This is a genomic window from Bacillus sp. FSL R5-0560 (assembly GCF_037966305.1).
GTDB lineage: Bacteria > Bacillota > Bacilli > Bacillales > Bacillaceae > Bacillus > Bacillus mojavensis.
Genome location: NZ_CP150195.1, coordinates 3,130,001 through 3,187,671, shown reverse-complemented (window position 1 = coordinate 3,187,671; position 57,671 = coordinate 3,130,001). Strand labels below are relative to the sequence as shown.

Genomic DNA, 57,671 nt, shown 5'->3' with positions numbered 1-57,671 from the left:
TATTGAAGTGACTCGATATAATACCGCCGAGAAGAGGTCCGAGAACGTTTCCTAAAAAGCGAAAGCTGACATTGTAGCCGAGGACTTCTCCTTGGATGGAGCCGGGAGCCTGAACGCGGATTGCCGCTGTGATGCATGGCAGAAGGCCGCCCATCGCCATCCCGAATAAAAACCTGAAAACAAGAAGCACACTGAATGAAGACGCGAGTGCCTGCGGAATAAAAAATAAAGAGGCGGCGATTAAAAGCCCGATTAAGATGCGACGGTGGCCGTAGCGGTCTCCTAAATCTCCCCATTTTCTTGCCAGCAGCAAACTGCCGAGTCCGGTTGCCGAAAATGCCATGCCGGAGAAAAAGGCCAGATTGGCAGGTCCGTGCAGCTCGTTTACATATAAAGCGAGCAACGGCTGGATACTGAAATTTCCTGTTTGAATCAGCATGGTTAACAGCATCATGACCCAAAGCGCGGGCTGTTGAAAAATATAGGAGAGCACTTCTTTTCTCGTATAAGACTGACGTTTATTCATCTTCTCTGTGAGCGGCTGTTCTTTGACCCCGAATAACACGAGAAGAACGGCCAAGAAAATTACAAAGGATGTGATAAAAAAGGTATACGTAAAGCCGAAGTGGTCAGCAAGCACGCCTCCCAAAAGCGGGCCGAACAAGCTTCCGGATACTTGCCCCATTTGGAGCGTGCCAAGCGTTTTGCCGGCTGAGCTTTTAGGCGTCTGCGCGGAAATCATTGCAAGGGATGTCGGAATAAATCCGGTTACAAGCCCCATAGCCATACGCAGAAAAAACAATTGATAAACCGATGTGACAAAGCCCATTAATAAAATGCTGACGGCTATGCCGATTCCGGTTGTCAAAAGGATTTTCTTGTAACCGCGTTTGTCTCCGAACCGCCCCCAGAACGGGGATACCAAAAAAGCCATTAAAAATGTAATGCCGAACACATAACCGCTCCACCTTTGCACAAAGCCGTTGGAAAAGGTGCTGAGCGTCTCAATATACAAGGAGAGAAAAGGAATGATCATTGTTGTGCTGGCTGATACAAAGAAATTCGCCAGCCACACAATGACAAAGTTTTTCTTGCGGATAGAAATAACATCACCTTCTTATTATTTCGGGTTCCTTACTAATTATAAAGAAACAGTGCACCATTTAAAAGAAACAATGCGGCTGGGAAATTTCATTATTTTTAGAAAATGAAGAAATGAAGAGAAGGAGAATCGATATACTATAAAGATAGCATTCTTCTGATCGGAGGAAAGGTAGGTGTAAAAATAGTGGAGGCAGGCAACTTACTCATTATTGATTTCGAATTTACGATGCCCGAAGGAAAATACAGTCCGCAAAATTTTTTTCCGGAAATCATAGAAGCAGGAATTGTAAAGTCGGTTAATGGTGAAGTAGTTGAGACGTTTTCGAGTTATATTAGGCCGAAAAAATTCCCCAAGCTGACGAAGCGCTGCAAATCATTTTTAAACATTACGCAAAACCAAGTAGATGAGGGGATGAGGTTCGAGGACTTTATCCGTAAACTAAATGAGCTTGACCCTGAAAAAAATTGCACGATCATCACGTGGGGAAACATGGATATGAAAGTGCTGAAGCAAAATTGTATGTTTAACCATATTCCTTTCCCTTTTAAAGGGGAGATGAGAGATTTATCGCTTGAATATAAAAACTTTTTTGGAGACCGGACACTGACCGGCTTGTGGAAGGCTGCGGAAGAGTACGGAGATAAGGGAACCGGCACCCATCATAAGGCGCTTGACGATGCTCTTACAGCCTATAAGCTTTTTAAGCTTGTCGAGCAGGATAAGCAGTACCTAGAAAAACCAAAACCGCCGACAATCGGCGAGAGGATTGATTTATCTGAACTATTCCGGCGCGCAACATAAAAAACCCAATCTTTCGTCAGACTGGGTTATGGCCGGGTAAAGTATTCTTTTTCTAAAACGTCCAGATTGTTCAGGGATCGCTTTGCCCATTGTGAATCATCTCCGGCCAGTTTGGCTCTCAGCTGTGCAACCGCTTCCCGCAAAGACTCGTTATAATCCGGCACTTCACTGTCATAGGGCTTCACCATGTGATGGGGGATATTAGTCTGTTCGCCGAAAGCAAGCGCTCTTCTTTCATGGAAAAACGGCACATCTGCCTGTTTTGGATGGTGAAGGTCTCCTTGAGCGGGATGTGTGAGAACCGCCTTAATTTTGACTAAATAATGCTGCGGTCTGCAATCTGTAATTTCTCCTATGTATGCACCTGTTTTGTAAAATCCTTTTACGATAGAGCCTTTCTCAAATGTACTCATCTGTTATCACCTCGCATTCATTCTATAAAAGTTCCAATTGATTTGCTAGTGAGGAAGGTCGGCGGGGAGCTTGATCGTCACAATGGTTCCTCTTTGAAAGCTGCTGCTGAACGAAATGGTTCCGTGGTGATGTTCAATGATGGAAAACGTCACAGTCAGCCCAAGTCCCGTTCCATTCGTTTTTAAAGAATAGTAAGGTTCACCCAGCTTCTGCATTTGGTGATCCGTCATGCCGACACCGTTATCTGAGATTTTGATTACGATTATATGGCCGATTTTTTTCGCTGAAACTTGGATGACCCCTTTACCCGTAGGAACGGCTTCAATGCTGTTTTTCATGAGGTTGATCACAGCCTGCTTCAGCTTTGTTGCATCCCCGTATACCAAAAGGTCCGGCTCGGCGTCCGCCTCTACTGTCACAGATTTATAATTGGCATACGAAATCATAAGGGAGCTCGTCTCTTTGATAAGAGAAGATAGATCAAAAATCTCTTTTTCGTACAATTGCTGTTTGGCGATATCAAGATAATTTGTAATAATGCCCTGAGCCCGGTCAAGCTCTGACAGCACAAGCTTTTGATAATCCGCACTGGATTTGTTTTGAAGGGATTCATCATTAAAAAGCAGCTGGACAAATCCCCGGACAACTGTCAGCGGATTTCTTACTTCATGAGCCACACTTGCCGCAAGTTCACTCACAATTTCCATTTTTTCCGAATGGATAAGCTGGGAACGCAGGGCGATATTTTCTGCGATGCTTTCTATCAGATAAATGCTTAAAAGAAGAACGGTGCAGCGGAACAGACCTGAGACAGCTGCCTCATAATATATCATTTCTGAATTTTGAAAATTTAAAATATTCACGGCAGAAAAAACCAAGATGGAGGCGAAAAATAAGAAGATCTCCAAGCAACCGATGAATAAAGACAGCAGCAGTTTTCTCGCTTTGGACATGAATGGCCACTTTTTTTGAAGTAGAGTTGGAATGATGATATGAAAAGGCAGCAAAGCGTATACAAAAATGGCGGAAGGCTCAAAAAACAGCAGTTCAAAACATAAGACGGATGCGGCGACTGTTAGCCCGGAAGCAGTGTTTATATACAATAAACAAATGATGACAGGAATGATTTGAAGGCCATATTGGATGTAGTCCATTTCCTGTATAGGGAATATAATGCATAAAACTGAGGCGCCGCATGCAAATATCGTGACCAATACGTTGTTGATTTTTGGTACAATGATCGACGGTTTTCCAAGCCAAAACACTTGGTAAAGAAGAATAGGAAACAAAATAAAGCAGATATGTAGGAGATAGTCTTTTAGAATTTCCATTCGAGTGAAATCCTTTCGTATAAAATATGAATCTATTATAACACTTATCATTAGAAGTAAAATACAAAATTTCTTAATAAAGAACGCCCTTACGATTGATACGTAAAGGCGTTTGTGACGAATATTTACTCTAACGCTGTTTTTATTCGGCGCAGTCCGTCCTGCAAGGTTGCCAGAGGGCATCCTGCATTCAAACGCATAAATCCTTCTCCGCCAGGGCCGTATTTCGTGCCGGGCTCCAAAATAATTTTCCCTTTGTGCAGCATCTTTTGCTGCAGCTCTGCATCAGACAAGCCATATGCGCGGAAATCCAGCCAGATCAGGTAAGACGCATCAGGCTTCATCATCTTGACATTTGGGAGCTCGCTGGTCAAAAAGGCAGCAGCCTCGTCCATGTTTTTCTCAAGATAAGAAATCAGTTCATCGAGCCACGGCCCGCCTTTTGAGTAAGCGGCTTCGATTGCGCTCACGGCAAACGCGTTTAATCCGCCTAAACCGTTCCGCTGCAGGCTGGCTGAAAATTTGGCGCGCTTCAGCCGGTCTGGAATAATGATTGCAGACGCCTGCAAACCCGCGATATTAAACGTTTTGCTAGGTGCCGCGCAAGTCACAGAAATCTCAGCGAATTCATCAGAAAGAGAGGCAAACGGCGTATGGTCATTTCCGTACAGCATCAAATCGGAATGAATTTCATCTGACACGACTGTAACGCCGTGTTCAAGGCATAATTCGCCGAGCTTCAATAAATCTTCCCGGCCCCATGCCCGCCCTGAAGGATTATGCGGATTGCATAAAATAAACAATTTTACGCTCGGATCACTGATTTTTGTTTTCAAATCTTCAAAATCCATTACATAAGTTCCGTCTTTTTCTTTAAGCGGATTATGTAAAATACGCCGGCCGTTTTTCTCAATCATATGGTAAAAAGGCGTGTAAACAGGAGATTGGACAATCACTTGATCCTTTGGTTCTGTAAAAGCCTGAACCGCCATGCTTAAAGCTGTGACAACCCCGGGACTGAATGTAATGCTTTCCGGGTTCACCTTCCAGCTGTGCCGGTTATGCATCCATGCACACACTGCATCTTTTGTTCTCTGATCTGGCGCTGTATATCCGAAAATCCCTTGTTCTAGGCGCTGTTTTAATGCTTCTGTTATGGCTTCCGGCGCACGAAAATCCATATCCGCCACCCACATCGGGAGGGCGTCTGTCACGCCGAATAATTCGCCTGTCTTGTCCCATTTGAGGGATTGGGTGCCGAGGCGCTGTACTTGTTTATCAAAGTTCATTCTGTTTCCACCTCTTATGGTATGTTTATTTTTCTTAGCGTAACTATGATAAAATAGATCTGCAAATTTTATTATAAGCGGTGATGAAAATGGAAGAAAGTCAAGCGGTCAGGGAAATGATCAATGTCATTGCCAAATGGGACCCGTTTAAATATGGTGAAGATTTTTATGAAACGGAGGCTGTTGATGTCGTTCAGGCCGTCTATGATGAAGACGATCCTAAAGTGTTAGCGAAAAGCATACAGCATATTTTCGAAGCTTCTTTTGAACAAACACTTCCGATCGACAGCTGCCTGAATGTGGCTGGACAGCTGCTGTTCATTAAAGACAGCAGCTCTTGCACGCCTTGAAAAACCGGTATACAAACCGGTTTTTTTATTCTGTGATAAACTCTGCAATTCGTTCGGAAACGAATTCTGGGCGTTCCTCCGGCACCAAATGGCCTGTTTCCCGCAATGAATACAGTTTGGAATCCGGCAGGTCATGGTGCAGACGTTCGCCGATTTTCACCGGAACCACCTTGTCTTCTTCGCCCCAAATCAATAAGGCGGGTTTGTTCATTTTTTTCAATTCCTCAGACTGTAAATCTCCTTCCCTGTGCCGGATGAACTTTGTCATAGCTTTGAAAATCTGTTCATCTTGAAAAGGTTTGCCGTAGCCGTCAATCATCTCCTCGTCAATCAGCGATTTGTTGTGGACGACATTTAATAAGTTTTTCATCACGCCTTCTTTGGAAAGCCAGCGTTTGATATAAAGATGAAAATATGGGAGGTGAGTCCCGAAGATAATCGTCGGGTGTGAGCGTTTTAAATAACCTGAACTGCAAAGAAGCACAATCTTCGAGAAGAGCTCAGGCTTTAATAGAGCAGCCGACAGCGATATCTGCCCTCCCATCGAATGCCCGACAAGCGCCGCCTGTTTGACTTGCAAGTGCTCCAGGAGTCCGATGATAAGCATAGCGAGGTTTTGATAGGTATATCTAAACGTCCTTGATTTTTCTGATTGGCCGAAAGGAGGCAAATCGAGCGCGATGATGTCATACTGGTCCCGAAGCAAGGGGATTAATTTTCTGAAGCTGAAAGCAGAAGATAAAAAACCGTGTACGCAGACAATTGTTTGTTTGCCCGGGTTTTGATAGTGCTCATAATATACATTTACGCCTCCGACTTTAATACGTCTTATTGGTGTAACCGCCTCCATTTTGCCGTCACTCCCTTCATAGGATGTACTGTATTATGCCCTGAAATTGTCAGTTCTAGCGGAAGTTTCTCCTCGTTTTTTCTTAGCATTCGTCAAAAAACGTGATATAATGTCATGAAGATTTCTTGACATTGCAAAGGTGTGAAATGAATGAAATTGACCGATAAAGAAACAGAAATATTAGAAATTTTAGACGAAAACAGCCGCGCCGACCTGGAAACAATCGCAAAAATGGCCGGTATCCCTGTAAATGAAGTAAAAGCGATCATTGACAAATTGGAAAAAGAAAAGGTTATTATTGATTATTCCGCTATGATCGACTGGCGGAAAGTGGACGGCCATGAAGGCGTGACTGCCATGATTGATGTTAAAGTCACTCCAAAGCGCGGAGTCGGTTTTGACGAAGTGGCGGAGCGGATTTACCGATTCCAAGAGGTAGAATCAGTCTACCTGATGTCAGGCGTATACGACCTGTCTGTCGTGATCCGCGGCAATTCAATGTCTGACGTTGCGCGTTTTGTATCTGATAAACTGTCAACTCTTGATTCAGTTGTGTCTACGACAACACATTTTATCCTGAAAAAATACAAGCACGACGGCAAAGTATTTGAAACGGGAGACGACGACAAAAGAATCGTGGTGTCACCGTAAATGACTTCTTATTTATCCGATTATGTACAACAAATAAAACCATCCGGCATCCGCAGATTCTTTGATTTGGCGGCAACGATGGAAGGGGTTATTTCTTTAGGAGTCGGAGAACCTGACTTTGTAACGGCTTGGAATGTCCGGGAAGCAAGCATTCTTTCCCTTGAACAAGGGTATACGTCATATACCGCTAATGCAGGTTTATACTCATTGCGAGAGGAAATCAGCCGTTATGTAAGCAGCCGGTTTAATCTTACATACTCACCTGACGATGAATTGATTGTGACGGTAGGGGCGAGCCAGGCTTTGGATATTGCAATCCGCGCCATTGTAAATCCGAGTGAGGAAGTGATTATTCCAGAACCGTGTTTTGTGGCGTATGAATCGCTTGTCTCTTTGACAGGCGGCGTTCCGGTTCATGTCCATACGACGGCTGATAAAGGATTTAAAGCGACAGCTGAGGATTTTGAAGCGGCAGTGACCGAAAAGACAAAGGCTATTCTCATTTGTTCGCCTTCGAATCCGACCGGCTCGGTTTACTCAAAGAAAGAGTTGCATGAAATTGCTGAGTTTGCCAAAAAACATGATTTAATCGTACTGGCCGACGAGATTTATGCGGAACTGACATACGATGAGGAATTCACGAGCATAGCAGCATTACCGGGGATGAAAGAGCGGACGGTTGTTATTTCAGGATTTTCAAAGGCGTTTGCCATGACAGGCTGGAGACTCGGTTTTGCCGCGGCGCCTTCAGAAATTCGCAACGCGATGCTTAAAATCCATCAGTATGCGATGATGTGCGCGCCTGCAATGGCGCAATACGCAGCGCTTGAAGGGTTAAAAAACGGAATAGAAGATGTAGAAAAGATGAAAAAGAGCTACCGCAGGAGACGTAATTTGTTTGTCGAAACGCTTAATGAAATCGGTCTCAGCTGCCACCATCCGAGCGGTGCTTTTTATGCTTTCCCATCCATCAAAAGCACTGGGATGAGCTCAGAACAGTTTGCCGAGGAGCTCTTGCTGCAGGAAAAAGTAGCCGTTGTTCCGGGTAATGTGTTTGGGCCGAGCGGAGAAGGATATATCCGCTGTTCATATGCGACATCAATTGAACAGCTGCAAGAAGCATTGGTCAGAATGAAACGCTTCTTACACAAAACAACATAAAAAAAGATACGAACTTTTTGTTCGCATCCAATAAAAGGGGGAATACTAGAAAGCCTTTGGTATTTGCAGTATACCCTCTTTTTGATATGCTTAAACCTGATATCATATAAAAAAAGTTTTCTTTGCGGAAATGAGACATGTATGATATAATTTTAAATTGCGTATAAACTGATATTTAATTTAACTTAGGAGTTGTTATGAATGGCAGCAAAATTTGAAGTGGGCAGTGTTTACACTGGTAAAGTTACAGGATTACAAGCGTATGGTGCGTTTGTTGCATTAGATGAAGAGACTCAAGGTCTGGTACACATTTCTGAAGTAACTCATGGTTTCGTAAAAGACATCAACGAGCACCTTTCCGTTGGTGACGAAGTACAAGTAAAAGTACTAGCTGTTGACGAAGAAAAAGGAAAAATCAGCCTTTCTATTCGTGCGACACAAGCTGCGCCTGAGAAAAAAGAAAGCAAACCAAGAAAACCTAAATCAGCACAAGTGAGCGAAGAAGCTTCTGCACCACAAGGTTTCAACACATTAAAAGATAAGCTTGAAGAGTGGATCGAAATGTCCAACCGCAAAGATCTTATCAAAAAGTAAGCATGAAAAAGCACCGGACAGGAATGTTCGGTGCTTTTTTTTATCCTATCGCATTTCAGGCTTCGCTGCTTCTTCTCGTGAAGCTTCTTCGTTTGGCTTAAACAGCAGACCGAGGTTGATTAAGCCGGCGATTCCGACGAGTCCGTAAATGATACGGGAAAGGGCTGACCCTTGGCCGCCAAAGATGGCTGCTACTAAATCAAATTGGAAAAATCCGATCAGTCCCCAGTTAATAGCGCCAATGATCGTTAATACAAGACAAATTCTCTGAATAGTACTCATGTTTACAACCTCCTCCATGAATTATTAAAACAGTTATAGATTGTGACATATTGGAGAATCTATACATGCATTCTCCATATTGTGAGAAGCCGGACGAAACGGCTCAAACTCAGCTTGTATTGTTCCATTCCCAGCATCTTGAAAATGAAAACTGTCTGATACGCTGAAAACAGAACGAGCTGATTGCTTTACATGGAGCGCAGGCATTCTGCATAATAAAAATCTAAGGAGGAGATGTCATGCAAAACTTTACATATTGGAACCCGACGAAATTAATTTTCGGCCGCGGCGAAGTTGAAAAACTCCCGGAGGAACTGAAACCTTACGGAAAAAATGTATTGTTAGTCTACGGAGGCGGAAGCATTAAACGCAGCGGCCTTTATGACCAAGTGATGGAACAGCTGAATAAAGCCGGTGTCACGGTACATGAATTAGCAGGCGTAGAGCCGAACCCGCGTGTGTCGACTGTTAATAAAGGTGTTGCGATCTGCAAAGAAAACAACATTGATTTCTTATTGGCTGTCGGCGGCGGCAGTGTCATCGACTGTGCAAAGGCGATTGCTGCGGGGGCAAAGTATGATGGTGACGCGTGGGATATCGTAACGAAAAAACACCAGCCGAAGGAAGCTTTACCGTTTGGAACTGTTTTGACTCTCGCCGCAACTGGCTCTGAAATGAACTCAGGTTCAGTTATTACAAACTGGGAAACAAAAGAGAAATATGGCTGGGGAAGCCCGCTCGTGTTCCCTAAGTTCTCCATTTTGGATCCAGTGAACACGTTTACTGTTCCTAAAAATCACACGATCTACGGAATGGTTGATATGATGAGCCACGTGTTTGAGCAATACTTCCACCATGTATCAAACACACCTTACCAGGATCGCATGTGCGAATCGCTCTTACGCACAGTCATCGAAACAGCGCCTAAGCTGATCAATGATCTTGAAAATTACGAACTGCGTGAAACGATTCTTTACACAGGGACAATCGCTTTAAACGGTATGCTGTCAATGGGTGCAAGAGGGGATTGGGCCACTCATAATATAGAACATGCGGTTTCAGCCGTTTACGATATTCCGCATGCCGGCGGACTCGCCATACTCTTCCCGAACTGGATGAGACATACATTGTCAGAAAACCCGGCTCGCATGAAGCAGCTGGCGGTTCGTGTGTTTGGTGTGGAGGAAGCTGGAAAATCAGATGAGGAAATCGCGCTTGAAGGTATCGACAAGCTGTCTGCTTTCTGGACAAGCCTAGGCGCTCCAAATCGACTGGCTGATTACGATATCAATGACGAACAGCTCGACACAATTGCCGACAAGGCAATGGCCAACGGTACGTTCGGCCAGTTTAAATCACTACACAAAGAAGATGTACTTGCTATCTTAAAAGCATCTCTATAACAAAAGGGGAAACAGCCGATCAGGCTGCTTCCCTTTTTCTTTGAACTTATGTTACAATTGTTAACCTGTTTTTTGATACAGCAATATATGGAGGTTTTACAATGGAAAATTTCACTTATTATAACCCGACGAAACTGATCTTCGGAAAAGGTCAGCTTGAACAATTAAGAAAAGAATTAAAGCAATACGGTAAAAATGTTCTGCTTGTCTACGGAGGCGGAAGCATTAAACGTAATGGCCTTTATGACCAGGTAACAGACATATTAAAAGAAGAAGGCGCGGCTGTCCATGAACTGTCAGGGGTCGAGCCGAACCCGCGTCTTGCGACTGTGGAAAAAGGCATTGACCTATGCAGACAGCATGATATTGATTTTCTGCTTGCTGTGGGTGGCGGAAGTGTCATTGACTGCACAAAAGCGATCGCTGCAGGAGTGAAATACGACGGAGACGCTTGGGACATTTTCAGCAAGAAAGTAACAGCCGAGGATGCACTGCCGTTTGGTACAGTTCTAACCCTTGCTGCCACAGGTTCTGAAATGAACCCTGACTCTGTGATTACAAACTGGGAAACAAATGAGAAATTTGTATGGGGAAGCAATGTAACTCATCCGCGGTTCTCGATTTTAGACCCTGAAAATACGTTCACAGTGCCTGAAAATCAAACGGTTTACGGCATGGTTGACATGATGAGCCACGTGTTTGAACAATACTTCCATAATGTCGAAAACACACCGCTGCAAGACAGAATGTGCTTTGCCGTTCTGCAGACGGTAATCGAAACAGCTCCAAAACTATTGGAGGATCTGGAAAATTATAAACATCGTGAGACGATTCTATATGCAGGCACTATCGCTCTGAATGGCACGCTTCAAATGGGCTACTTCGGCGACTGGGCTTCTCACACAATGGAGCATGCCGTATCAGCTGTATATGATATTCCGCATGCCGGCGGACTTGCGATCCTGTTCCCGAACTGGATGAGATACACGCTTGATACGAATGTCGGCCGCTTTAAAAACCTCATGCTCAATATGTTTGACATTGATACAGAGGGCAAAACGGATAAAGAAATTGCGCTTGAAGGTATCGACAAGCTGTCTGCGTTCTGGACAAGTCTGGGTGCGCCTTCCCGTCTATCCGACTATGAGATCGGAGAAGAAAAACTGGAACTGATTGCTGATATCGCAGCCAAAGAAATGGAGCACGGCGGCTTCGGCAACTTCCAAAAACTGAACAAAGATGACGTGCTTGCCATCCTTCGCGCGTCACTCTAATGTCAAAGGACGGAATGCAGTCATTCCGTCCTTTCTTCTTGACTTGATTTCACAGATAAGTTCATATAAAGTGAAAGATGAAAACATTATACCGTTATGGAGGGACAAGCAATGACGCATGTACGCTTTGACTACTCAAAAGCGTTGACTTTCTTCAACGAACATGAACTTACATATTTGCGCGACTTTGTAAAAACAGCACACCATAATATTCATGAAAAAACAGGCGCGGGCAGCGATTTTCTAGGCTGGGTGGACCTCCCTGAACATTATGATAAAGAAGAATTTGCGCGTATTAAAAAAAGCGCGGAAAAAATCAAATCTGACTCTGATGTATTGCTTGTTGTCGGTATCGGCGGTTCTTACCTCGGCGCGCGGGCAGCGATTGAAGCGCTTAATCACGCGTTTTACAATACACTGCCAAAAGCAAAACGAGGCAATCCGCAAGTCATTTTCATCGGAAACAACATCAGTTCATCATATATGAGAGATGTCATGGATCTTCTCGAAGATGTTGACTTCTCCATTAACGTCATCTCTAAATCAGGTACAACAACTGAGCCTGCAATCGCTTTCCGTATTTTCCGCAAGCTTCTGGAAGAAAAATACGGCAAGGAAGAAGCGAAAGCGCGGATTTACGCGACAACTGATAAAGAGCGCGGCGCGTTAAAAACACTTTCTAACGAAGAAGGCTTCGAATCATTTGTCATTCCTGATGATGTCGGCGGACGATATTCTGTCTTAACAGCTGTTGGTCTCCTTCCGATTGCTGTCAGCGGCGTCAACATTGACGACATGATGAAAGGCGCATTTGATGCGAGCAAGGATTTTGCCACATCAGAATTGGAAGAAAACCCTGCATACCAGTATGCGGTCGTTCGCAATGTGCTTTACAATAAAGGCAAAACGATTGAAATGCTTATCAACTATGAGCCGGCGCTTCAATATTTTGCGGAGTGGTGGAAGCAGCTGTTCGGCGAAAGTGAAGGCAAAGACGAGAAGGGCATTTATCCTTCTTCTGCGAACTATTCAACAGACCTTCACTCATTAGGACAGTACGTACAGGAAGGCCGCAGAGACTTGTTCGAAACGGTGCTGAATGTCGAAAAACCTAAACACGAGCTGACAATCGAAGAAGCGGATAGCGATCTTGACGGCTTAAACTATTTAGCCGGAAAAACGGTAGATTTCGTTAACAAAAAAGCATTCCAAGGTACAATGCTGGCTCATACAGACGGAAATGTTCCGAACTTAATCGTCAACATTCCTGAGTTGAATGCATATACTTTTGGATATCTTGTTTATTTCTTCGAAAAAGCCTGTGCGATGAGCGGATATCTCCTCGGCGTCAATCCTTTTGACCAGCCTGGAGTAGAAGCATATAAAGTCAATATGTTTGCATTGCTTGGCAAACCTGGCTTTGAAGAGAAAAAAGCTGAGCTTGAAAAACGTCTCGAAGATTAATGTAAGAAAGCTGACTGGCATTAGCCGGTCGGCTTTTTATCAAATCAGAAAGGTGCTGATGTTCATGAAACAAATGGTCAAACATCTCATCATTGCGGGCTTATCGGCAGCAGTTTTCGTTATTCTCATATCCTTTGATGCCGTGAATACAGAGTTTTCTTCCCACCTTGGCGGCACACTCTCACACTTTTTTATCCACACCTTTCTTCTGATCGGGCTTCCGCTTGCCATTTTTACTGATGCAGTACATCAGATTTTGCAATTGAAGCGTTCTCACACCCTTTTAACAAAGTTAGGACTCTATGCGGCTGTTGTATATGTTTCATGGGAATCTGCGGCGGGGATTGCTGCAGCGATAACTGTTTACTTCTTAATTGAATGCGCTTTCTTTTCGGTTGGCCGGGCAAAGGAAAAAACAATTTCCATGTAATCAGCCTCTGAATGAAGTCTTGTTCGGCAGGACAGGATAAATGAAAAAAGGGGCAGTTTGATGATTACAATACCTTCCGCGATAGATGGGCAGCCTTTTTTGCTTCAGGAGCTGGAACAAGTCATGAAGCCGCTCGGTTATGTGATAAACGGCGGCTGGGAGTACGACCACGGCTATTTTGATTATAAAATTGATGATAAAGACGGATATTTGTTTTTAAGAATTCCCGTCAATGCCATACAAGGCAGTCTCGATGAACGCGGGGCAGCTGTCCGTATCGGAACTCCGTTTATGCTGAGGCAGGTGTTCCAGGCAGGCCTTGATGATTATGCTGAAGGAGGGCCGTTTCAATCGCTGTTTAATCAATTTTCTGAACCCGAAAGACGGGACGCGGAAATTGATCCGGCGTATTTGGATATCGGCGCCTCCCTTGTCAAAGAGCTGGAGGATGTTCTGCTGGGTTAAAGCGCAAGGAACTGGTCTGTTTCAAGCACTTTATATGAAAGAGGAGGGGTAATCATAGGCCCTTCCTCTTTTTGTATGCCGATAATGGTGGTGTTGTGATCTAGAAAATAGAGGACGCATGTTTTATAAGCGGCGCCCTGCAGCTCAGAAGGAACCGAAATCAGCCGCACTTTTTTATCGAGTGTCAGCTCGATTAAGCTTTGCGGTTTAGACAGCTGCAATTTGACCCGGTAATGTTCCAGCATGACGCGGCTTAAGAGCTGAGATGTCCCGATAATTTTATTAGCGCCTGCCCGTTCTGCATTGGTGACAAAGCGGTCAGTTAGAATTTCGACAATACAGTAAGCCAGCGGATTCAATCCTTTGACTGATAAAAGAATCAGCACCGACAGCATGTCCGCCTCTGCTTCACTTTTATATTGGTCGGCGGTGACCATAACTGTGTCCGCCTCAGTAATATTGGCTCGTTTCAGCGTTTCATCATCTGCGGCATGTCCGCGTATGAAATGGACATTTTCAATGAGCGGCCCTTCTTTTAACGTTTCATCAATCAGAACGACTGTCTTGGAGGGCGCCGCCAGCTGAAGCTCTCTCAAAAGGCGATTTGATTTTTCATTCCAGCCGATAATAATGACATGGCCCCGTCCTTTGTAAGCGACCTTACCCTCTATGTAGCGGTGCTGTTTACTGAAAGCGGCAGCGGATAAGGTGGCAAAGTAAGCAGTGACAAAGCTTGCCCCGATTAATATCAGCAGCATTCCGGCTACTTGACCAAGCGGCGTGTGCGGCACATAATCCCCGTAGCCTACTGTTGAGACGGTAACCACGGCCCACCAAATACCTTCGAAGACAGAAGTAAACTGCTTGGGCTCAAGTAAATAAATGATTTGCCCGAACAAAAGAACTAGAAAAAGAATGATCAGCCCGATTCGAATAAATAACGGCCACCTCAGCCATGAGATAAAGATCCGATTTGACTTCATTCTTTTTCTCCTTCTTCAGATAATGAAATAGATAAAATCTGTTTGATAATTGTGTTCAGCTTCTCATTTAGCTTTTCCTGGCCGTACAGGTCGCGGGCCTGCTTCATGAGTTCAGCTGTATCGTCTTCCAGCTGAATAAGGGGTTCATCGATTTCAGATTCATTATAAAACTGGATAAATACGTCCAGTCCTTCATTCATTCGGTCAATCGCTGTACTCAGCTGTTCCTTTTCCTCACTCGTCACTTTCATGTTCATCACACCCGTGCTCTTTTTATAACAGTATGTCCTACTTCCGGCGTTGTTTTTCAAAAAATGAACTAAAACATATAAAACCGGTTTTCTCCATAAACTAAAACAAATCAGCGAAAAAAGGTGGAACAGATGACGATCATTCAGAGAACCGTTGTGGTTTTGATCGGTACGCAGCTTGCGGCATCCGCAGTGATTTTGTTTATTTTCGACTTGAATTCTTATAATCACTTTTCCGATAGCTTCTCATGGCATCATTTTTTGAATAAGCTGATTGGAGGCTTTTCTTTTTATTTGTTTTCGGCCGGCTTGTTCCTTTTGCTTATCGGAATGTGTGCACCGAGACGGAAGAAAAAGCGCATTTCTGTACACGAGAAAGAAAACTCATTAAAATAATCGTAATAAAGAAACATACGATCTTTAAAAAAGGATGATGAAACATGCTGTTTATATTTTTAACAATAGCCGCATTGGGATTGTCGTTTTGGGCACAATTTAAAGTAAAGAGCAACTTTGAAAAATATTCAAAAGTGGAAGCCTCAAGCGGTCGAACAGGGGCAGAAACCGCAAGACGGATTTTAGATATAAACGGTCTTTACGACGTGCCGGTTGAACCGGTAAGAGGCGCTTTAACAGACCATTACGACCCGACAAGACGGGTGGTGCGTTTATCTGAGCCGGTTTATTACGGCCGCTCAATTTCCGCCATATCCGTTGCTTCCCATGAAGTCGGACATGCCTTGCAGCATCAGGAATCATATGGTGCGCTTGTGCTGAGACATAAAATGTTCCCCGTTGTGAATTTTGCATCCGGAGTGGCTCCTTTGCTTTTTTTGGGGGGCATGCTTCTTGGCAGTCTGAACCTCATCGGGCTCGGCATCATTCTGTTTTCAGCCGCTGTTTTTTTCCAGCTGATCACACTGCCTGTTGAATTCAATGCAAGTTCACGCGCGAAGCAAATTATTGTGTCTGAAGGATTCATTCGAAACAACGAAGAACACGGTGTAAATAAAGTGCTGAGTGCCGCTGCATTGACGTATGTGGCCGCCGCGCTGGTTTCCCTGTTTGAACTTCTTCGGTTTGTGATGATCTTCTTAAACGGTCGTAATGAGAATTAACGTTAAGGAGGTGGCCCCTTACCATTTACGGTAAGGGCTTTTTTTGCTTATTCTACAATTGGTAGCCATTTTTGTTTTGATTGGCATTACGGCTGTTTTTGTTGCAGCGGAATTTGCGATTGTTAAGATTCGGGGTTCGAAAATCAATCAGCTCATGGAAAGCGGTGACAGCCGTGCGCTTGCCGTACACAAAATCATTTCTAATCTAGACGAGTATTTATCAGCCTGCCAGCTCGGGATTACGATCACGGCGCTCGGCCTCGGGTGGCTCGGTGAACCAACATTGGAGCACATTCTTCATCCCTTATTTACAATGACGGGTATGCCGGAACCCATCAATCACATCGTCACCTTTATTGTTGCATTTATTATCGTCACTTTTTTGCATGTGGTGATGGGAGAGCTTGCGCCGAAGACGGTTTCGATTCAAAAGGCGGAGGCCGTCAGTTTATGGATCGCAAAGCCGCTGATCTGGTTTTATAAAATCATGTATCCGTTTATCAAAGCTTTGAACGGCTCTGCGAGTTTTCTTGTGAAGCTGTTTGGGTTTCATTCAGTAAAGGAGCATGAGGTTGTCATCAGTGAGGAAGAACTGAGGCTGATCCTGTCAGAAAGCTATGAAAAAGGGGAAATCAACCAGTCCGAATTTCGCTATGTGAATAAGATTTTTGAATTCGACAACCGCGTGGCGAGAGAAATTATGATTCCGCGAACAGAAATCGCTGTCATTTCTCTGGAGCAGTCGCTTGAAGAGGCGATTCATCTCATCATTAACGAACGGTATACACGGTATCCTGTCATCAAAGAAGATAAGGATCATATTTTAGGGATTATCAACAGCAAAGATATGTTTAAAGCGTATTTTCTAGGCCAGCCGATTAAACTGAAGCAAATTATGAGACCTGTCATCAGGGTCATTGAAAGCATTCCTGTTCAGGAGCTTTTAATCCGCATGCAGAAGGAACGGATTCATATGGCCATTCTCGTAGATGAATACGGGGGTACGGCGGGGCTTGTCACTGTCGAGGATATTATCGAAGAAATTGTCGGGGAAATCCGTGATGAATATGACCAGGATGAAACGCCGCATATTTTGAAAAAGGGCGAGCACCATTATGTGATGGATGGAAAAGCGCTAATAGATGAAGTGAATGACCTGCTCGACATTGCCATTGAGAATGAAGAAATTGATACGATTGCAGGCTGGCTTCTGACGCAAAAAATGGAGCTGAAAGCAGGAGATGTGATACAGGCCGAGGGCTGCGAGTTTAAAATCCTCGATGCTGAAGACCATCATATTCGATTTGTCGAAATCAAAAAAACAGAGTTTTAATCAAAAACAGCCGGCTAGACGCGGCTGTTTTTTTGAGCATTCAAAGAAAAACCGGACCAAAGGCTTCTGAAACATTGATCAGTCTTTTGTCATTGGCAAGAGGTTTTTTTCTGAAAAAATGAATGCTTCAATGGCCTTTTTCTACATAAGATATAAAACACACAGGAAGGAGTGGCTGTATGAAAAAGGCTTGGTGGAAGGAAGCGGTGGTCTACCAAATTTATCCCCGAAGCTTCAAAGATTCAAACAGCGATGGTATCGGGGATATTCAAGGAATCAGGTCCAAGCTTCCGTACATAAAAGAACTAGGTGCCAATGTGATTTGGATTTGCCCCTTGTACGACTCACCCAATGCGGATAACGGCTATGATATTAGAGATTACAAAAACATATTGAGCGATTTCGGCACAATGGCAGATTTTGATCAGCTGCTTCATGATACTCATGAGCTTGGCATGAAGCTCATTATGGATCTTGTCGTGAATCATACAAGTGATGAACATCCATGGTTCATTGAATCACGTGCATCTTTACAATCCCAAAAACGCGACTGGTATATTTGGAAGGACGGGAAAGGCGGAAAAGAGCCGAACAATTGGGAAAGCATTTTCGGCGGATCGGCTTGGGAGTATGATCAACAGACAAGCCAGTACTATCTCCATCTTTTTGATAAAAAGCAGCCCGATCTGAACTGGGAAAATGTAGTGGTAAGAAACACCGTTTATGACATGATCAATTGGTGGCTTGATAAAGGCATAGACGGATTTCGGGTGGATGCCATTTCTCATATTAAGAAAAAAGAAGGGCTGCCTGATCTGCCGAATCCGAAAGGGCTGTCCTATGTTCCATCCTTTCCTTATCATATGAATGCTGAGGGTATTTTAGATTTTTTAACAGAACTGAAGGAAAACACATTTTCCCGCTATCCGATCATGACGGTCGGAGAGGCAAACGGTGTCGCGGCAAAGGAGGCGGCTGAGTGGGTGGGAGAGGAATCCGGCATTTTCAGCATGATTTTTCAATTTGAACATCTCGGCCTGTGGGATATAGAGATAAATGAAACCATCGATATCGCTGCTTTCAAACGAATTTTAACAGAGTGGCAGAACAGTTTGGAGGGAATCGGCTGGAACGCTTTGTTCATGGAAAACCATGATCAGCCTCGTTCTGTTTCTGTATGGGGAGACGACGGGAATTTCTTAAAGGAAAGTGCAAAAGCGCTCGCCGCTGTTTATTTTCTGATGAAAGGTACGCCGTTTATTTATCAGGGACAGGAAATCGGCATGACCAATGTGGCGTTTCCTTCCATTGAGGATTATGATGATGTCGCGATGAAGCGGCTGTATGACATTGAGACCGCAAAAGGCGCTTCTCATGAGGAAGTAATGAAGATTGTCTGGAAAAAGGGAAGAGACAATTCACGAACCCCCATGCAATGGAATGCTTCTTCTCACGCTGGGTTTTCTGATGCCAAGCCATGGCTTGGGGTAAATGACAATTACACATGGCTGAACGCCGAGGCGCAACTAAACGATAACACATCTGTCTATCACTTTTACAAAAGCTTGATCAAACTCCGCCAAACATATGATGTATTTATTTATGGCCAATACGAGCTGATTCTGCCGGAAGATCAGCAAATCTTTGCATACCTTCGCAAAAACGAGAGCCAAACGGCACTGATTGTGGCAAATCTGACGGGTTCGCCGGCGTTCTGCAGATATCCCGCATTGCCGTTATCCACTGACAAACTCCTCCTGTCAAATATGGAAACAGAACCGCACAAGCATACGACATCACTGCTGTTAAAACCTTATGAAGCCAGAGTATACCTATGGCAATAAAACTCCGGCAAAAAGCTGGAGTTTTTGTTTTCTTCAGGTTTATGAGCCTGATGTAACAGGAAAAAAAGAACACAGAACGAATATGCAAAGAGAAGGGGAATTGAAAGGAGAAACGATATGCTGAAAACACTGCAAATCAAAACAAACAAAAGAGATGAAATGATTGAAATCACTCACGAGGTGGAAGCGTTTCTCCAAGAAACAGGGGTGGCAAACGGGGCAGCGCTGATTTACTGTCCGCATACGACGGCAGGCATTACAATTAATGAAAATGCCGATCCCGATGTGAAAAGAGATATGCTCCGAAGATTTGATGAGATTTATCCATGGGACCATGAGCTGGACCGCCATATAGAAGGCAATACAGCTGCACATATGAAGTCCAGTACGGTAGGCGCCTCACAGCATGTCATAATTGAAAATGGGCGTCTCATTCTCGGGACGTGGCAAGGTATTTATTTCTGCGAATTTGACGGCCCGCGTCACCGAACATGCCATATCAAAATTATGGATTAACAGGAGGTGCTTCTATGACTCAATGGATGCAAGCATTATCATTATCAAAGCCTGTCATTCAGGCGCCGATGGCAGGCGGCCTGGTCACACCCCGGCTGGCAGCCGCTGTGTCGAATGAAGGCGCACTCGGAAGTCTCGCTTCCGGATATCTCAGTCCGGGTACGCTTGAAAAACAAATCATCGAGATGCAGGAATTGACCAGCAGCGCTTTTCAGGTAAATGTGTTCGTGCCGGAAAAAAGGAAGGCACCGGACGATAAAACGGTTCACACATGGAAAAAGAACATTCCGTTTGCCGAACAGGCGGCTGCTTTTCCTTCAGAAGAGGCAGAGTGGGAGGATTTTCATCAAAAAATAAATCTGATTCTTACATACAATGTAAGAGCCTGTTCATTTACGTTCGGCATCCCGCCTGATGAAAGCATTCATGTATTAAAGGAAAATGGGTGCTGTCTTATCGGAACGGCTACTTCGCCGCAAGAAGCCGTCCTGCTGGAAGAGCGCGGAATGGATATCATCGTGCTGCAAGGCAGTGAAGCAGGCGGCCACCGCGGTTCTTTTCTGCCGGTCAGCGGAGAGTCTTCTATTGGCTTAATGTCACTGGTTCCCCAAGCTGCAGACGCTGTTTCAGTACCCGTGATTGCGGCAGGCGGAATTGCAGACCGCCGCGGCGTCCAAGCAGCTCACTGTCTTGGAGCCCAAGGTGTACAGGTCGGGACTCCATTTCTTATGTGTGAGGAAAGCGAAGCCTCTGAAACGTACAGACAGGAATTAAAAGAAGCACATGGAACAGACACACGCCTTACCGCATTGTTTTCGGGAAAGCCTGCAAGGGGTATAGTCAACCAATGGATGAAAGAGCAACAAGCTGAAGAGGCAAATACACTTCCTTATCCATTGCAAAACACGTTAACAAAACCAATGAGAAAACATGCCGCCGCAGCCAAAGATTCCGGTCACATGTCTCTGTGGGCGGGGCAATCAGTCGGAATGCTCAATAGATCCGCTGACGTGAGAACGCTGATAGCTGAGCTTTGCCAATCGTAACGTAACCAACAGAGGTGACAGACGATGAACATTCTTCAATATTCTTATAAAAAGAAAGGGAAAATTGAGTTTGTATTTGAAGACTGGCCTCATTCAAAAGTTACAATGGCTCCCATCCAAGGGTATTATTTTGTCCGATGTATCAAGTGGAGCAGCCAAGATCCCATCGTGACGAGAACTGACCTTGAAAAAATGGAATGGGCTGCGAACCAGTATTTCGGCACAGTCCCTTTCTATCGAAAACGAAAAGCATTTGAAACCCCATCGTCCCCAAAATAGACGGTGGGGTTTTTAGCGGGTGATGGGATAGAGAGACGGAATATCAAGCCTGGTCGCTTGTGAAAGGAGATAAGCGGACTGTACGGCTCCTTTTCTTCTGAAGGAATTCAGCTTATCAATAATTTGCTGAGCGTTTAAAATCCCCAAGCCGTGAGCGAAATATTTGTCCTTTTCTAATAAAATCACATTTTCGCCTCTCCACTGCGCTTTCTGCGGATCAAATTCAGGATTTTTAAAATACAAACAGTCTCCAAGAAAAAAGTGATGTCCCGTTTCTGTATATATCGGCAATTTCTCATAATGCCAGTCATACAAAATAATTCTGTCAAAGGCTGCGTCGAATTTTTCTTCTCCGATGGTTTTAAGCAAAGCTAAGTAATAAATCACAACAATTGCCGTCGCGCATTCAAACGCGTAAAACGGGCCGTTCTCTACAATATCCCGAATCGCCTTTGAAGGCGGCATTTTATACTTAAGCTCCAGAGCCCCTTCCGGTGAAACCCGCCAATACGCTGTATTCCCGTATGTTTTTACAAAGGTGGCGAACTTCGCTCCGCTTTTATGCAGCGCTTTTGCCGATTCAACGATATTCATGCGCAAATGAAGCTCAAACGTCAGTTCAGCGATCGAATGATAATCAAATTGAACGGGTGTTTCAATCAATTCTTTTAGCAGCGGGTTCAGGTTCTTGTCAATTTGCCAGTTTTCAATGTCTTGGGGACGGAGCCATTGTCCGGATATAATAATCATCTGAAGCCCCCCTTGTTTTTTATAAACTATGCACAAGGCTCGGGCAATGAAAGTTAAAAAAACAGAGAAAAAGCCGGAAAGGAAATTTCTTGCGTCTGATTTTAAAAACTTTTTAAAGCAGCCGATATATAGTGTATCAAACCTGAAGGAGAAACTGGATATGAAGACTTTTATCAATTGGCTGACAAAACCGTCAATTTCTAGAAAGCTAATGATTTCATTTGTTGTGATTTTAATTATTCCGATTCTTATATTGGAATTCAGTTCTTACCGCTCAGCAAGCGGAAAACTGGATCAGGAAATCATGGGAAATGCGAAAAATAGTGTCGATTCATTTAATACAACAGTTACAAATGATTTAGGAGCAAAAGCGAAAGGCATCAGCTTTTTCAGTGAATCACTGAAAAGCTCTGCGTTTAAAGGAAAATCCAAACAGGAAGAGCTTAAAGCCAAGTTTTCGCAATATGTTTCTATTAACCAAGACGTAGCCAGAATCTACGCTGGGGCAGAAAACGGCACATATGTACAGGCACCGAAAGAAAAATTGCCGGATGGCTACGATCCGAGAAAACGAGCTTGGTACCAGGATGCTATGAAAGCCGGCGGTGACATCATAGTGACCGATCCTTATGTGGCAGCCAATGACGGAAGCATGGTCATAACGATTGCTCAGGAATTGAAGGATGGTTCAGGTGTCGTCGCCATGGATATCACAATTGATAAGCTGTTGGAACAGATGAAACAGATTAAAGTCGGAAAAGAGGGCTATGTTTTCATTGCCACGAAAAACAAAACATATGTCGCCCATCAAAACCATAAGGCTGGTGAAAAGCTGTCAGGCGACTGGGTAGCCAAAATGTATGACAAGGACAGCGGCGAGCTGCAGTATACCCTGAATCATGAGGATAAAAAGATGACGTATACGACAAATCAGCTGACTGGCTGGAAAATTGCCGGCACCATGTATATGAGTGAAATCAAAGATGCCTCAAAATCAGTTCTCACAACAGGCATGATTGTGCTGATTGCTTCGATACTTATAGGCGGAATATTAATCCTGTTTATCGTGGGTTCGATCACAAAACCGTTAAAACGTCTGGTTCAATCATCAAAAATGATCAGCAGCGGGGATTTGACAGAAACCATCGAAATCCGGTCGAAAGATGAACTGGGAGAGCTTGGCGAAAGCTTTAACGAAATGGGACAATCCTTGCGTTCGCTTATTAGCGCCATTCAAGACTCGGTTAATAATGTTGCCGCATCATCCGAACAGCTGACTGCATCCGCCGGACAAACGAGCAAGGCGACGGAACATATCACAATGGCAATTGAGCAGTTCTCAAACGGAAACGAAGAGCAAAGCGAAAAAGTAGAATCCAGCTCTCATCAGCTGAACATGATGAATGAAGGGCTCCAGCAAGTCTCACAAACATCATCAGACATTACGAAGGCGTCTATTCAATCAACGGAAATCGCGGGTACAGGCGAGAAGTTTGTCCAGCAGACAGTCGGGCAGATGAATTCAATTAATGAGTCTGTTCAGCAGGCTGAAGCAGTGGTGAAAGGCTTAGAAGGAAAATCAAAAGATATCACGAGTATTTTACGAGTCATCAACGGGATTGCTGACCAAACAAACCTGCTGGCATTAAATGCAGCCATTGAAGCGGCGCGGGCTGGGGAATCAGGGAGAGGCTTCTCTGTTGTAGCGGAGGAAGTGCGTAAACTGGCCGTTCAATCTGCAGACTCATCTAAAGAAATCGAGAAACTAATCCAGGAGATCGTAGCAGAAATCGAAACTTCTCTTCACATGTTTAAAGCCGTTAATCAAGAAGTGCAATCGGGGCTGGTTGTCACAGACAATACAAAGGAAAGCTTCCAAAGTATTTTCACCATGACAAATGAGATTGCAGACAAATTGCAGACGATGAATACAACCGTTGAACAGCTGTCAGGCCGATCAGAGCATGTATCGGCAGCGGTGAGCGGAATTGCCGATGTTTCAAGAGAAAGCTCGGCAAGCATTCAAGACATTGCCGCATCGGCCGAGGAGCAGCTTGCTTCTATGGAAGAAATCAGTTCGTCAGCCACGACCCTGGCGCAGATGGCAGAAGAGCTTCGTGATCTGACGAAAAAATTTAAAATTGAATAAGAGCAAAAAACAGCGCGTATGAAGCGCTGTTTTTTTGTATAAGAAATAATAAAAAAGACCTGTCTAAAACGGTGAGTTTAGAACTATTTTTCATTTTTTCCTTCATTTTCAATGTAAGATAAAGGAATATCAGCCGATATAATTTGTAAATTATTGAAAGAAGGTTCAAGAGGAATGAAAAAAACACTCACCACCATTCGCAGATCATCAATTGCCAGGAGACTCATTATTTCTTTCCTGCTGATCTTAATTGTCCCAATTGCGGCACTATCGGTAAGCGCGTATCAATCAGCCGTTGCATCTCTTGACATACAGATGACGCAAAGCGCAAAGGAAAACGTTCAAATATTAGATAACATTATTGACGGTAAGATCAAAACGACTGAAAAAAGCCTCGCGTTTTTCAGCGACTGGGCGACAGCAGACAAGTTGAAAGACAAGAAAAAAACGGAACTCAAACAAGAATTTAAACAATTTATTCAAATGAATGACAATGTCGCTGCGGTGTTTTCAAGCAGTAAAGACGGGACATTCACACGCTATCCGCACGCAGACATGCCGAGCGACTTTAATGCTTTAGAACGTGACTGGTACACAGAAGCCATGGCTAATAAAGGAAAGACAATTGTGACCGAACCTTACGAATCCATTTCATCAGGAAAAATGGTTGTCACCATTGCACGCCAGACAAAGGACGGATCAGGCGTTGTCGCCATGGATATGAAAATCGATGACCTTGTGGAAACCGCAAAAGAAATCAGTATTGGCAAAGAAGGCTATGCCTTTATCCTCAGCCAAAATAAAGAAGTCATCGCCTACTCCGGTGAAAAAGCGGGAACGCAGTTAGAAGGGGAGTGGATAGACAAACTTTACAAAGACAAAAGTGGTGACTTTGAATATATGCACAAAGGAAAGAAGAAGAAAATGGCGTTCGCCACAAGCGAAACAACAGGCTGGAAAATTAGCGGCACGATGTATGCTGACGAGATCCATGATGCCGCAAGCAAGGTTCTTGTTATGGCATCAGTTGTTCTGGCCATTGCCATTGCAGCCGGAATCACGGCGACCTATTTTGTCATTCGATCGATTACAAGGCCTTTGAAACGCATCGTTGCGTCAGCTGAAAAAATCAGTAAAGGCGATTTAACAGAAACGATAGAAATCACATCAAAAGACGAACTCGGGGTTCTGAGCCAAAGCTTCAACAATATGGCGCACTCTCTCCGTTCGCTGATCCACGGCATCAAAGATTCTGTAGAACATGTCGCCTCATCGTCAGAAGAGCTGACAGCTTCCGCAGATCAGACAAGCAAGGCCACTGAACACATTACAAAGGCAATCGAACAATTTTCAAACGGAAGCGAAAACCAGAGCGACAGAATCGAGACAACAACAGAACAAATTAACGAAATGAACGACGGACTGGCAGAGCTGGCTCGGGCGGCGGCAGTCATTACAGAAACCTCTGCAGATTCCACCGAAGTGTCAAGCGCAGGGGAAACACTCGTTCAGAGAACAGCCGGCCAAATGAATACGATTGATCATTCTGTGAAAGAAGCGGAGCAAGTGGTCAAAGGCCTGGAAATTAAATCAAAGGATATCACAAATATTTTACGTGTTATCAACGGCATTGCAGATCAAACCAATCTTTTAGCATTAAATGCCGCCATTGAAGCGGCAAGAGCAGGCGAGTACGGGCGAGGCTTTTCTGTGGTCGCTGAAGAAGTGAGAAAACTTGCGGTACAGTCGGCAGATTCAGCTAAGGAAATTGAATCGCTGATCAGCGAAATCGTAAAAGAGATCCATACATCATTAAACGTGCTTCAATCTGTGAATAAAGAAGTGGAAACAGGCCTGGTCATGACAGACGAAACAAAACAAAGCTTTAACCATATATCAAAAATGACGAATCAAATTGCTGCAGAACTGCAAAACATGAATGCGACGGTTGAACAGCTGTCGGCGGGTTCTCAGGAAATATCCGCTGCTTCTATAGATATCGCCGCTATTTCGAAAGCAAGTTCGGACGGCATTCAAGATATCGCCGCTTCAGCCGAGGAGCAGCTTGCCTCCATGGAAGAAATCAGCTCTTCGGCACAGACGCTTGAAAAAATGTCTGAAGAGCTGCGAGATTTGACAAAACGATTTAAATTGGATGATTAATAGGTCTAAATCACTAATTTTTAATAGGGATTTAGTTATTTTTCTTGAATTTCTTCTTTTTTAATGTATATATTTACCCATTTTCAGCCGATATGAAGGGTAGCATAAAAAAGGAGAAATGAACTGATGAAAAAAATACTCCAACTTATCAAACAGAGATCAATTACACGGAAGCTTCTTGTTTCCTTTCTATCGATTCTCATCATACCAGTTGCCATATTAGCGGCGATTGCTTATGGATCTGCCAGCAGCTCGCTCGACAGACAGATGATGGGAAGCGCATTAGAAAATGTACAGCAACTAAACGAAATCATTAACACCAGCATCGGAGAAAAAGAAAACAGCGCCGAATACTTCAGCGAATGGCTGACACAAAAGAAATATAAAGCAAAGAGCAATGCCAGCATTGAAGAGAAATTCTCACAATATATTAAAATTAATAAAGACGTAGAATCTATTTATACAAGTGACAAAGACGGGCGCTTTACCCGTTACCCAGATCTGCCGATGCCAAGCGATTATAATCCCGTTGAACGGGACTGGTACAAAAAAGCGGTTGCCAATAATGGCAAAGTCGTCATAACAGATCCATACAAAACAGCATCTACGAACACAATGGTTGTGACAATTGCTCAGCAGACAAAAGACGGATCAGGCGTTATCGCAATCAACATGACGATTGATAACCTGCTGAAAACGACGAAACAAGTGAACATCGGCAAAGAAGGCTATGCTTTTATTATGACGAAAGACAAAAAGGTCGTTGCGCATCCTAATGAGACTTCAGGAACCGAATTGAAAGGCGACTGGCTTGAACAGATGCTGTCTGCCGATAAAGGCGATTTTCAATACAGCATGAACGGCGATAAGAAAAAAATGGCCTTTGATACGAACAAGCTAACGGGATGGAAGATAGGCGGAACGATGTATCTGGACGAGATTCATGATGCGGCTAAGCCTGTACTTCACCTCGCAACAATTGTCCTGATTGCAGCCATTCTCGTCGGTATCATTGTAATGACATTGGTTATTCGATCGATCACGACGCCGCTGAAACAGCTTGTTGGATCTTCAAAACGGATCAGTGAAGGAGATTTAACGGAAACGATTGATATCCGTTCAAAAGATGAACTGGGCGAACTGGGCAAAAGCTTTAACAATATGGCATCTTCACTTCGCTCTCTCATACACGCCATTCAGGATTCGGTAGACAATGTTGCCGCTTCCTCTGAGGAATTGACGGCATCAGCCGCGCAAACAAGCAAGGCGACCGAGCATATCACATTGGCGATTGAACAATTTTCAAACGGCAATGAAAAACAAAATGAAAACATCGAAACAGCGGCAGAGCATATTTATCAGATGAATGACGGATTGACGAATATGGCTCAAGCCTCTGAAGTCATTACAGATTCATCTGTTCAATCGACAGAAATCGCGAGTGCGGGTGGACAGCTTGTTCATCAGACTGTCGGCCAAATGAACGTGATAGACAAGTCCGTAAAAGAGGCGGAACAAGTTGTTCGCGGATTGGAAACCAAATCAAAAGACATCACAAACATTCTGCGCGTGATTAACGGTATTGCTGACCAGACGAACCTGCTTGCATTAAACGCTGCCATTGAAGCGGCGCGCGCAGGCGAATACGGGCGCGGCTTCTCCGTCGTAGCGGAAGAAGTCAGAAAACTGGCTGTACAGTCCGCTGATTCAGCTAAAGAAATTGAAGCACTCATCATTGAAATTGTGAAAGAAATCAACACATCTCTCGGCATGTTCCAGTCTGTAAACCAAGAGGTGCAAACAGGCCTTGACATCACAGATCAAACAGAGACAAGCTTTAAACGAATCTCTGAAATGACAAACCAGATAGCCGGAGAACTGCAAAACATGAGTGCCACGGTGCAGCAGCTTTCTGCCAGCTCTGAAGAGGTATCGGGAGCGTCTGAGCATATTGCATCGATTTCAAAAGAGAGCTCAGCCCACATTCAAGATATCGCGGCATCAGCCGAAGAGCAGCTTGCTTCTATGGAAGAAATCAGCTCATCAGCAGAAACACTTTCAAGCATGGCTGAAGAGCTTCGCGATATGACAAAACGATTCAAAATCGAATAATTAGTCGAAACACCCAGGCTTCTGCACCTGGGTGTTTTTTTTAGTTTTTTTATTAAAGCTTTTGTCCTAGCTTGACGATATTATTTTTAGCTTAAAGGAGGAATTATCGAGAATGGGAAAATTCATACATTGGATCAAACAGCCATCAATCAGCAAACCGCTTATCGCTGCGTTTCTGACAGTGCTTATTTTGCCGATTGGGGTATTAGCATATTTCAGTTATCAATCAGCTTGGAACGCGCTGGACAGGGAACTTACGAATAGTGCAATAGGAAACGTTGAAGAACTCAACAGCACACTTGAAAACAAATTGAATCATAAAGTAAAAGCAATTGATTATTACAGTGAGACGATTGATAAAGACATACTGCAAGGGAAAAACAAAACCTTACTGAATGAAAAATTTAAGCAGTACACAATACTAAATGCCGATGTAGGAGCAATCTATGCGGCTTCAGAAAATAAAAAGCTTTACAAATATCCGGAAAGCGGCGTTCCTAAAGGTTTCGATCCGACAGAACGTGACTGGTACAAACAAGCCGTTGCGAAAAAAGGACAAGCTGTATTCTCAGAGCCATATACTGACGAAGCGACAGGGGATATCGTTATTACAATTTCCAAACAATTAAAAGATGGCTCAGGGGTCATAGCGCTTGATTTAAATCTGGATGAAGTGCTGGCAGCTTCACAGAGAATAAAAATCGGTACAAACGGCTTTGCATTTATTACAACAGGCGATAAAAAATATATCGCCCATCCGACGATTAAGCCTGGAACAACTGGATCCGGCGACTGGACAAAAGAGGTATATTCCAAAGCAGACGGCTCATTTGAATATACCTTCGAAGGCAAAGAAAAGAAAATGGCATTTACGACAAATAAACTGACGGGATGGAAAATTGCGGGTACGTACTTTGTCAGTGAATTGCAAGATGCTTCAAGTCCGGTACTGAACACTGCCGTTATCATTCTATGTGTGTCCATTGTTATCGGCGGCATTCTCATTCTCTTTATTATACGCGCCATCACCAAACCGTTAAGAAAATTGGTTTCAACATCTGCGAAAATCAGCAGCGGAGATTTAACGGAAGTGATTGATATTCAGTCGAAAAATGAGTTTGGCCAGCTAGGAGAAAGCTTTAACGAAATGTCTGAATCATTGCGTTCTGTCATCGGTGTTATTCAAACGTCTGTAGAAAATGTGGCATCCTCTTCCGAAGAACTGACGGCAAGTGCAGCCCAAACGAGTAAGGCGACTGAACACATTACGCTGGCAATCGAACAATTTTCAAATGGCAACGAGGCGCAAAGTGAGAAATTGGAAACAAGCTCAGATCATCTTTCTCAAATGAACCATGGCATATCAAAAGTGGCTCAGGCTTCATCAACCATTACGAAGTCTTCGATCCAGTCCTCTGAGGCAGCCGGAAGCGGAGAAAAACTGGTAGAGCACACAGTCGGCCAAATGAAGACAATCGATGAATCCGTTCAAAAAGCGGAAGCGGTTGTCAAAGGGCTTGAAACAAAATCTCAGGACATTACCAGCATCTTAAATGTCATTAACGGCATTGCAGATCAAACGAACTTGTTGGCTCTAAATGCAGCAATTGAGGCAGCCAGAGCCGGAGAATACGGCAGAGGTTTCTCTGTTGTAGCAGAAGAGGTCAGAAAACTTGCTGTGCAATCAGCACATTCTGCGAAGGAAATTGAAGGATTAATTCAAGAGATTGTCAGAGAAATCAGCACATCACTCTCTATGTTCCAATCCGTGAATCATGAAGTTAAAGAAGGCTTGCAAATTACAGACCAAACAGCTGAAAGCTTTAAGCAAATCTACGAGATGACATCGCAAATATCCGGTGAATTGCAAAATCTGAATGCAACGGTTGAACAGCTGTCAGTCGGATCACAGGAAGTATCAAGTGCGGTTGAGGAAATTTCCGAAGTAGCGAAAGAAAGCTCAGCGGGCATTCAAGATATCGCGGCTTCGGCGGAAGAACAGCTTGCGTCTATGGAGGAAATCAGCTCTTCAGCTGAAACATTGGCGAACATGGCGGAAGAACTTCAAGACATTACGAAAAAATTTAAAATTGAATCTTAATAGAAAAAGAAAGCGGCATATCTTTGCTGCTTTCTTTTTTGTTTCTTAATAAAAACAAAAATAAACAAAAGGTATTCAAAAACAAACAAACATGATATATAATGAAAGCGGATACAAGTAAAAGGGACGGAGGAAGATGAAAATGGTGAAACATGTATGGGATTCAGAACATGCCGCCCAGCTATTAAAGGGTGTTGAAGAATTGGTGTATCGGTCCAATTTAATCGGAGCAGACCGCACTGTATGCAACTGGGGCGGCGGCAATACGTCGATGAAAACAACGGAGAAGGATTTCAGAGGCCGCGAAATAGAAGTGATGTGGGTAAAAGGAAGCGGCTCAGACTTGGCAACAATGAAAGCGCATAACTTTACCGGTCTGAGATTAGATGACATCCGTCCCCTGATCGAAAGAGATCAGATGTCTGATGAAGAAATGGTAGATTACTTGTCTCATTGTATGATAGACAGCAAACATCCCCGCCCTTCCATTGAAACACTCTTACACGCATTTTTGCCATACAACCATGTTGACCATACCCATCCGGATGCGATTATCAGCATTTGCTGCGCTGATAATGGAAAACAAATTGCCGAAGACATTTACGGCAGCCGGTTTGTGTGGGTGCCATACGTTCGCCCGGGATTTACTCTGTCTAAAATGATCGCAGACGGCGTGGCAAACAATCCAAATGCCGAGCTTGTCTTAATGGAAAAACACGGCTTAGTCACTTGGGGAGATACGTCAGAGAAGTGTTATGAGAAAACGATCTCCATTATTCAAGAAGCCGAGCAGTACATTCATGAACGCATCAACCAAAAACAGCGATTCGGCGGAAGGCGATACGAGTCACTGCCAGCAGATAAGCGGAAACAAATTCTGGCGGGTATCATGCCAGTTATCCGAGGAGCTGTAAGCGATGAAAAGCAAATGATCCTCTCCTATGACGATCATGAAGAGGTATTAGAATTTGTAAACAGCGTGCAAGCGCCGGAGCTTTCTCAAATCGGCGCTGCGTGTCCGGATCACCTCGTTCATACAAAGCGTGTCCCGCTGTACATTGAATGGAATCCGGAAACGCAAGATGCACAGGAGCTGGAGGATCTGCTGAAGTCAGGGATCGAGCGCTTCAAAGCAGAGTATCAAGCTTACTTTGCACGCAATCAGCAGGAAGGAGATCAAATCTTTGAATCAGCGCCGCGTGTCATCTTGATTCCTGGCATTGGAATGGTCAATACGGGAAAAAGCCTTGCCATGTCAAAAGTAAGCGGTGCTTTATATCAGAGAGCTATTGCTGTAATGAAAGGCTCTACCTCACTCGGACAATTTGTTTCACTAAACGAAAATGAATCCTATCATGTTGAATACTGGCCGCTGGAATTATATAAACTCACGCTGGCCCCGCCGGAAGCAGAATTTTCTCGAAAAGTAGCATTGGTAACAGGTGGAGCCGGCGGAATCGGAAGTGCAGCCTGCCGACGCTTTGCGGCCGAAGGCGGACACGTAATTGCGGCTGACTTGAATATAGAAGGCGCACAAAAAATTGCCGAGGAAATAAACGAAACGTACGGAGAAGGACGCGCAATGGCTGTCAAAATGGATGTGACAAACGAAGAAGAGGTACAGTCTGCCTTTGAAGAAGCAGCGCTTACCTACGGCGGAATTGACATTGTCGTTAATAATGCCGGGCTGGCAACATCAAGCCCTTTTGACGAAACTAGTCTAAAAGAATGGAATCTCAATATCAATGTATTGGGAACAGGCTATTTCCTCGTGGCCCGCGAAGCGTTTAAGCAAATGAAACAGCAAAACATAGGCGGAAGCATGGTGTTTGTAGGATCAAAAAACGCAGTCTATGCGGGAAAAAACGCTTCAGCCTACAGTTCGGTAAAAGCGCTTGAAACCCATCTGGCACGATGTATTGCGGCAGAAGGAGGAGAATACGGCATTCGAGTAAACTCAGTTTTGCCTGACGCGGTTCTCCAAGGCTCAGCCATTTGGGGATCAAGCTGGCGGGAGGAACGGGCTGCGGCATATGGAATAGGGCAGGATCAACTAGAGGAACATTATCGGAAACGCACGACGCTTTTGGTTAATATTTACCCGCAGGATATTGCCGAATCAATCGCGTTCCTTGCTTCTTCTAAAGCCGAAAAGACGACAGGATGTATGGTTACAGTAGACGGCGGCGTCCCGGCAGCTTTTACGCGTTAGAAGTATGCTATGATATGGGAACCACAAGAGGGATATTATTGAGGAAGGACGTTACCGATGTTAGTAGCAGAACGGCAGAAAAAAATAGTCGAACTAGTGAATAAGCGTTTAAGCATCCGCGTATCCGAACTGAGTGACATATTTTCTGTCACAGAAGAAACGATTCGGCGTGATCTTGAGAAGCTTGAGAAAGAGCATAAGCTGAGCCGCAGCCACGGAGGTGCGGTCAGCATTCAGCAGCAGGAGTCAGAAATTCATTTTTCTGAACGTGAAATTACAAATGTAATAGAGAAAAAAGCCATTGCTCATGAAGCGGCCAGATATGTAAAAAGCGGTGACCGAATCATTCTCGATGCAAGCACCACTGCGTGGTACATGGCGAAAATACTCCCTGATATTGAGCTCACCGTCATTACAAACTCAATGAAGGCAGCCATTGAACTGAGCAAAAAACAGAAGATATCAGTTATTTCAACCGGCGGTATCTTGCTGACAAAGTCATTATCATTTGCGGGACCGTTAGCTGAGCGTTCACTTGAAACCTATCATGTAAATAAAACCTTTCTGTCCTGCCAAGGGGTTGATATGGAACATGGAATGAGCGACTCAAATGAGTGGCAAGCACTGCTCAAAATACGGATGATTGAAAGGTCTGACCAGACCATTCTGATGGCCGATTCAAGCAAATGGGGGAACCGCGAGTTTTCACATATCGCCTCTTTGCAAGATGTCAGCTGCATCATTACTGATTCTGGACTTGATCCGGTATCAGTAAAAGCCCTTGAAGAAAAGAATGTGAAAGTGACAGCCGTCCCCCTTCCTAAAGAAAGGGTGAAAGGATGATATATGCTGCTGTTGATATAGGGGCATCAAGCGGGAGAGTCATCATAGGCGAACTCCAGGAAGGAAAGCTTGCGGTACAAGAGATTCACCGATTCGCAAACGGCTTCATGCAAAGAGAAGGACATTGCTATTGGGATATTGATCACTTGTTAGAGCAAATCCTGCAAGGGCTGCAAAAGGTGAAAGCCCTTGGCTATGACTGCTGCACCGTCGGCATTGATACATGGGCCGTTGATTACGTCTTGCTGGATGAGAAAGGCAGCCGCTTACGAGAAGTCATATCATACCGGGATAAAAGAACAGAGAACACAATGGAAAAGCTTACGCAAACGGTATCAAAAGAAACAATCTATCAAAAAACAGGCATTCAATTTCTGCCTTTTAACACGATCTATCAATTATATGAAGAAGACCAAGAGCTGCTGAGAAAAACAGCGCAGATTTTAATGGTGCCGGATTATTTAGGCTATTGCTTAACCGGCAAAGCAGCAGCAGAAATCACAAATGTGTCCACGACACAGCTCTTAAACCCCTCAACAGGAAAGTTTGATCCCGAATTGCTCAAAGCCGTGTCTGTTAAGACACAGCAATTTCCGCCGCTGACTGAACCGGGACAGGAGCTCGGCATGCTAAGAAATGAATGGTTTCCAGCCTATGATCTGCCGGCTTGCAGGGTGATTACCGTCGCAACGCATGATACTGCTTCAGCTGTCCTCGCCGCACCAGGTATAAACAATGATTGGGCGTATATCAGCAGCGGAACATGGTCGCTAATCGGAATGGAGAACGAAACACCGATTATAAATGAACTCGCATTGAAAAACAATTATACAAATGAACGCGGCGCAAACAACACCATTCGTTTCCTGAAAAACATCATTGGCATGTGGATGATACAAGAAGTCCGGAAACAATTACGAGAAGATTACAATTTTCAGCAACTGGCAGAAGAAGCCGGAAAAACAAAACCGTTTCAGCAGTTTATCAACTTAAATGATGATCGTTTTCTGAATCCGAACGACATGATAATGGAAATACAACATTATTGCAGAGAAACCTTCCAACAGATTCCTCATACAGCAGGCGAACTTGCCTGCTGTATCTACAGCAATTTAGCCATCATCTATGCGATAGCCATCTCAGAACTAGAAACCATTACAGGGAAAAACATTCAACAGCTTCATCTTGTCGGAGGAGGCGCCCAAAACGACTTCTTAAATCAATTAACCGCTGATATGAGCGGAAAAGCGGTATACGCCGGACCTGCTGAGGCGACAGCCATCGGAAATCTGCTGATGCAAATGATTGCCGCCAAAGAAATAAAGGATGTAAACCAGGCCCGCGAGACCGTCAGAAACTCCTTTCCCATTAAAATGTTTTTGCCTAAAGATACTGACAGAAGCGCCATCATTCAGTCCTATCATCAAACTGTTTTGAAAGCGTTATCTAAATAAAAGAGGTGATCTGCTTGAAAAGAAAAGCGAGTATCATGTTCGTCCATAAAGATAAATTCAAGGAATACAAACAGCGGCATGATGACATTTGGCCAGAAATGGCAGACGCGCTTAAAGCCCATGGGGCACATCACTATTCTATTTTTTTAGACGAAGAGACAGGCCGATTATTTGCTTATTTAGAGATAGAGGATGAGGAAAGGTGGAGGAACATGGCGGACACAGAGGTGTGCCGCAGATGGTGGAAGTCAATGGCGCCATTAATGAAAACAAATGCCGATGACAGTCCCGTTTCAATCGATCTGAAGGAAGTCTTTTATTTCGAATAAAAGGGAGAGAGCCGTATGACGATAAAAGCGAATTATGACAGCGCAAAACTAGAATATGAAAAATGGGGAATTGATGTTAAAGCTGTGTTCAGGCAATTGCAGCAAGTTCCGATCTCAATCCACTGCTGGCAAGGTGACGACATTGAAGGGTTTGAAGTTAATAAGGGTAAGCTTTCCGGCGGAATTGACGTGACAGGCAATTATCCCGGAAAAGCGCAAACCCCGGAAGAACTAAGAAGAGATCTGGAGAAAGCTCTATCTCTCATTCCTGGAAATCATCGGGTCAATCTGCACGCAATATACGCAGAAACAAACGGAGAAGTTGTAGAACGTGATCAGCTAAAGCCGCATCACTTTGAAAATTGGGTGAAGTGGGCGAAGGGTCTTGGTATCGGATTAGATTTCAATCCGACACTGTTTTCACATGAGAAAGCGGATGACGGGCTTACACTCGCACACCCTGATCCCTCCATCCGGGAGTTTTGGATTCATCACTGCATCGCGTGCCGCCGCATCGGAGCGTATTTCGGCAAAGAATTAGGCACGCCTTGCTTGACGAATATTTGGATTCCGGACGGCTATAAGGATATTCCGAGTGACAGGCTGACGCCGCGCAAAAGATTAAAGGAATCATTGGATCGGATATTCCAAGAGGAAATCAGTGAAGACTACAATGTCGATTCGGTCGAGAGCAAGCTGTTCGGACTTGGATCAGAGTCATATGTCGTCGGGTCTCATGAGTTTTATTTGGCCTATGCTTTAACGAACCATAAGTTATGCTTGCTCGATACAGGACATTTTCACCCGACAGAAACGGTATCAAACAAGATCTCGGCGATGCTGCTTTACACAGACAAACTCGCCTTGCACGTATCCCGCCCCGTTCGCTGGGACAGTGACCATGTCGTGATGTTAGACGATGAATTGAGAGAAATCGCCCTTGAAATCGTCCGTAATCAGGCATTAGAGAAAGTCGCCATCGGTCTGGACTTTTTCGATGCCAGCATTAACCGTGTCGCCGCCTGGACTATTGGAACGAGAAATATGATAAAAGCTTTAATGTACGCTTTGCTTCTCCCGAATAACCATTTAAAACAATTGCAAGAAGAGGGGCGCTTTACAGAAAGGCTGGCGCTGATGGAGGAATTTAAAACCTATCCTTTCGGTGCCATCTGGGATTATTACTGTGAGCAAATGGGAGTGCCGGTAAAAGAGGCTTGGCTCAATGATATCAAAGAATATGAACAAAACGTGCTTTTCAAAAGGCAGGCATCCTCACCGATTATTTAAAAAAAAACGCCCGCGTGCAACATGCCGCGGGCGTTTTTTTAGGCTTGATCAGCAGGGTAGACAATCCCCATTTGTTTTCTTGCTTCTTCCATGATTTTCGCAGTGATCAAGGAGCGTTCATATGTATTTTCTTCAGATTCCTGCTTCTTCTCTTTCACGAGTGAAACAAATTCAGCCGCTTCGTAAAACATTGCCGGTTTAGGATCAGAGAGCGAAATGTTTTCCAGACGGCCGTCGCGATAGCGAATTTCCACTCGTTCAGGACGATGGATCGTATCCAACACAATTGTCCCGTCCTCTCCTTGGATTTCAGCAGGCGCGTAGGAAGTTGAGATTTTAGAATGCATCAGTACGGCCTCAAACCCGTCATATGAGAGAATGACGGTGCCTTCTCCATCAACGCCGGAAGATAAAGTGTAGCCGTTCGCTTTCACGGCTTTCGGCTCTCCAAACAGCACAACGGCAGGGTAAATACAATAGATGCCGATATCCATCAATGAGCCGTTAGACAGCTCAGGCTGAAACGCGTTCAAAACAGTTCCGTTTCTATACGCATCATATCTTGAAGAGTACTGACAGTAGCTTGCGGTAAATCTGCGGATTGAGCCGATTTTATGGAAGTGTTTTTTCAGCTCTTTAAAATTAGGCAGGAATGTGGTCTTCATTGCTTCCATGAGGACAACTCCATTCGCTTTAGCGGCTGAAATCATCTCTTCTGTTTCTCTGGCATTTGAAGCAAGCGGTTTCTCGCATAGCACATGTTTGCCATGATTCATAAAGAGGATCGCCTGCTCCTTGTGAAGAGCATTCGGGCTGGCGAGATATACAGCATCAAAGTCATCGCTTGCCGCCATTTTCTGAAGATCTGAGAAGGCATGTGCAGCCCCATGCCGAGCAGCAAACTCAGCAGCGCGCTCAGGCGTTCTTGAATAAACGGCTGTAAGATGAAAATCTTCAATTTCTGAAGCTGCTTCTAGAAAGCGGTCTGTAATCCAGTTGGTTCCTACTATTGCAAATCGTATCACGCATATCGCTCCTTTTGTATGATATAGCTAAATTATAGCTTAAAAAGGAGTAACCCACATGATAGATTACATCATATTTTTTTAGATAAGGAAGTTTTTCCAGCAATTAGCGGTTTTTATTTTTCATTATAGGTACGATAGTGTACAATTTACTTAAACTATGTATGACGGAGGAACGATAGTGGAGACGTTGCAAACATGGAGCGGCAGATTCAAGCGTTTTTTCTTGGACAACAAGTTTGTTCTATTTCTGCTTGTGCTGCTGCTGATTGGTTTAAATATTCTCGTATTTACAAAAACATCATTTATTTTCACCCCGATCATTGTTCTGCTCAAAACGATATCGCTTCCGATTATTTTAACAGGCATTGTTTTCTATCTGTTAAACCCTGTCGTTGATTTCCTTGAGAGAAGAAGAATCAGAAGAGTCTATTCCATTGTGCTGTTATATCTGTTGATTATCGGGCTGATCACGATTACGATTGTATCCATCATCCCCTTTTTAAAAGAACAAATTATGAGCTTGATTGACAACATCCCTAGATATGTGGATGTTGTTGAGAATCAGACAAAAGAGCTGATCGGAAGTAACTTTGTGAATCAGGCGCAGCAAACGATGAACATTAATATATCTGATCTCGCGACAAAGGTGTCAGATCAGGCAGCGACGATTGTAAACAGCACCTTTACCGGCGTTGGGAATTTTATCGGTGCCCTAACTGAGATTATCATTTCGATCGTGACAGTTCCATTTATTCTTTTCTATCTGTTAAAGGACGGAAAGAAATTGCCGATCTACATACTGAAGTTTGTACCGACACAATTAAAAGAACAAACATACACGGTATTAAGCGAAATGAATCATCGGCTAAGTTCTTATATCAGAGGACAGGTCATTGTCAGCTTCTGCATTGGATTTTTGCTGTTTATCGGCTATTTGATCATCGGACTGGATTACGCTTCATTACTTGCCGTTATTGCGGCTTGTACAAGCATCGTGCCGTATTTAGGACCGACAATCGCCATTACACCTGCAATTATTATCGCTATTGTGACATCGCCTCTGATGCTGCTCAAGCTCGTGATCGTCTGGACGATTGTTCAGCTTATTGAAGGGAAACTGATCTCCCCGCAAATTATGGGGAAAAACCTTCATATCCACCCAATCACCATTATTTTTCTGCTGTTAACTGCAGGCAAGCTGTTTGGTGTTATCGGAATTATTCTTGCCATTCCGGGTTATGCGGTTACCAAAGTCATTACGACACATTTATTTGACTGGTTTAAAATGCAGTCGCATCTATACGATGAAGAAAAAAATGAAAGTGCAAAGAGTCATAAAGCATAAATTTCATTTATAGTTATATAAGACGGGCTTTCCATTTATGGAAGGCTCCCGTTATGTAAAAAATAAATGTCTAATGGGGAGAATTAAAATCATGACTCTATGGGAATTGTTTGTAGCTGCCATTTTAGGAATCGTAGAAGGGTTAACAGAGTACGCGCCGGTTTCTTCGACAGGACATATGATTATAGTGGACGATATCTGGCTTAAATCAGGCAGTCTCATGTCTGAGGAAGCTGCCAACTCATTTAAAGTTGTCATTCAGCTTGGCTCTATTTTAGCGGTTGCCATCGTGTTTAAAGACAGGATTTTAAATTTGCTTGGCTTGAAAAAAAATATCACGAGTGACCAAGAGCATGGTCACAAATTAAGCATTGCCCAAATCGCAGTAGGGCTTGTGCCGGCCGCGGTTCTCGGCTTTTTGTTTGAGGATTATATTGATGAATATTTATTTTCAGTCCGCACCGTGGCCATCGGCCTCATTGCCGGGGCAGTTTTAATGCTTGCGGCCGATTGGATTAATAAACGGAAAGAAACGACAGACACCCTAGACCGTATTTCATATAAGCAGGCAATCGGTGTCGGTTTATTCCAATGTCTTGCCCTTTGGCCGGGTTTCTCACGCTCCGGTTCAACCATTTCCGGCGGCGTTATTCTCGGATTGAATCACCGTGCGGCAGCCGATTTCACATTTATTATGGCAATGCCGATTATGATGGGAGCCAGCACCTTAAGCCTAGTGAAGCATTGGGACAGCTTAAGCTCAGATTTGATGCCATTTTTTATCGTCGGCTTTATCTGTGCCTTTGTTGTCGCGCTGTTTGTGGTCCGTTTCTTCCTAAGACTGATTAACAAAATCAAACTTGTTCCGTTTGCAATCTACCGAATCATTCTCGGCGTCATTTTGCTTTTGTTTATGATGTGAAACGAAAAATAAGGCTCTGGAAAGGGCCTTATTTTTTTCTGTTAATTAGAAAGGAACAGCTTGTTTTTCAAAAAAAAATCATCTATAATAAACATGACGTTACATACGGGGCCATAGCTCAGCTGGGAGAGCGCTACGCTGGCAGCGTAGAGGTCAGGGGTTCGAGCCCCCTTGGCTCCATACCTGTAAACCCTTATTCTATAAGGGTTTTTTTGTTTTTAATGGAAAGGTTTCATTCTGAACTCTTCTGTGATCCAAATTCAAATATCCCCAGAAGCATTTCATTTTTAGTATATAAGGGGCGTATACATCTCTAACGATAAAGTCAGGTATTTCCTTCGTTAGGCTCCTGGGTTTGTTTTGAAAAATGACTGATAACAACTAATCAAGTAAAGCAGTTCACCTGTAAATCATGAATTTTCCAATACACCACTTTGTTCTTTAAAGACCGTCATGTCTTCCAAAGGGGGTGAGTACACATGAAGAGACACCATCCGTTCGGAAGTAGGATTGGACATTTTGTGAATTAACCCTTTCGTTGAAATAAGACATTCTCCTTTGTGGACAAAATATGAATTGGAGAGTTCGGCATGATCGCCGGTTGAGCGATAAATAGAATTGAGAAGTTTTCCCTCTAACACCATTGCACAACCAATGGATTGGCCATGATCGTGGACTGCTGTCTCCTTGTTTGGGGGAATGTGAATCAAGATCATTTCTAATTCATTGTTTCTATAAATGGCATTTCGGCCGTAAGCGTACTGGTCTGGCTCCTTTATATATCGTTGACTTAATTCTGACGCGTTTGGAATTTGTTTTAAAGAAGCTGCCAAATCTTTAACCGACGGATTTTTCAAGCCGCTAAACATTTCTTCGATACACTCATACAGTTCCATTCGTTTTCCCTCCCGGATCATTTAGAATTGACTAGCATTGGTATTTCGCAGATTAGTTCATGGTATTTACCTATATGCAATTTAGAGTCGGCAAACGCCTAGTGAACAAAAAAATTGTGCGGTCCATCTTATTCGAGTTTATTAGTTGGAATTTTGATAAAAACAGTGAATTGAAAGGTGCTGTCATGACCTAAGACGAAGACTGGAAGGATTTTCTGGTGAGCTTTTACTTTGAATCGCTTGAGGGAGCAAGCAGGGACTCATAAGTCACGATACCGTGCAAAAGGTGTTCTGGCTTTTGTTTTGTGCTTGAAATATGCGCCATTGACAAAACACAATCGATTTGGAATAATGTTTGAGTATATGCTCATTTTTTCACATATTATCATAAAATCATATCATTTCCCGTGATTGGGAGAGAACCAGAATAAAAGCTAATGGCATTCCAAAATCTATTAGCTTCTTTTGTATTCAAAAAAAGAAGTGTTCTTATGTATTCATACAGGAAGGAATGACAACATGAAGACAAAACACTATTGGGTGATTTCTTTGCTCGCTGTTTTAGCGGTCGGGCCGGGATTGATGTCTAACACGGCATTGTCGTCAGTTCAAGGCCTTGTTCAGAAGACGGTTGGAACAAGTGACTTCACATCAGTAAATCCAATATTGATCGGCAATATGGCCTTCGCTTTATTAGTTCCGGCAGGGCCGCTGCTAAGGAAAAAATTCGGCGCCCGTCCGATCTATCTGGCTTCATTACCCGTTTTTATACTTGGCTCTCTGCTCTTCGCATTTTCAAGCGATATTGCATGGATGGCGGCAGGACGCTTTTTACAGGGAGCGGCTACAGGTGTCATGCTGATGATTATGATTCCGATGCTTGTTCTGTCATTTCCGATTGAACGCCGGAATTACGCATTACTGGTACTTATCGGCGGGTTCTATGGCTCTGTTATTATCGGTTCGATTCTAGGAACGATCGCGTTGAGCTACGGCCACTGGAGATGGCTGTTTTTTACCTTTGGCACACTGTCTTTGATCGGCATCGCAGTGAGTTATTTCTTTCTCTATGATGAGCATCATGGGGTAGTAGAAAAGGAACAGTCATCACTCGACAGAGCAGGAATCATTTTATCTGTATGTGTGGCCGCAACCTCAGCGTTTACATTTATTATTCTGCAAAAATGGGGCTTTTCATCAGGTTATGTACGGGCTGGTTTTGGGGTTGCTTTATGTTTGCTCATCATTCTGTTCATTGTAGAATATAAGGTGAAAAACCCTTTCATCTCTATTAAACAGATGCTGCTGCCTAAACCTGTGCTCGGTTTATTTATCATAGCGGCAGGAACGATTACGGTAGCTGTCAGCCTGGCAGCTTTTCAAGGCTTGCTTCGTCAAATGTATGATATTTCCCGAGATCATCTCATTCTTTTAAACATGACTCTATTGATCGGAGTGGCCATCGCGGCTATTGCGAGTGCTCTGTTATATGATAAAGTCGGACCAGGGATACTGGGGATTATAGGTTCTCTCATTCTCGTTTTTGTGAATGTTCAATGGCTTCATATGCAGTATCAATCATCTCTCTATGTGTTTGCGGCGCTGTTCATTATGCTGGCAGCAGGAACCGGTCTGACGGTCGCAGCAGGACTAATGGGAGCCGCAATGGGCGGCCCGCTTCCTGATCTGGTCAAAAGAATGACAGCTGTTCAGTTTTTAAGATTGTTTATCTATATGGGTGTGCCTATCCTGATCGGCTATTTCACGAAAAAGGATGCTGCCAGACAAAATGGATCAATGCAGGATGCGATGATGACTGCCTATCATGATCTCTTTTTGATTTCTTTTATCCTGAGCGTGCTGCTCGTTTGTTTATCGTTTTGTATGAATGCCACAGGGATGGGACACAAGCTGGCTCATAAGCCTCATGATAAAGGAAAACCAGCTCCGGAAAAACCGGCTGTTTCCTCACATGGATTGACAAAGGCTGCGGTAAAATCTCATAAAGTCATACATGATCAAGAATATCGTGATGCGCTCAGACATTTTAAACAGCACGGTCTTACAAAAATAGATACTTGATCACTGCCTTTCCCTTGATGGGGAAGGCTTTTTGTGTATTCTCTCTCAAACTTTATCCCTAAAGAATTGAAAAATATTAGAAGTACAAGTAAAATTCTTAAAGGTAGATACTTTACACTCGTAATCTTTTAAATCGAAGGAAGGTTTTCATGGCCCGAAAAAAACTGAAAAAACGTAGACTCTTGATCTCTCTATTTTTCGTTGTATCGATTCCGCTAGCCTTGTTTGTTTTAGCGACAACTCTCTCAAAGCCAATTGAAACAGCCAAAGAACCGGAAGAAATTGATGAACAGCAAGTATTTATTGACAGCCTTTCCGGACATGCTCAAATTTTATATGAAAAATATCATGTTCTTCCCAGCATTACGATTGCTCAGGCCATACTCGAATCTGACTGGGGAAACAGCGAGCTTGCCTCTAAAGCCAACAACCTGTTTGGTGTAAAAGGAAATTATAAAGGACATCACGTCACCATGGAAACAGATGAATTTGAAAAAGGGGAAAGAAAAACAATCCGCGCGAAATTCCGCAAATACAGCACGTTTTTTGAATCAATGGATGATCACGCCAAATTATTTGTCCAAGGCACATCGTGGAATAAAAAGAAGTATAAACCGGTGCTTGAGGCTGAGGATTATAAAGAAGCGGCAGGCGCTCTTCAAACATCAGGTTATGCCACAGACCCGGACTATGCTGGCAAAATCAGTGCCATTGTGGAAAAGTATGATTTAGATAAATACGATGAGGTGAATCCATCTCTGAAAGCTGTGGATTTAAAAGGGGCCATCAAAGACAGCGCCGTTCAAGATGTATGGTCTAAGCCTTCTACTGATGAACAATCCATTAAGCTGACCTCTGCGCAATCTTACGTTGGTAAAGATATAAAGGTTGTATCTAAAAAACAGAAAGGCCAGTCCGTATGGTACCAATTCCAAGTCAATAATAAACTGGTCGGCTGGATTGATGACTCAGCTGTTGAAATAAAGGAAGCAACCTGAGCCGTTTTTCCTGGTATTTTTATTTTTTTGTTCCATTCAGGGGAATTTGAGGTATAATATTCCACGGAAGTTATCACTTAATAACTATGCTTCAGGAGGGAACAAAGGTGCAGAAATATAGACGGAGAAACACGGTTGCCTTTACTGTATTAGCTTATTTCACTTTTTTTGCGGGAGTATTTTTGTTTTGTATTGGACTCTATAACGCTGATAATCTCGAACTCAATGAAAAAGGCTACTACATTGCAGTGATGATCCTTGTTGCGGTCGGCGCGATCCTTACACAAAAAGTGACGCGTGATAACGCGGAAGATAATGATATCATCGCGGAGCAGGAAAAAAGACAAAATCAATCTCATATTGAATCATAAAAAATCCGGCATGTAATATGCCGGATTTTTTTAACATCACCCAGTAAACACCTCGCCGTCAGGGTAACGAATATTTGATTTTTCTGTTTTCGCAAATGAAAAAACAAACGTCAACGGACCGATTCTTCCGATGAACATAATCGCAATAATGATGCATTTCCCCGCTGTTGTCAGTTCGGGAGTCAGCCCCATTGTCAGTCCGACCGTTCCGAAGGCGGAAAAGGTTTCAAAAACAATCTGGATAAACGGCGCTTGTTCTGTAATGGTCAGGACAAAAATTCCTATAAAGACGATGAACAAGCTGATAACACTGACTGCTAAGGCCTTAATGATGATCGGATATTTTATGGTCCGGCGGAAAATAACTGTTTCTTTCTGCCCTCTTAAATAGGCGATGACAGACATTAAAATCACAATGAAAGTAGTCAGCTTAATACCGCTCGCCGTTGAGGCGCTTCCTGCTCCAATAAACATCAACAACAGGACAAATACAATGGTGCCTTCTCTCATGCTGCCAAAGTCCACAGAGTTGAAGCCCGCGGTTCTCGGCGTCACTGCCTGAAAATACGAAGCCCACAGTTTATCTGGTAAATGCAAGGAACCAAGCGTGCCGGGGTTGTTGTACTCTAAAATAAAGATGATCAGCGTAGCAGCAATATTTAAAATGAACGTTCCCGCAAGCATCAGTTTCGTATGTAATGAAAAGGCTTTGAAACGCCGATTTTTCAGGATGTCAAAAAGCACCGTAAACCCGATTCCCCCTGTGATAAATAAGAAAGTAATGACAAGGTTGACTGTAGGATCACCAACGTAGCTCATTAAATTATCCGGCCACAAAGAAAAACCGGCATTGTTAAAAGCGGATATCGCGTGAAACAGACTGGCAAACAATCCCGACGCCCAGCCATACTGGGGCACAAGCCGGATGGATAAGATCAGTGCGGCGATCAATTCGATACTGATTGAAAACAGAAACAGGACTTTGACAAGGCCTATCACGCCGCCGATTGTCGGCTGGTTTAAGGCCTCCCGGACCAGCATTCGTTCTTTCAATCCGATTTTTTTTCCTAAAATCATGACGATCAGAACAGCAAATGTCATAAAGCCAAGCCCGCCGACTTGAATCAGACCCATGATGACAGTTTGCCCGAACACCTTAAATTCTGTCCCAGTGTCAACAACTGCAAGCCCGGTAACAGTAGTGGCAGAAGCCGCTGTAAAAAGAGCATCTATCCATGACAACGGCTTCGCAGTAGAAATCGGGAGCTTTAACAAAAGAGAGCCGATAATAATAGTAAGAAAAAAACCAATCGCAAGCACTTGCGGGGGAGAAAAACGAACCCACTTGATTACAGTTTCCTTATGAAGTCTCACCTTTGTCTACATCCCTTCGTTTTCGAAGCGTTTAATATCCTTTTTATGACCCATCATCACCAGGCAGTCTTGTTCGTAAATCATCTCTTCCGGTGCAGGAGAAAGGCGAACATCTCCATTATGTTTAATTGCCAGGATGGTACATCCGTATTTCGCTCTAACATTCAGATCATGAATGGATTTGGAATTCAGTTTTCGTGTTGCCAGCAGCTCAACAATACTGTAATCATCGGATAAGTCGATATAATTCAAGACATTTTCATCAGAGAGACTTTGTGCGATTTTAACGCCCATATCCTTTTCCGGATGAATAATGCGGTCGGCGCCGATTTTTTCCAGCACCTTATGGTGATAATAATTTTGAGCCTTCACCCAAATATTTGGAATGTGAAGCTCTTTCAATAGCAAAGTGGTCAGTGTGCTCGCTTGAATATTCGCCCCAATAGCAACAACGACATATTCGAAATTACGAATTCCCAGTGAAAGCAATTCGTTTTCTTCAGTGGCATTGGCAATGACCGCATGGGTTGCGTAGGAAGCGAAGGCATTGACCTTTTCTTCATTAATATCAATGGCAAGGACCTCATGGCCCATTCTGTGAAGCTCTTTGCAAATGCTTCCCCCGAACCGTCCAAGCCCGATTACGGCAAATTGCTTGTTTTTTATTCTTCCCAATGTTCAAGACTCCCTTAATAAAATTAGCGTTTTGAAGTAAAAAAGACCATTACAAAGAATGGTCACAATAGACCTCCTCTCTGTATACGCCTACGAGGTTAGCTGTCGGATTAGGGATTCAGAGTACCCCTTCTTACTACGTAAGATTCACCCCAAGGCCGTTTTGTGAAACAGCCAATCATTGGTTTCCCCGTTCGTTTTTGATTAAGCGGTAAAAGAGACTTTATGAAATTGAACACTCAAGAATTTACTCCTGTTTCTAGTGTTTGTCAATTTAAATTTAAAACAAGTGAAAAGATAGCTGGAAATAGAGGGAAAAGCGGGAGAAAGAAGTCAATAAACGTAAAAAAGACCGGCACAAAGCCGGCCCTCTGGGATTACTTACAGCCGCATGGCTGAGTCGGAGGTGTGCTGCGCTTAGCCACATCGATGCTGGCTTCCGCGTAAAATTTATTTCCGATGCTCAGTGATTTGTTTTCTGCACGGAAAGTATATGTACCAGCGGCAGGAAGTGTTTTGTTATTCAGTTTTAACTTAAATTCACCAGCGCCTAATAAATCAAGAGCCAGAGGTACTCTTACTGTTTTACCGTTATTGAGGATTTGTGTTTCGCGCAATGCATTTCCGTTCATCGTATCTTTTGTATTTGCTGTAAATCCGCTTGGCAATGTAAATTCCATTACGCCAAGGCTGAGAAGCGTGTTTGGACGGTATGTCAATTCAATATCAGAGAAAGACCATTCTGTTTTGCTCGTTCCTGTAATTGTTGCAAACAATGAAGCTGATGATTGAGTTCTCATCGTAGACTCAGTATGAGCAGAAGATGACTTAGATTCAGCTGCAAATGAAGCTGAAGGTGCAGAAACGAGTAAACCGAGACTTAATACACTGATAGCTAAAGAAGATAATAACTTGCGTTTCATAACAAAAATTCCCCCTAATAAGTGATAAAGATTAAAGGCCTGCCTCTGCTTTTCCACCTCCTCTTAAAAGGCCAAATACAAATTTTACCTACATAAAATTACCATCAAATAAAATGGAAGTAAATGGGGTGTTTTTCCCGTATTTTTAAAATTTGTAGTAATTAAAGTGAAAAAACAAAAAAACGTCCGGTTTTCCAGACGTTTCTTAATTATTTTGTTTCAACTGGTATAAATTTAAAAATCTCTCCGCTCTGCACTGATTCAGCAAGACGTTTCAGCCAATCGTAGTAGGCTTTAGAACTTTCCAGCTGTTCGTATAAACGCTGCGCTTCATTCTTCATTTCCTCACTGAGCGTTTCCTTTTGCAATACCTCTTGTAAATCAGCCTGAGCCTCTTCAATTGCTGATACATTCACCTGAACTTCCCGTTCCCATTTTGGCGGAAAGAAATTTGTGAAAAATTTAAAGAAATCTTTTTCGGCTACAAATGTGTGCTTGCGGATGCCTCGGTGAAATGTCTTTTTCACGACATTTAAATCCTGCAGCTTTTTGACACCTGTACTCATACTGGGCTTGCTCATTTGCAGCTCCTCCCGCATTTCGTCAAGCGTCATCTCGTCCCGCATGTACATCGTTCCATATAATATCCCGACACTTCGGGTAATTCCGTAAAGATCCATTGTTTCAGCAATGGAGTCAATAACGAGATCCCGTGCCTGTTCTATAGCTGCAAATTCTGGATTTTCATCCATACTGACCCTCTTTTCCTTTAGAAAATTAAATTTGTTAAGTCATTTCTTTATGTTCTTTATCTTAACGAAACCTAGAGAAAAGTCAAAACGAAAAATCACAATTAGGGCTTTGACAGTTTAAAAACCATATGTTAGATTAAGGTTGTTAAAAACATTAAATTTTTATTTAACAAACTTTATTTTCGTCAAGGAGGACTTAGATGAGTCAAACATTATACATTGACGGTGAATGGATCAGTGCCGAAAAAGGGCAGGTCCGCAGTATTATTAATCCATTTAATCAAGAAGAAATTGCTACAGTTAGCGAGGGCGGACGTGAGGATGCCGTTAAAGCAATTGCTGCTGCACGAAAAGCTTTTGACGCAGGAGAGTGGCCTTCTCTTTCAGGGCTTGAACGCGGAAAAATAGTTCTGAAAATTGCGGAATTAATCAGACGCGATCTAGACGAGCTGGCCGAGCTCGAATCCCTTGATACGGGAAAAACACTTGAGGAAAGCAAAGCCGATATGGACGATATCGCCAATGTTTTTCAGTATTATGCTGGTCTGGCAGATAAAGATGGAGGAGAGATCATCTCATCTCCAATCCCTGATTCAGAAAGCAAAATCATCAGGGAGCCAATTGGCGTATGCGGACAAATCACGCCGTGGAATTATCCGCTTCTGCAAGCAAGCTGGAAAATCGCACCGTCTTTAGCTGCAGGCAATACAATTGTCATGAAGCCGAGTGAGATCACACCGCTGACGACAATGAAAGTCTTTAAGCTGATGGAGGAAGCCGGAGTTCCGAAAGGTGTCGCAAACCTTGTGTTGGGACCGGGCGCCACAGTGGGTGATGAGCTTGCTGTAAACAAAGACGTTGACTTAATTTCGTTTACAGGCGGAATTGAAACAGGCAAAAAAATCATGCGGGCGGCAAGCGGCAACGTCAAAAAAATCGCGCTTGAGCTTGGAGGGAAAAATCCAAATATCGTTTTCAAAGACGCAGACCTGGAAGTCGCGGTTGATCAGGCGCTAAACGCTGTATTTTTCCACGCCGGCCAAGTATGCTCCGCCGGGTCCCGATTGCTTGTAGAAGAAGATATTCATGATCAATTTTTAGCAGAGCTTGTCAAACGGGCGAAACGCATTAAACTCGGAAACGGTTTTCACGAAGAGACAGAGAGCGGTCCGCTCATTTCCGCGGAGCACAGAGCAAAGGTTGAAAAATATGTAGAGATCGGACTGCAAGAAGGTGCAAAACTGGAGACTGGCGGCAAACGTCCGGAAGATCCTGCACTTCAAAATGGTTTTTTCTATGAACCTACCATTTTCTCAAACTGTACATCTGACATGAGAATTGTTCAGGAAGAAGTATTCGGGCCAGTATTAACAGTCGAGACATTCAGTTCTGAAGAAGAAGTAATCTCACTGGCGAATGATACGATTTACGGATTGGCCGGAGCTGTATGGTCGAAAGATATTGAAAAGTGCGAACGTGTAGCAGCCCGTTTAAGAATGGGGACGGTTTGGATTAATGATTTCCATCCGTACTTTGCACAGGCGCCATGGGGCGGCTATAAGCAATCCGGATTCGGACGGGAACTTGGAAAAATAGGGCTTGAAGAGTATACAGAAGTCAAACATGTATATCGCAACACAAAACCGACAGCGGTTAATTGGTTCAATTCATAAGAGGGGGAGATTGATTATGACATTAAATATGAAAGTAGAAAGCATGCATAAATTTCACACATTTGAAATTCCGACTGTGATTAAGCACGGAATTGGCGCCATCAATCACGCAGGAAAAGAAGTAGCTGGACTGGGGGTTTCAAAAGCATTGCTTGTTACAGACCCGGGAATTTATAAAGCGGGCGTTGTAGATCCTGTGATCGAGTCATTAAAAGAGGCAGGCATTGAAGTGGTGCTCTTTAATAAAGTTGAGCCAAACCCTCCTGTACGGCTTGTAAATGAAGGTTCCGAGCTTTACAAAAAAGAGAACTGCAACGGCTTGGTGGCAGTCGGAGGAGGAAGCTCCATGGACACAGCGAAGGCCATTGGAGTAGAAGCGACTCACGAGGGAAGCGTACTTGATTATGAAGCAGCTGAAGGAAAGAAACCGCTGGAAAACCGCATTCCTCCGCTAACGACAATTCCGACAACCGCTGGAACAGGCTCAGAGGTAACGCAATGGGCGGTTATTACAGATGAAGAAAGAGAATTCAAATTTAACACAGGCGGTCCGCTGATTGCCGCGCATTTGACTGTGATTGATCCAGAGCTTCACGTCTCAATGCCGCCGCACGTAACAGCAATGACGGGGATTGATGCTCTTGCTCACGCCATTGAGTGCTACACAATGAAATTTGCGCAGCCGATTACAGACGCAGTGGCTTTGATGGCGATTGAATATGCCGCTCACTACATTAAGAGAGCATTTGCTGACGGAGAAGATCTCGAAGCTAGATATGGAATGGCACAGGCTGCTATGCTTGCCGGTCTTTCTTACGGCAGTGAATCAGCGGGTGCTGCCCACGCCATGAGCCAAACACTCGGCGGTATTATCCCGGTCGCTCACGGACAATGTGTGGCGGCAATGATGGGCCCTGTTATGGAATACAACTGGAAGGGCTATCCGGAGAAATTTGCCCGCATCGCAAAAGCGTTCGGTATTGATACAAGCCAGATGACAACAGAAGAAGCTGCAAAAGCATCTGTCAACTGGATGTACGATCTTGTGAAAGAGTTAGAAGTACCGACTTTAGAAGAACAAGGGGTATCACCTGACATGATCGAGCGCTTGTCAAAAGAAGCAATGAAAGATCCGCAAACCTTCGGAAATCCTAGAGATTTAAATGAGAAAGCATATAACTGGATCTACAAACGCTGCTTTAATCTTACGCCAAAAACTGTATAATGCGATAATCCCGCTCCTTTACAGAGCGGGATTTTTTTGGATAATTGAACATAAGTGACAATCCTAAAGACAAAGGACGGTGCAAGCTTATGTGGAAACGCATGACTGCAAAAACGGAAGGCTTATATGTTGCAGATACAGAAAGCTTTGTAACAAAACAAATGGACAAGCTCGATTTTGATTATGGCGGCATTCCCGGTGACTTGCATTTCGGCCTGACAAAAAAAGCTGGGGCCCGAGAGCCGATGTTTTCAAGAGGAACAGAGATTTTTAATCGCAGGCAAATCTCAATTGTTTCAACAGAAGAATGTGACGAAATTGCTTTGAAAATGGGCGTCCCGAGTATTTTTCCAGAATGGCTCGGTGCAAATGTTGCAATCAGCGGTATACCTGATTTCACAACATTAAAAGAAGGAAGCCGGCTTATATTTCCAAGCGGCGCCGCTTTACTGTGTGAGGGAGAAAATGATCCGTGTATCCAGCCGGGTGAAGTCATCCAGTCTTATTATCCGGACAAGCCAAAGCTTGCACCGGCTTTTGTCCGCCATGCGTTGGGGATAAGAGGTATTGTATGTATTGTCGAGAGACCCGGTGCCGTGTATGCAGGTGACGAAATAATCGTTCATTCCTATCATCGGAACATTAAACAAAAAGCAGAAAGAGTCTGATTAAATCAGACTCTTTCTATTTTCTCTTTAATTTCTTTAATCTGGCTAAGGTGGCGTTTTTCATGATGGCCGATAAAATCGATCCATTGTCTGACGGTCAGCTCTTGAAACAAGGGATGCGGCAATACTCTTTCGAAATCTTCTTCTTTAAGAGATGCAATAACAGCTGTTAACTGCTCCCTTACAACATCAAGCTCCCGTTTCATTTGGCTGCCTGAAATAAAATCATGATCTGGTTCAAGATGGGCGGGCGCTTTCCGTTTATTGCTTCTATCCTGTGCAGCCGTAAGCGGTTTTTCCCCAATTTCCTTAATAGGCGCTTCCTTTACTCGTTCTTTCAGCATGTTTTGGGCGGTCATATCAATTTTCTTCAAATGATCAAGAACTTCCCGTATACTCCATTCATCAGAAGAAGGCTTTTGATTCAGCTTTTCATCGGAAAGTCCTTTGACTTCATTCCATGTTTCTAATCTGGCTTCATTAAAGATACTCATCATATCTCCTCCTGAAAAAACATTACCATATATAAGGGCATTTATCATGTATAAAGCACTGTGTCGGGAGCATTTATCGAAACATTTTGAAACCTTTCCTTGTGTGTCTCGTATAAAAGGTAACGACGGCCGTCGGTTAAAGTAGCAGCTTAGAAAGGATGAGAAAATTGGAGTTATACGGTGTTCCTGTCCAAACGATTTACCTTTACACCCTTATCATAGCCGGAATCCTTACGCTGCTATTTTTATTTTTCGGAGATGTGTTTGAAGGGCTGTTAGAAGGTATTCCATTTTTAAACCCGACATTGGTGCTCTCATTTTTCACATTTTTCTCCGCATCTGGATATATAGGCGAAACAGTTATCCCCCTCTCCAGTATGATTATTGCTCTATTATCCTGTCTTCTTTCAGTGCTGCTGGTGATAATGCTCCATTTATTTGTGCTTGTCCCTTTATCATCGGCAGAAGAATCATTGACTTATCGGGAAGATGATCTTAGAGGAAGACTCGGAAAAGTCATAACCGCTGTACCGGTTGATGGATTTGGAGAAGTGCTGATTGAAGGGATAGGCGGTACGATCTCAAAATCGGCGATCAGCTTTGAAAATGAACAGATCAGTTACGGAACAGTCGTCTTAGTTGTGGATGTCAAAAACGGAGTTCTTTCAGTCACTCCGCATGAACCTTTATAAAACAAGGAGGAATGTCATATGACAATGCCGATTATCATCGTCATCGGAGTTGTATTCTTTTTACTCATTGCACTTGTAGCGGTATTTATTACAAAATATCGTACGGCAGGGCCTGATGAAGCGTTAATTGTTACAGGAAGCTATCTTGGAAATAAAAATGTTCATGTTGATGAGGGAGGCAACCGCCTGAAGATTGTTCGCGGAGGAGGAACCTTTGTTCTTCCGGTTTTTCAGCAGGCTGAGCCGTTAAGTCTGTTATCAAGCAAACTCGATGTATCGACTCCTGAAGTTTATACAGAGCAAGGTGTGCCTGTAATGGCGGACGGAACGGCAATTATTAAAATCGGCGGATCGATCGGAGAAATCGCCACAGCAGCCGAACAATTTTTAGGAAAGTCAAAAGAAGACCGAGAGCAGGAGGCGCGTGAAGTACTGGAGGGCCACCTTCGCTCCATTCTCGGGTCTATGACAGTAGAAGAAATTTATAAAAACCGCGAAAAATTCTCCCAAGAAGTGCAGCGTGTCGCTTCACAGGATCTCGCTAAGATGGGCCTTGTGATTGTCTCCTTTACCATTAAAGATGTCCGTGATAAAAACGGCTATCTTGAATCACTAGGTAAACCTAGAATTGCGCAGGTAAAACGTGATGCTGACATTGCAACCGCAGAGGCTGATAAAGAAACAAGAATTAAGCGGGCGGAAGCCGATAAAGAAGCCAAAAAATCAGAGCTTGAACGAGCGACGGAAATTGCGGAAGCTGAAAAAATCAATCAGCTTAAAATGGCTGAATACCGGCGAGATCAAGATACAGCAAAAGCCAACGCTGACCAGGCATACGATTTGGAAACAGCTAAAGCACGCCAGCAGGTCACAGAGCAGGAAATGCAGGTCAAGATTATAGAGCGGCAAAAACAAATTGAATTAGAAGAAAAAGAAATACTTCGCCGTGAACGCCAGTATGATTCTGAAGTAAAGAAAAAAGCCGATGCAGACCGCTATTCAGTTGAGCAATCTGCCGCTGCTGAAAAAGCCAAACAGCTAGCCCAAGCCGATGCCAAGAAATACAGCATAGAAGCGATGGCGAAGGCTGAAGCTGAAAGGGTCAGAATTGACGGTCTTGCAAAAGCAGAAGCGGAAAAAGCAAAAGGTGAGACAGAGGCCGAGGTTATTCGCTTAAAAGGTCTTGCTGAAGCGGAAGCGAAAGAAAAAATTGCCGCTGCCTTTGAGCAGTACGGTCAGGCTGCAATTTTCGATATGATTGTCAAAATGCTTCCGGAATACGCGAAACAGGTATCAGCACCGCTTTCAAATATTGATAAGATCACCGTCGTTGATACAGGAGGCAGCGGTGATTCAAGCGGCGCCAACAAAGTCACAAGCTATGCGACAAACTTAATGTCCAGCTTACAAGAAAGCTTAAAAGCGTCTTCGGGAATCGACGTAAAGGAAATGATTGAGAACTTTTCAGGAAAAGGCAACATCAAACAGAGCATCAACGAACTGACAAATGAATTAAAAGAAACAAAACCTGTTCAAAAATCTGAATAACCATTGCGGAAAGGAATAGAGAATGAATGGTGACTATAAGAGAAGCACGAATAGATGATATAAAGGCCATCGCAAAAGTGCACGTTGACAGCTGGATGACAACATACAGCGGCATTGTCTCGGCTGAATACTTAAATGGTTTAAACTACAACGATTTTGAAGCCAAATGGAAAACCCGTTCATTAAAGGGGGTTTTTGTGGCAGAAGATGATAAAGGTTCAGTATTCGGCTTTGCATCTTTTGGTCCTATTCGTACAGAGCAGAAAGGCTATGACGGTGAGTTATATGCCATTTACCTTTTAGAAGAAAAACAGCGGCAAGGTGCAGGCAGAGCACTTTTGACAAAGGGAGCAGATTTTTTGCTTGATCATGGCTTTACGAGCATGTTTGTTTGGGTCGTAGAAGAGAATCCTTCGATTACATTTTATCAGTCGTTTTCACCTGAAAGAGCAGCCGAGGATAGTTTTGAAATCGCAGGAGAAAGCTTGAAAGAAATAGGATTCGGTTGGCCGGATCTTGCTTCATTAAAAAATCTGCTTAACAGAAGATAGAAAACAACCCCCAGCGGAATGGCCGCTGGGGGTTGTTAGATTAAGCTTTTTCAGTTTTCAGCAAGCGCGGAGCTGTCATGAACAATAAACAAAGGACAATCGCACAGATGATGAATGATGGAATCATATAAGTAGCATTATAAGTTAATGAGTAAATCCATACCGGCGTTCCTTTTGGTGCAAAGCTGCCGAAAAATACCGCCCCTGAAATCACATGTGCAGCATAACGCAGAAAACTGCCGATAAAAACTGCGCCAATCACTGATACAATCAATTCTCCTTTTGCTTTTGATAAAGCTGATTTGCGGACAGCGGAAGCGAAAAAGCCGCTTATTCCAACAGCGGCGAACGCTGCAATGTAATCAAGCAATAGCTGAACAGGGTGCTGAAGAAATAGATTTCCAATCGCAATTTGAACAAGACCTGTCAATAGACCGGTGGTAAGACCTGCTTTAACTCCCCAGCGAAAAGAAATCAAAAAAATCGGAATCATCATGATGGATACCGACCCTCCTTGAGGCATACGGAGGAACATTCCGGAAACGATGTCTAAAATGACAGCAGCAGCAGTCATGATTGCAATTTCAATAAGACGAACCAGTTGTCTTGGTTGAGCCATAAAAATCCCCTTCCATTGATAGACAATCCAAAAGGACAACAAAAAAGCAGCACGCGGAAGGATAGGAAAGTTCCACGCACTGCTTTACAATCTGCAATTCATTTGACTTTGCCACATCCCTACGCCAGCGTTAACTAACAGGTTCAAAGGGTCAGAACGGAACCGCTCACTCTCAGCTTTTATGCTCCCCTTGTGGTTATCGGATATTTAGTTCGTTTCTACTATACAAGAAAAAGGTTAAAACAACAAGATGATATTGCCTGTGGCAAATATTCATTAATAGATATATGTTTTAAAAAGCATTACAAGTTAGATAGAATTAAAAAAGATTACAGTTTTATTGTTTTATAGATTTTTTTAAAAAAACTATTGCAATAAATAATTATAGGTGTTATATTATTAAACGTCGCTGATGAACAGCAGACAAAACAAGAAGCCTCAAAACACTTTGGAAAAAGTTGTTGACAATCAGAGAGCTGAATGTTATATTAGTAAAGCTGCTTCATCGAGAGCGGTGATGATCTTTGAAAACTAAACAAGACAAAACGTACCTGTTAATTCAAGTTTTAAATAAATCGCACAGCGATGTGCGTAGTCAGTCAAACTACTTTATCGGAGAGTTTGATCCTGGCTCAGGACGAACGCTGGCGGCGTGCCTAATACATGCAAGTCGAGCGGACAGATGGGAGCTTGCTCCCTGATGTTAGCGGCGGACGGGTGAGTAACACGTGGGTAACCTGCCTGTAAGACTGGGATAACTCCGGGAAACCGGGGCTAATACCGGATGCTTGTTTGAACCGCATGGTTCAAACATAAAAGGTGGCTTCGGCTACCACTTACAGATGGACCCGCGGCGCATTAGCTAGTTGGTGAGGTAACGGCTCACCAAGGCAACGATGCGTAGCCGACCTGAGAGGGTGATCGGCCACACTGGGACTGAGACACGGCCCAGACTCCTACGGGAGGCAGCAGTAGGGAATCTTCCGCAATGGACGAAAGTCTGACGGAGCAACGCCGCGTGAGTGATGAAGGTTTTCGGATCGTAAAGCTCTGTTGTTAGGGAAGAACAAGTACCGTTCGAATAGGGCGGTACCTTGACGGTACCTAACCAGAAAGCCACGGCTAACTACGTGCCAGCAGCCGCGGTAATACGTAGGTGGCAAGCGTTGTCCGGAATTATTGGGCGTAAAGGGCTCGCAGGCGGTTCCTTAAGTCTGATGTGAAAGCCCCCGGCTCAACCGGGGAGGGTCATTGGAAACTGGGGAACTTGAGTGCAGAAGAGGAGAGTGGAATTCCACGTGTAGCGGTGAAATGCGTAGAGATGTGGAGGAACACCAGTGGCGAAGGCGACTCTCTGGTCTGTAACTGACGCTGAGGAGCGAAAGCGTGGGGAGCGAACAGGATTAGATACCCTGGTAGTCCACGCCGTAAACGATGAGTGCTAAGTGTTAGGGGGTTTCCGCCCCTTAGTGCTGCAGCTAACGCATTAAGCACTCCGCCTGGGGAGTACGGTCGCAAGACTGAAACTCAAAGGAATTGACGGGGGCCCGCACAAGCGGTGGAGCATGTGGTTTAATTCGAAGCAACGCGAAGAACCTTACCAGGTCTTGACATCCTCTGACAATCCTAGAGATAGGACGTCCCCTTCGGGGGCAGAGTGACAGGTGGTGCATGGTTGTCGTCAGCTCGTGTCGTGAGATGTTGGGTTAAGTCCCGCAACGAGCGCAACCCTTGATCTTAGTTGCCAGCATTCAGTTGGGCACTCTAAGGTGACTGCCGGTGACAAACCGGAGGAAGGTGGGGATGACGTCAAATCATCATGCCCCTTATGACCTGGGCTACACACGTGCTACAATGGACAGAACAAAGGGCAGCAAAACCGCGAGGTTAAGCCAATCCCACAAATCTGTTCTCAGTTCGGATCGCAGTCTGCAACTCGACTGCGTGAAGCTGGAATCGCTAGTAATCGCGGATCAGCATGCCGCGGTGAATACGTTCCCGGGCCTTGTACACACCGCCCGTCACACCACGAGAGTTTGTAACACCCGAAGTCGGTGAGGTAACCTTTATGGAGCCAGCCGCCGAAGGTGGGACAGATGATTGGGGTGAAGTCGTAACAAGGTAGCCGTATCGGAAGGTGCGGCTGGATCACCTCCTTTCTAAGGATATTTACGGAATATAAGACCTTGGGTCTTATA

At 43.8% G+C, this 57,671-nt stretch carries 55 protein-coding genes, 1 tRNA gene, 1 rRNA gene and 2 riboswitches (1 of these 59 cut by a window edge); of the genes, 40 read left to right on the top strand and 17 right to left on the bottom strand.

Annotated features, from left to right (window positions below):
• Nucleotides 1–1,075, bottom strand: partial view of a multidrug efflux MFS transporter gene (locus tag NST56_RS16850; RefSeq protein ID WP_339177910.1) — the 5' portion only. 104 nt of this gene lie to the left of the window's left edge; the window shows 1,075 of its 1,179 coding nt (coding positions 1–1,075); its start codon is at nt 1,073–1,075; its stop codon lies beyond the left edge, outside the window.
• Between NST56_RS16850 and NST56_RS16845 the strand changes: the two genes are divergently transcribed.
• Nucleotides 1,008–1,211, top strand: a complete 204-nt coding sequence (locus NST56_RS16845; protein ID WP_026014598.1) for a hypothetical protein — start codon at nt 1,008–1,010, stop codon at nt 1,209–1,211. The two genes, NST56_RS16850 and NST56_RS16845, sit on opposite strands and share 68 nt — an antisense overlap.
• Before the next feature lie 77 nt (nt 1,212–1,288).
• Entirely contained in the window at nt 1,289–1,906 is a 618-nt protein-coding gene (kapD, locus tag NST56_RS16840; RefSeq protein WP_010331666.1) for a 3'-5' exonuclease KapD, read from the top strand.
• Between the two features lie 26 nt (nt 1,907–1,932).
• Here the strand turns inward: kapD and NST56_RS16835 are convergent, their stop codons facing one another.
• The 3 genes from NST56_RS16835 to NST56_RS16825 all read right to left on the bottom strand — a co-directional run bounded on the left by NST56_RS16835 (nt 1,933) and on the right by NST56_RS16825 (nt 4,940).
• Complete coding sequence (locus NST56_RS16835) at nt 1,933–2,319, bottom strand: kinase-associated lipoprotein B (protein ID WP_010331665.1); 387 nt, start codon at nt 2,317–2,319, stop codon at nt 1,933–1,935.
• A 45-nt stretch (nt 2,320–2,364) separates the two neighbouring features.
• The gene (locus NST56_RS16830) at nt 2,365–3,651 is read right to left on the bottom strand and encodes a HAMP domain-containing sensor histidine kinase (RefSeq protein ID WP_010331664.1); all 1,287 of its coding nucleotides are present in this window, start codon (nt 3,649–3,651) and stop codon (nt 2,365–2,367) included.
• A 125-nt stretch (nt 3,652–3,776) separates the two neighbouring features.
• Nucleotides 3,777–4,940 (bottom strand): MalY/PatB family protein, encoded by a 1,164-nt coding sequence (locus NST56_RS16825; protein ID WP_339177908.1) that lies wholly within the window; start codon nt 4,938–4,940, stop codon nt 3,777–3,779.
• An 89-nt stretch (nt 4,941–5,029) separates the two neighbouring features.
• Here NST56_RS16825 and NST56_RS16820 point away from each other — a divergent pair, with 89 nt between their 5' ends.
• Complete coding sequence (locus NST56_RS16820) at nt 5,030–5,290, top strand: YugE family protein (RefSeq protein ID WP_010331662.1); 261 nt, start codon at nt 5,030–5,032, stop codon at nt 5,288–5,290.
• A 25-nt stretch (nt 5,291–5,315) separates the two neighbouring features.
• Here the strand turns inward: NST56_RS16820 and NST56_RS16815 are convergent, their stop codons facing one another.
• Nucleotides 5,316–6,140: an alpha/beta hydrolase gene (locus NST56_RS16815; RefSeq protein ID WP_268448463.1), complete on the bottom strand. Its 825-nt coding sequence runs from the start codon at nt 6,138–6,140 to the stop codon at nt 5,316–5,318.
• A 150-nt stretch (nt 6,141–6,290) separates the two neighbouring features.
• On the opposite strand from NST56_RS16815, the gene NST56_RS16810 reads away from it, so the two are divergent.
• The 3 genes from NST56_RS16810 to yugI all read left to right on the top strand — a co-directional run bounded on the left by NST56_RS16810 (nt 6,291) and on the right by yugI (nt 8,546).
• Entirely contained in the window at nt 6,291–6,791 is a 501-nt protein-coding gene (locus NST56_RS16810) for an Lrp/AsnC family transcriptional regulator (RefSeq protein WP_010331660.1), read from the top strand.
• Nucleotides 6,792–7,952 carry an aminotransferase gene (locus NST56_RS16805; RefSeq protein ID WP_326218254.1) on the top strand — a complete coding sequence of 387 codons (1,161 nt, stop codon included), beginning with the start codon at nt 6,792–6,794 and terminating at the stop codon, nt 7,950–7,952. It begins immediately after the preceding gene.
• A gap of 201 nt (nt 7,953–8,153) precedes the next feature.
• Nucleotides 8,154–8,546 (top strand): S1 domain-containing post-transcriptional regulator GSP13, encoded by a 393-nt coding sequence (gene yugI / locus NST56_RS16800; RefSeq protein WP_010331658.1) that lies wholly within the window; start codon nt 8,154–8,156, stop codon nt 8,544–8,546.
• A gap of 45 nt (nt 8,547–8,591) precedes the next feature.
• On the opposite strand, the gene NST56_RS16795 is transcribed toward yugI, so the two are convergent.
• Nucleotides 8,592–8,828, bottom strand: coding sequence for a DUF378 domain-containing protein (locus NST56_RS16795; RefSeq protein ID WP_010331657.1), 237 nt, complete (start codon nt 8,826–8,828; stop codon nt 8,592–8,594).
• A 239-nt stretch (nt 8,829–9,067) separates the two neighbouring features.
• Here NST56_RS16795 and NST56_RS16790 point away from each other — a divergent pair, with 239 nt between their 5' ends.
• The 5 genes from NST56_RS16790 (at nt 9,068) to NST56_RS16770 (ending at nt 13,864) form a co-directional block, all read left to right on the top strand.
• On the top strand, nt 9,068–10,231 hold the full coding sequence (locus tag NST56_RS16790; RefSeq protein ID WP_010331656.1) for an iron-containing alcohol dehydrogenase: 1,164 nt from the start codon (nt 9,068–9,070) through the stop codon (nt 10,229–10,231).
• A 101-nt stretch (nt 10,232–10,332) separates the two neighbouring features.
• Nucleotides 10,333–11,505 carry an iron-containing alcohol dehydrogenase gene (locus NST56_RS16785; protein WP_268471502.1) on the top strand — a complete coding sequence of 391 codons (1,173 nt, stop codon included), beginning with the start codon at nt 10,333–10,335 and terminating at the stop codon, nt 11,503–11,505.
• Nucleotides 11,506–11,616: 111 nt separating this feature from the next.
• Nucleotides 11,617–12,969 carry a glucose-6-phosphate isomerase gene (locus NST56_RS16780; RefSeq protein WP_010331654.1) on the top strand — a complete coding sequence of 451 codons (1,353 nt, stop codon included), beginning with the start codon at nt 11,617–11,619 and terminating at the stop codon, nt 12,967–12,969.
• A 58-nt stretch (nt 12,970–13,027) separates the two neighbouring features.
• Nucleotides 13,028–13,399, top strand: coding sequence for a hypothetical protein (locus tag NST56_RS16775; protein WP_050549462.1), 372 nt, complete (start codon nt 13,028–13,030; stop codon nt 13,397–13,399).
• Between the two features lie 60 nt (nt 13,400–13,459).
• Nucleotides 13,460–13,864: a YugN-like family protein gene (locus tag NST56_RS16770; RefSeq protein WP_339177902.1), complete on the top strand. Its 405-nt coding sequence runs from the start codon at nt 13,460–13,462 to the stop codon at nt 13,862–13,864.
• On the opposite strand, the gene NST56_RS16765 is transcribed toward NST56_RS16770, so the two are convergent.
• Entirely contained in the window at nt 13,861–14,847 is a 987-nt protein-coding gene (locus NST56_RS16765; RefSeq protein WP_010331651.1) for a potassium channel family protein, read from the bottom strand. The two genes, NST56_RS16770 and NST56_RS16765, sit on opposite strands and share 4 nt — an antisense overlap.
• Nucleotides 14,844–15,098 (bottom strand): protein mistic, encoded by a 255-nt coding sequence (locus NST56_RS16760; RefSeq protein ID WP_339177900.1) that lies wholly within the window; start codon nt 15,096–15,098, stop codon nt 14,844–14,846. Before NST56_RS16760 ends, NST56_RS16765 begins: the two co-directional genes overlap by 4 nt.
• 132 nt (nt 15,099–15,230) lie before the next feature.
• Between NST56_RS16760 and NST56_RS16755 the strand changes: the two genes are divergently transcribed.
• From NST56_RS16755 to NST56_RS16725, 7 genes are all read left to right on the top strand, one after another.
• Nucleotides 15,231–15,494, top strand: coding sequence for a hypothetical protein (locus NST56_RS16755; RefSeq protein ID WP_123373899.1), 264 nt, complete (start codon nt 15,231–15,233; stop codon nt 15,492–15,494).
• Nucleotides 15,495–15,538: 44 nt separating this feature from the next.
• Complete coding sequence (locus NST56_RS16750) at nt 15,539–16,216, top strand: zinc metallopeptidase (protein ID WP_010331648.1); 678 nt, start codon at nt 15,539–15,541, stop codon at nt 16,214–16,216.
• Between the two features lie 43 nt (nt 16,217–16,259).
• Nucleotides 16,260–17,549 carry a hemolysin family protein gene (locus tag NST56_RS16745; RefSeq protein ID WP_168748626.1) on the top strand — a complete coding sequence of 430 codons (1,290 nt, stop codon included), beginning with the start codon at nt 16,260–16,262 and terminating at the stop codon, nt 17,547–17,549.
• Between the two features lie 179 nt (nt 17,550–17,728).
• Nucleotides 17,729–19,393 carry an alpha-glucosidase gene (locus tag NST56_RS16740; RefSeq protein WP_339177893.1) on the top strand — a complete coding sequence of 555 codons (1,665 nt, stop codon included), beginning with the start codon at nt 17,729–17,731 and terminating at the stop codon, nt 19,391–19,393.
• 117 nt (nt 19,394–19,510) lie between these two features.
• The gene (locus tag NST56_RS16735) at nt 19,511–19,909 is read left to right on the top strand and encodes a secondary thiamine-phosphate synthase enzyme YjbQ (protein ID WP_229149053.1); all 399 of its coding nucleotides are present in this window, start codon (nt 19,511–19,513) and stop codon (nt 19,907–19,909) included.
• A 14-nt stretch (nt 19,910–19,923) separates the two neighbouring features.
• Entirely contained in the window at nt 19,924–20,955 is a 1,032-nt protein-coding gene (locus NST56_RS16730) for a nitronate monooxygenase (protein ID WP_339177887.1), read from the top strand.
• Nucleotides 20,956–20,979: 24 nt separating this feature from the next.
• Entirely contained in the window at nt 20,980–21,234 is a 255-nt protein-coding gene (locus NST56_RS16725) for a hypothetical protein (protein ID WP_339177886.1), read from the top strand.
• A 12-nt stretch (nt 21,235–21,246) separates the two neighbouring features.
• Here NST56_RS16725 and NST56_RS16720 read toward each other — a convergent pair whose 3' ends face one another.
• Nucleotides 21,247–21,984, bottom strand: coding sequence for a protein-glutamine gamma-glutamyltransferase (locus NST56_RS16720; RefSeq protein WP_339177884.1), 738 nt, complete (start codon nt 21,982–21,984; stop codon nt 21,247–21,249).
• A 160-nt stretch (nt 21,985–22,144) separates the two neighbouring features.
• Between NST56_RS16720 and NST56_RS16715 the strand changes: the two genes are divergently transcribed.
• The 9 genes from NST56_RS16715 to rhaA all read left to right on the top strand — a co-directional run bounded on the left by NST56_RS16715 (nt 22,145) and on the right by rhaA (nt 36,637).
• Nucleotides 22,145–24,133: a methyl-accepting chemotaxis protein gene (locus NST56_RS16715; RefSeq protein ID WP_268448473.1), complete on the top strand. Its 1,989-nt coding sequence runs from the start codon at nt 22,145–22,147 to the stop codon at nt 24,131–24,133.
• Between the two features lie 174 nt (nt 24,134–24,307).
• Nucleotides 24,308–26,296, top strand: coding sequence for a methyl-accepting chemotaxis protein (locus NST56_RS16710; protein ID WP_339177882.1), 1,989 nt, complete (start codon nt 24,308–24,310; stop codon nt 26,294–26,296).
• Between the two features lie 126 nt (nt 26,297–26,422).
• Entirely contained in the window at nt 26,423–28,408 is a 1,986-nt protein-coding gene (mcpA, locus tag NST56_RS16705; RefSeq protein ID WP_010331639.1) for a methyl-accepting chemotaxis protein, read from the top strand.
• Between the two features lie 112 nt (nt 28,409–28,520).
• Nucleotides 28,521–30,509 carry a methyl-accepting chemotaxis protein gene (locus NST56_RS16700; protein ID WP_268471495.1) on the top strand — a complete coding sequence of 663 codons (1,989 nt, stop codon included), beginning with the start codon at nt 28,521–28,523 and terminating at the stop codon, nt 30,507–30,509.
• Nucleotides 30,510–30,651: 142 nt separating this feature from the next.
• Nucleotides 30,652–32,721 (top strand): bifunctional aldolase/short-chain dehydrogenase, encoded by a 2,070-nt coding sequence (locus NST56_RS16695; RefSeq protein WP_339177878.1) that lies wholly within the window; start codon nt 30,652–30,654, stop codon nt 32,719–32,721.
• Between the two features lie 57 nt (nt 32,722–32,778).
• Nucleotides 32,779–33,564: a DeoR/GlpR family DNA-binding transcription regulator gene (locus tag NST56_RS16690; protein WP_339177875.1), complete on the top strand. Its 786-nt coding sequence runs from the start codon at nt 32,779–32,781 to the stop codon at nt 33,562–33,564.
• Nucleotides 33,561–35,018 carry a rhamnulokinase gene (gene rhaB / locus NST56_RS16685; RefSeq protein WP_339177872.1) on the top strand — a complete coding sequence of 486 codons (1,458 nt, stop codon included), beginning with the start codon at nt 33,561–33,563 and terminating at the stop codon, nt 35,016–35,018. The genes NST56_RS16690 and rhaB overlap by 4 nt, the downstream gene beginning before the upstream one ends.
• A gap of 14 nt (nt 35,019–35,032) precedes the next feature.
• Entirely contained in the window at nt 35,033–35,347 is a 315-nt protein-coding gene (gene rhaM, locus NST56_RS16680; protein ID WP_010331634.1) for an L-rhamnose mutarotase, read from the top strand.
• Between the two features lie 15 nt (nt 35,348–35,362).
• Nucleotides 35,363–36,637: an L-rhamnose isomerase gene (gene rhaA, locus NST56_RS16675; protein WP_339177868.1), complete on the top strand. Its 1,275-nt coding sequence runs from the start codon at nt 35,363–35,365 to the stop codon at nt 36,635–36,637.
• A gap of 38 nt (nt 36,638–36,675) precedes the next feature.
• On the opposite strand, the gene NST56_RS16670 is transcribed toward rhaA, so the two are convergent.
• Nucleotides 36,676–37,662, bottom strand: coding sequence for a Gfo/Idh/MocA family oxidoreductase (locus NST56_RS16670; RefSeq protein ID WP_268448483.1), 987 nt, complete (start codon nt 37,660–37,662; stop codon nt 36,676–36,678).
• 181 nt (nt 37,663–37,843) lie between these two features.
• On the opposite strand from NST56_RS16670, the gene NST56_RS16665 reads away from it, so the two are divergent.
• From NST56_RS16665 to NST56_RS16655, 3 genes are all read left to right on the top strand, one after another.
• Nucleotides 37,844–39,010, top strand: coding sequence for an AI-2E family transporter (locus NST56_RS16665; protein WP_339177863.1), 1,167 nt, complete (start codon nt 37,844–37,846; stop codon nt 39,008–39,010).
• Between the two features lie 91 nt (nt 39,011–39,101).
• Nucleotides 39,102–39,932 (top strand): undecaprenyl-diphosphate phosphatase, encoded by an 831-nt coding sequence (locus NST56_RS16660; protein WP_010331630.1) that lies wholly within the window; start codon nt 39,102–39,104, stop codon nt 39,930–39,932.
• 107 nt (nt 39,933–40,039) lie between these two features.
• Nucleotides 40,040–40,112 (top strand) — tRNA-Ala (locus tag NST56_RS16655).
• 230 nt (nt 40,113–40,342) lie between these two features.
• On the opposite strand, the gene NST56_RS16650 is transcribed toward NST56_RS16655, so the two are convergent.
• Entirely contained in the window at nt 40,343–40,828 is a 486-nt protein-coding gene (locus tag NST56_RS16650) for a cysteine dioxygenase family protein (protein WP_268471490.1), read from the bottom strand.
• Between the two features lie 519 nt (nt 40,829–41,347).
• Here NST56_RS16650 and NST56_RS16645 point away from each other — a divergent pair.
• From NST56_RS16645 to NST56_RS16635, 3 genes are all read left to right on the top strand, one after another.
• On the top strand, nt 41,348–42,910 hold the full coding sequence (locus tag NST56_RS16645) for an MFS transporter (RefSeq protein ID WP_339177859.1): 1,563 nt from the start codon (nt 41,348–41,350) through the stop codon (nt 42,908–42,910).
• A gap of 149 nt (nt 42,911–43,059) precedes the next feature.
• Nucleotides 43,060–43,908: a glucosaminidase domain-containing protein gene (locus tag NST56_RS16640; protein WP_010331627.1), complete on the top strand. Its 849-nt coding sequence runs from the start codon at nt 43,060–43,062 to the stop codon at nt 43,906–43,908.
• A 107-nt stretch (nt 43,909–44,015) separates the two neighbouring features.
• Nucleotides 44,016–44,279 carry a YiaA/YiaB family inner membrane protein gene (locus tag NST56_RS16635; RefSeq protein WP_010331626.1) on the top strand — a complete coding sequence of 88 codons (264 nt, stop codon included), beginning with the start codon at nt 44,016–44,018 and terminating at the stop codon, nt 44,277–44,279.
• A 36-nt stretch (nt 44,280–44,315) separates the two neighbouring features.
• On the opposite strand, the gene NST56_RS16630 is transcribed toward NST56_RS16635, so the two are convergent.
• The 4 genes from NST56_RS16630 to NST56_RS16615 form a co-directional block, all read right to left on the bottom strand.
• Nucleotides 44,316–45,653, bottom strand: a complete 1,338-nt coding sequence (locus NST56_RS16630; protein ID WP_326331681.1) for a TrkH family potassium uptake protein — start codon at nt 45,651–45,653, stop codon at nt 44,316–44,318.
• Nucleotides 45,654–45,659: 6 nt separating this feature from the next.
• The gene (locus tag NST56_RS16625) at nt 45,660–46,328 is read right to left on the bottom strand and encodes a TrkA family potassium uptake protein (RefSeq protein WP_010331625.1); all 669 of its coding nucleotides are present in this window, start codon (nt 46,326–46,328) and stop codon (nt 45,660–45,662) included.
• A gap of 71 nt (nt 46,329–46,399) precedes the next feature.
• A riboswitch (cyclic di-AMP (ydaO/yuaA leader) is annotated at nt 46,400–46,549 on the bottom strand.
• Between the two features lie 156 nt (nt 46,550–46,705).
• Entirely contained in the window at nt 46,706–47,251 is a 546-nt protein-coding gene (bslA, locus tag NST56_RS16620; RefSeq protein ID WP_010331624.1) for a biofilm surface layer hydrophobin BslA, read from the bottom strand.
• A gap of 209 nt (nt 47,252–47,460) precedes the next feature.
• Nucleotides 47,461–48,003 (bottom strand): GbsR/MarR family transcriptional regulator, encoded by a 543-nt coding sequence (locus tag NST56_RS16615; protein WP_339177855.1) that lies wholly within the window; start codon nt 48,001–48,003, stop codon nt 47,461–47,463.
• Between the two features lie 200 nt (nt 48,004–48,203).
• Between NST56_RS16615 and betB the strand changes: the two genes are divergently transcribed.
• From betB to NST56_RS16600, 3 genes are all read left to right on the top strand, one after another.
• Complete coding sequence (gene betB / locus NST56_RS16610) at nt 48,204–49,676, top strand: betaine-aldehyde dehydrogenase (protein WP_339177853.1); 1,473 nt, start codon at nt 48,204–48,206, stop codon at nt 49,674–49,676.
• A gap of 16 nt (nt 49,677–49,692) precedes the next feature.
• Nucleotides 49,693–50,901: a choline dehydrogenase gene (gene gbsB / locus NST56_RS16605; protein ID WP_010331620.1), complete on the top strand. Its 1,209-nt coding sequence runs from the start codon at nt 49,693–49,695 to the stop codon at nt 50,899–50,901.
• 89 nt (nt 50,902–50,990) lie between these two features.
• Nucleotides 50,991–51,569, top strand: coding sequence for an MOSC domain-containing protein (locus NST56_RS16600; RefSeq protein ID WP_339177852.1), 579 nt, complete (start codon nt 50,991–50,993; stop codon nt 51,567–51,569).
• Between the two features lie 5 nt (nt 51,570–51,574).
• On the opposite strand, the gene NST56_RS16595 is transcribed toward NST56_RS16600, so the two are convergent.
• Nucleotides 51,575–52,063: a DinB family protein gene (locus tag NST56_RS16595; RefSeq protein ID WP_268448494.1), complete on the bottom strand. Its 489-nt coding sequence runs from the start codon at nt 52,061–52,063 to the stop codon at nt 51,575–51,577.
• Between the two features lie 167 nt (nt 52,064–52,230).
• On the opposite strand from NST56_RS16595, the gene NST56_RS16590 reads away from it, so the two are divergent.
• The 3 genes from NST56_RS16590 to NST56_RS16580 are packed head-to-tail and all read left to right on the top strand — an operon-like array spanning nt 52,231 to nt 54,854.
• Nucleotides 52,231–52,755: a hypothetical protein gene (locus NST56_RS16590; RefSeq protein WP_339177848.1), complete on the top strand. Its 525-nt coding sequence runs from the start codon at nt 52,231–52,233 to the stop codon at nt 52,753–52,755.
• 18 nt (nt 52,756–52,773) lie between these two features.
• Nucleotides 52,774–54,303 carry a flotillin lipid rafts scaffold protein FloT gene (gene floT, locus NST56_RS16585; RefSeq protein WP_339177845.1) on the top strand — a complete coding sequence of 510 codons (1,530 nt, stop codon included), beginning with the start codon at nt 52,774–52,776 and terminating at the stop codon, nt 54,301–54,303.
• Nucleotides 54,304–54,329: 26 nt separating this feature from the next.
• Nucleotides 54,330–54,854, top strand: coding sequence for a GNAT family N-acetyltransferase (locus NST56_RS16580; protein ID WP_326196830.1), 525 nt, complete (start codon nt 54,330–54,332; stop codon nt 54,852–54,854).
• Between the two features lie 40 nt (nt 54,855–54,894).
• Here the strand turns inward: NST56_RS16580 and thiT are convergent, their stop codons facing one another.
• Nucleotides 54,895–55,473, bottom strand: coding sequence for an energy-coupled thiamine transporter ThiT (thiT, locus tag NST56_RS16575; protein WP_339177840.1), 579 nt, complete (start codon nt 55,471–55,473; stop codon nt 54,895–54,897).
• Between the two features lie 99 nt (nt 55,474–55,572).
• Nucleotides 55,573–55,674: riboswitch (TPP riboswitch) on the bottom strand.
• Nucleotides 55,675–56,082: 408 nt separating this feature from the next.
• On the opposite strand from thiT, the gene NST56_RS16570 reads away from it, so the two are divergent.
• A 16S ribosomal RNA gene (locus NST56_RS16570) occupies nt 56,083–57,632 on the top strand.
• Nucleotides 57,633–57,671 lie beyond the last annotated feature (39 nt).

Bases quoted from the DNA above. Each gene is read 5' to 3' on its own strand.
- NST56_RS16790 (WP_010331656.1), top strand. From the start codon at position 9,068: ATGCAAAACTTTACATATTGGAACCCGACGAAATTAATTTTCGGCCGC.
- NST56_RS16600 (WP_339177852.1), top strand. From the start codon at position 50,991: ATGTGGAAACGCATGACTGCAAAAACGGAAGGCTTATATGTTGCAGAT.
- NST56_RS16710 (WP_339177882.1), top strand. From the start codon at position 24,308: ATGAAAAAAACACTCACCACCATTCGCAGATCATCAATTGCCAGGAGA.
- NST56_RS16795 (WP_010331657.1), bottom strand. From the start codon at position 8,828: ATGAGTACTATTCAGAGAATTTGTCTTGTATTAACGATCATTGGCGCT.
- NST56_RS16820 (WP_010331662.1), top strand. From the start codon at position 5,030: ATGGAAGAAAGTCAAGCGGTCAGGGAAATGATCAATGTCATTGCCAAA.
- NST56_RS16785 (WP_268471502.1), top strand. From the start codon at position 10,333: ATGGAAAATTTCACTTATTATAACCCGACGAAACTGATCTTCGGAAAA.
- NST56_RS16690 (WP_339177875.1), top strand. From the start codon at position 32,779: ATGTTAGTAGCAGAACGGCAGAAAAAAATAGTCGAACTAGTGAATAAG.
- NST56_RS16650 (WP_268471490.1), bottom strand. From the start codon at position 40,828: ATGGAACTGTATGAGTGTATCGAAGAAATGTTTAGCGGCTTGAAAAAT.
- thiT (WP_339177840.1), bottom strand. From the start codon at position 55,473: ATGGCTCAACCAAGACAACTGGTTCGTCTTATTGAAATTGCAATCATG.
- NST56_RS16755 (WP_123373899.1), top strand. From the start codon at position 15,231: ATGACGATCATTCAGAGAACCGTTGTGGTTTTGATCGGTACGCAGCTT.
- NST56_RS16715 (WP_268448473.1), top strand. From the start codon at position 22,145: ATGAAGACTTTTATCAATTGGCTGACAAAACCGTCAATTTCTAGAAAG.
- NST56_RS16700 (WP_268471495.1), top strand. From the start codon at position 28,521: ATGGGAAAATTCATACATTGGATCAAACAGCCATCAATCAGCAAACCG.
- NST56_RS16830 (WP_010331664.1), bottom strand. From the start codon at position 3,651: ATGGAAATTCTAAAAGACTATCTCCTACATATCTGCTTTATTTTGTTT.
- NST56_RS16580 (WP_326196830.1), top strand. From the start codon at position 54,330: ATGGTGACTATAAGAGAAGCACGAATAGATGATATAAAGGCCATCGCA.
- NST56_RS16765 (WP_010331651.1), bottom strand. From the start codon at position 14,847: ATGAAGTCAAATCGGATCTTTATCTCATGGCTGAGGTGGCCGTTATTT.
- NST56_RS16770 (WP_339177902.1), top strand. From the start codon at position 13,460: ATGATTACAATACCTTCCGCGATAGATGGGCAGCCTTTTTTGCTTCAG.
- yugI (WP_010331658.1), top strand. From the start codon at position 8,154: ATGGCAGCAAAATTTGAAGTGGGCAGTGTTTACACTGGTAAAGTTACA.
- NST56_RS16640 (WP_010331627.1), top strand. From the start codon at position 43,060: ATGGCCCGAAAAAAACTGAAAAAACGTAGACTCTTGATCTCTCTATTT.
- NST56_RS16760 (WP_339177900.1), bottom strand. From the start codon at position 15,098: ATGAAAGTGACGAGTGAGGAAAAGGAACAGCTGAGTACAGCGATTGAC.
- NST56_RS16735 (WP_229149053.1), top strand. From the start codon at position 19,511: ATGCTGAAAACACTGCAAATCAAAACAAACAAAAGAGATGAAATGATT.
- rhaA (WP_339177868.1), top strand. From the start codon at position 35,363: ATGACGATAAAAGCGAATTATGACAGCGCAAAACTAGAATATGAAAAA.
- NST56_RS16615 (WP_339177855.1), bottom strand. From the start codon at position 48,003: ATGGATGAAAATCCAGAATTTGCAGCTATAGAACAGGCACGGGATCTC.
- gbsB (WP_010331620.1), top strand. From the start codon at position 49,693: ATGACATTAAATATGAAAGTAGAAAGCATGCATAAATTTCACACATTT.
- NST56_RS16750 (WP_010331648.1), top strand. From the start codon at position 15,539: ATGCTGTTTATATTTTTAACAATAGCCGCATTGGGATTGTCGTTTTGG.
- NST56_RS16780 (WP_010331654.1), top strand. From the start codon at position 11,617: ATGACGCATGTACGCTTTGACTACTCAAAAGCGTTGACTTTCTTCAAC.
- NST56_RS16810 (WP_010331660.1), top strand. From the start codon at position 6,291: ATGAAATTGACCGATAAAGAAACAGAAATATTAGAAATTTTAGACGAA.
- NST56_RS16835 (WP_010331665.1), bottom strand. From the start codon at position 2,319: ATGAGTACATTTGAGAAAGGCTCTATCGTAAAAGGATTTTACAAAACA.
- NST56_RS16695 (WP_339177878.1), top strand. From the start codon at position 30,652: ATGGTGAAACATGTATGGGATTCAGAACATGCCGCCCAGCTATTAAAG.
- floT (WP_339177845.1), top strand. From the start codon at position 52,774: ATGACAATGCCGATTATCATCGTCATCGGAGTTGTATTCTTTTTACTC.
- NST56_RS16725 (WP_339177886.1), top strand. From the start codon at position 20,980: ATGAACATTCTTCAATATTCTTATAAAAAGAAAGGGAAAATTGAGTTT.
- betB (WP_339177853.1), top strand. From the start codon at position 48,204: ATGAGTCAAACATTATACATTGACGGTGAATGGATCAGTGCCGAAAAA.
- NST56_RS16645 (WP_339177859.1), top strand. From the start codon at position 41,348: ATGAAGACAAAACACTATTGGGTGATTTCTTTGCTCGCTGTTTTAGCG.
- NST56_RS16730 (WP_339177887.1), top strand. From the start codon at position 19,924: ATGACTCAATGGATGCAAGCATTATCATTATCAAAGCCTGTCATTCAG.
- NST56_RS16740 (WP_339177893.1), top strand. From the start codon at position 17,729: ATGAAAAAGGCTTGGTGGAAGGAAGCGGTGGTCTACCAAATTTATCCC.
- NST56_RS16825 (WP_339177908.1), bottom strand. From the start codon at position 4,940: ATGAACTTTGATAAACAAGTACAGCGCCTCGGCACCCAATCCCTCAAA.
- NST56_RS16595 (WP_268448494.1), bottom strand. From the start codon at position 52,063: ATGAGTATCTTTAATGAAGCCAGATTAGAAACATGGAATGAAGTCAAA.
- NST56_RS16775 (WP_050549462.1), top strand. From the start codon at position 13,028: ATGTTCATGAAACAAATGGTCAAACATCTCATCATTGCGGGCTTATCG.
- mcpA (WP_010331639.1), top strand. From the start codon at position 26,423: ATGAAAAAAATACTCCAACTTATCAAACAGAGATCAATTACACGGAAG.
- NST56_RS16805 (WP_326218254.1), top strand. From the start codon at position 6,792: ATGACTTCTTATTTATCCGATTATGTACAACAAATAAAACCATCCGGC.
- NST56_RS16720 (WP_339177884.1), bottom strand. From the start codon at position 21,984: ATGATTATTATATCCGGACAATGGCTCCGTCCCCAAGACATTGAAAAC.
- NST56_RS16815 (WP_268448463.1), bottom strand. From the start codon at position 6,140: ATGGAGGCGGTTACACCAATAAGACGTATTAAAGTCGGAGGCGTAAAT.
- bslA (WP_010331624.1), bottom strand. From the start codon at position 47,251: ATGAAACGCAAGTTATTATCTTCTTTAGCTATCAGTGTATTAAGTCTC.
- rhaB (WP_339177872.1), top strand. From the start codon at position 33,561: ATGATATATGCTGCTGTTGATATAGGGGCATCAAGCGGGAGAGTCATC.
- NST56_RS16660 (WP_010331630.1), top strand. From the start codon at position 39,102: ATGACTCTATGGGAATTGTTTGTAGCTGCCATTTTAGGAATCGTAGAA.